The sequence below is a fragment of the Pedococcus aerophilus genome (assembly GCF_039532215.1).
Lineage (GTDB): Bacteria > Actinomycetota > Actinomycetes > Actinomycetales > Dermatophilaceae > Pedococcus > Pedococcus aerophilus.
This window is the reverse complement of the sequence record NZ_BAAARN010000004.1, coordinates 1-56,108: the sequence shown is the minus strand read 5'-3', so window position 1 is coordinate 56,108 and position 56,108 is coordinate 1. Positions and strand designations below refer to the sequence as shown.

General features: G+C 71.6%; 56 protein-coding genes, 3 tRNA genes and 1 pseudogene (1 of these 60 running past the window's edge). 31 read left to right on the top strand and 29 right to left on the bottom strand.

Translation table 11 applies throughout. The features are described from left to right. A protein-coding gene (locus ABD286_RS14870) for an ABC transporter permease (RefSeq protein ID WP_344194859.1) crosses the window boundary here: on the bottom strand, positions 1–491 show its 5' portion. It extends 328 nt beyond the left edge of the window; 491 of the gene's 819 nt are visible here — the first part of the coding sequence; the start codon lies at positions 489–491; its stop codon lies off the left edge, out of view. Beyond that, positions 488–1,387, bottom strand: coding sequence for an ATP-binding cassette domain-containing protein (locus ABD286_RS14865; protein WP_344194857.1), 900 nt, complete (start codon positions 1,385–1,387; stop codon positions 488–490). Before ABD286_RS14865 ends, ABD286_RS14870 begins: the two co-directional genes overlap by 4 nt. Before the next feature lie 130 nt (positions 1,388–1,517). Here ABD286_RS14865 and ABD286_RS14860 point away from each other — a divergent pair, with 130 nt between their 5' ends. Both ABD286_RS14860 and ABD286_RS14855 read left to right on the top strand, forming a co-directional pair. Beyond that, positions 1,518–2,714, top strand: a complete 1,197-nt coding sequence (locus tag ABD286_RS14860; RefSeq protein WP_344194855.1) for a sensor histidine kinase — start codon at positions 1,518–1,520, stop codon at positions 2,712–2,714. Beyond that, a complete protein-coding gene (locus tag ABD286_RS14855; protein WP_344194853.1) occupies positions 2,711–3,385 on the top strand; it encodes a response regulator in 675 nt (224 codons plus the stop codon). Before ABD286_RS14860 ends, ABD286_RS14855 begins: the two co-directional genes overlap by 4 nt. Before the next feature lie 24 nt (positions 3,386–3,409). Here ABD286_RS14855 and ABD286_RS14850 read toward each other — a convergent pair whose 3' ends face one another. The 6 genes from ABD286_RS14850 to ABD286_RS14825 all read right to left on the bottom strand — a co-directional run bounded on the left by ABD286_RS14850 (position 3,410) and on the right by ABD286_RS14825 (position 11,199). After that, positions 3,410–4,330 (bottom strand): LLM class F420-dependent oxidoreductase, encoded by a 921-nt coding sequence (locus ABD286_RS14850; protein ID WP_344194851.1) that lies wholly within the window; start codon positions 4,328–4,330, stop codon positions 3,410–3,412. Positions 4,331–4,466: 136 nt separating this feature from the next. After that, complete coding sequence (ettA, locus tag ABD286_RS14845) at positions 4,467–6,149, bottom strand: energy-dependent translational throttle protein EttA (protein ID WP_344194849.1); 1,683 nt, start codon at positions 6,147–6,149, stop codon at positions 4,467–4,469. A 53-nt stretch (positions 6,150–6,202) separates the two neighbouring features. Then, complete coding sequence (locus tag ABD286_RS14840; RefSeq protein ID WP_344194847.1) at positions 6,203–6,736, bottom strand: single-stranded DNA-binding protein; 534 nt, start codon at positions 6,734–6,736, stop codon at positions 6,203–6,205. A gap of 136 nt (positions 6,737–6,872) precedes the next feature. Next, complete coding sequence (locus ABD286_RS14835) at positions 6,873–8,582, bottom strand: dynamin family protein (RefSeq protein ID WP_344194845.1); 1,710 nt, start codon at positions 8,580–8,582, stop codon at positions 6,873–6,875. Beyond that, the gene (locus ABD286_RS14830) at positions 8,579–10,249 is read right to left on the bottom strand and encodes a GTPase family protein (RefSeq protein WP_344194843.1); all 1,671 of its coding nucleotides are present in this window, start codon (positions 10,247–10,249) and stop codon (positions 8,579–8,581) included. The genes ABD286_RS14835 and ABD286_RS14830 overlap by 4 nt, the downstream gene beginning before the upstream one ends. 161 nt (positions 10,250–10,410) lie before the next feature. Further along, positions 10,411–11,199: a hypothetical protein gene (locus ABD286_RS14825; protein WP_344194841.1), complete on the bottom strand. Its 789-nt coding sequence runs from the start codon at positions 11,197–11,199 to the stop codon at positions 10,411–10,413. 60 nt (positions 11,200–11,259) lie between these two features. Between ABD286_RS14825 and thpR the strand changes: the two genes are divergently transcribed. The 3 genes from thpR to ABD286_RS14810 all read left to right on the top strand — a co-directional run bounded on the left by thpR (position 11,260) and on the right by ABD286_RS14810 (position 12,869). Beyond that, positions 11,260–11,832: an RNA 2',3'-cyclic phosphodiesterase gene (thpR, locus tag ABD286_RS14820; RefSeq protein WP_344194839.1), complete on the top strand. Its 573-nt coding sequence runs from the start codon at positions 11,260–11,262 to the stop codon at positions 11,830–11,832. Further along, the gene (locus tag ABD286_RS14815) at positions 11,829–12,737 is read left to right on the top strand and encodes a DNA-3-methyladenine glycosylase family protein (RefSeq protein ID WP_344194837.1); all 909 of its coding nucleotides are present in this window, start codon (positions 11,829–11,831) and stop codon (positions 12,735–12,737) included. Before thpR ends, ABD286_RS14815 begins: the two co-directional genes overlap by 4 nt. A gap of 58 nt (positions 12,738–12,795) precedes the next feature. After that, a tRNA-Arg gene (locus tag ABD286_RS14810) sits at positions 12,796–12,869 on the top strand. Between the two features lie 53 nt (positions 12,870–12,922). Here the strand turns inward: ABD286_RS14810 and ABD286_RS14805 are convergent. After that, complete coding sequence (locus ABD286_RS14805) at positions 12,923–14,137, bottom strand: M20 metallopeptidase family protein (RefSeq protein ID WP_344194835.1); 1,215 nt, start codon at positions 14,135–14,137, stop codon at positions 12,923–12,925. A gap of 10 nt (positions 14,138–14,147) precedes the next feature. After that, positions 14,148–15,323 carry a PrsW family intramembrane metalloprotease gene (locus tag ABD286_RS14800; protein ID WP_344194833.1) on the bottom strand — a complete coding sequence of 392 codons (1,176 nt, stop codon included), beginning with the start codon at positions 15,321–15,323 and terminating at the stop codon, positions 14,148–14,150. Between the two features lie 70 nt (positions 15,324–15,393). Here ABD286_RS14800 and orn point away from each other — a divergent pair, with 70 nt between their 5' ends. From orn to ABD286_RS14765, 8 genes are all read left to right on the top strand, one after another. Further along, entirely contained in the window at positions 15,394–16,083 is a 690-nt protein-coding gene (gene orn / locus ABD286_RS14795) for an oligoribonuclease (protein ID WP_344194831.1), read from the top strand. A gap of 133 nt (positions 16,084–16,216) precedes the next feature. Then, positions 16,217–16,292: transfer RNA gene (locus tag ABD286_RS14790), tRNA-His, on the top strand. A 192-nt stretch (positions 16,293–16,484) separates the two neighbouring features. Continuing rightward, positions 16,485–18,296, top strand: a complete 1,812-nt coding sequence (locus ABD286_RS14785) for an alpha/beta hydrolase (RefSeq protein ID WP_344194829.1) — start codon at positions 16,485–16,487, stop codon at positions 18,294–18,296. Positions 18,297–18,421: 125 nt separating this feature from the next. Beyond that, the gene (locus ABD286_RS14780) at positions 18,422–19,051 is read left to right on the top strand and encodes a methyltransferase domain-containing protein (protein ID WP_344194827.1); all 630 of its coding nucleotides are present in this window, start codon (positions 18,422–18,424) and stop codon (positions 19,049–19,051) included. A gap of 51 nt (positions 19,052–19,102) precedes the next feature. Continuing rightward, positions 19,103–19,735 carry a copper resistance CopC family protein gene (locus ABD286_RS14775; protein ID WP_344194825.1) on the top strand — a complete coding sequence of 211 codons (633 nt, stop codon included), beginning with the start codon at positions 19,103–19,105 and terminating at the stop codon, positions 19,733–19,735. A gap of 264 nt (positions 19,736–19,999) precedes the next feature. Continuing rightward, positions 20,000–20,173 (top strand): TraR/DksA family transcriptional regulator, encoded by a 174-nt coding sequence (locus ABD286_RS18920; protein ID WP_425565400.1) that lies wholly within the window; start codon positions 20,000–20,002, stop codon positions 20,171–20,173. 430 nt (positions 20,174–20,603) lie between these two features. After that, positions 20,604–21,089 carry a cupin domain-containing protein gene (locus tag ABD286_RS14770; protein ID WP_344194823.1) on the top strand — a complete coding sequence of 162 codons (486 nt, stop codon included), beginning with the start codon at positions 20,604–20,606 and terminating at the stop codon, positions 21,087–21,089. Then, positions 21,086–21,616 carry a rhodanese-like domain-containing protein gene (locus tag ABD286_RS14765; RefSeq protein ID WP_344194821.1) on the top strand — a complete coding sequence of 177 codons (531 nt, stop codon included), beginning with the start codon at positions 21,086–21,088 and terminating at the stop codon, positions 21,614–21,616. The genes ABD286_RS14770 and ABD286_RS14765 overlap by 4 nt, the downstream gene beginning before the upstream one ends. On the opposite strand, the gene ABD286_RS14760 is transcribed toward ABD286_RS14765, so the two are convergent. The 3 genes from ABD286_RS14760 to bcp all read right to left on the bottom strand — a co-directional run bounded on the left by ABD286_RS14760 (position 21,607) and on the right by bcp (position 22,784). Then, the gene (locus ABD286_RS14760; RefSeq protein ID WP_344195498.1) at positions 21,607–21,906 is read right to left on the bottom strand and encodes a GroES family chaperonin; all 300 of its coding nucleotides are present in this window, start codon (positions 21,904–21,906) and stop codon (positions 21,607–21,609) included. The two genes, ABD286_RS14765 and ABD286_RS14760, sit on opposite strands and share 10 nt — an antisense overlap. A 64-nt stretch (positions 21,907–21,970) precedes the next feature. Then, a complete protein-coding gene (locus tag ABD286_RS14755; RefSeq protein ID WP_344194819.1) occupies positions 21,971–22,240 on the bottom strand; it encodes a DUF3618 domain-containing protein in 270 nt (89 codons plus the stop codon). A 73-nt stretch (positions 22,241–22,313) separates the two neighbouring features. Beyond that, complete coding sequence (bcp, locus tag ABD286_RS14750; RefSeq protein WP_344194817.1) at positions 22,314–22,784, bottom strand: thioredoxin-dependent thiol peroxidase; 471 nt, start codon at positions 22,782–22,784, stop codon at positions 22,314–22,316. 147 nt (positions 22,785–22,931) lie between these two features. Between bcp and ABD286_RS14745 the strand changes: the two genes are divergently transcribed. From ABD286_RS14745 to ABD286_RS14730, 4 genes are read left to right on the top strand one after another with little or no spacing between them, the layout of a single operon-like run. Then, positions 22,932–23,621 carry an energy-coupling factor ABC transporter permease gene (locus tag ABD286_RS14745; protein ID WP_344194815.1) on the top strand — a complete coding sequence of 230 codons (690 nt, stop codon included), beginning with the start codon at positions 22,932–22,934 and terminating at the stop codon, positions 23,619–23,621. Beyond that, positions 23,618–23,992 carry a PDGLE domain-containing protein gene (locus ABD286_RS14740; protein WP_344194813.1) on the top strand — a complete coding sequence of 125 codons (375 nt, stop codon included), beginning with the start codon at positions 23,618–23,620 and terminating at the stop codon, positions 23,990–23,992. Before ABD286_RS14745 ends, ABD286_RS14740 begins: the two co-directional genes overlap by 4 nt. Position 23,993: 1 nt before the next feature. After that, positions 23,994–24,755, top strand: coding sequence for a cobalt ECF transporter T component CbiQ (cbiQ, locus tag ABD286_RS14735; protein WP_344194811.1), 762 nt, complete (start codon positions 23,994–23,996; stop codon positions 24,753–24,755). Then, the gene (locus ABD286_RS14730; protein ID WP_344194809.1) at positions 24,752–25,501 is read left to right on the top strand and encodes an energy-coupling factor ABC transporter ATP-binding protein; all 750 of its coding nucleotides are present in this window, start codon (positions 24,752–24,754) and stop codon (positions 25,499–25,501) included. The genes cbiQ and ABD286_RS14730 overlap by 4 nt, the downstream gene beginning before the upstream one ends. Before the next feature lie 53 nt (positions 25,502–25,554). Here the strand turns inward: ABD286_RS14730 and ABD286_RS14725 are convergent, their stop codons facing one another. The 5 genes from ABD286_RS14725 to ABD286_RS14705 all read right to left on the bottom strand — a co-directional run bounded on the left by ABD286_RS14725 (position 25,555) and on the right by ABD286_RS14705 (position 30,036). Continuing rightward, positions 25,555–26,853 carry an FAD-binding domain-containing protein gene (locus tag ABD286_RS14725; RefSeq protein ID WP_344194807.1) on the bottom strand — a complete coding sequence of 433 codons (1,299 nt, stop codon included), beginning with the start codon at positions 26,851–26,853 and terminating at the stop codon, positions 25,555–25,557. Then, entirely contained in the window at positions 26,850–27,227 is a 378-nt protein-coding gene (locus tag ABD286_RS14720; RefSeq protein WP_344194805.1) for a DUF3253 domain-containing protein, read from the bottom strand. Before ABD286_RS14720 ends, ABD286_RS14725 begins: the two co-directional genes overlap by 4 nt. A gap of 160 nt (positions 27,228–27,387) precedes the next feature. Next, positions 27,388–28,740 carry a CoA transferase gene (locus tag ABD286_RS14715; protein WP_344194803.1) on the bottom strand — a complete coding sequence of 451 codons (1,353 nt, stop codon included), beginning with the start codon at positions 28,738–28,740 and terminating at the stop codon, positions 27,388–27,390. A gap of 9 nt (positions 28,741–28,749) precedes the next feature. After that, entirely contained in the window at positions 28,750–29,376 is a 627-nt protein-coding gene (locus tag ABD286_RS14710; protein WP_344194801.1) for a DUF1684 domain-containing protein, read from the bottom strand. Between the two features lie 168 nt (positions 29,377–29,544). Continuing rightward, positions 29,545–30,036 (bottom strand): DUF6326 family protein, encoded by a 492-nt coding sequence (locus ABD286_RS14705; protein WP_344194799.1) that lies wholly within the window; start codon positions 30,034–30,036, stop codon positions 29,545–29,547. A 163-nt stretch (positions 30,037–30,199) separates the two neighbouring features. Between ABD286_RS14705 and ABD286_RS14700 the strand changes: the two genes are divergently transcribed. The 3 genes from ABD286_RS14700 (at position 30,200) to ABD286_RS14690 (ending at position 32,123) form a co-directional block, all read left to right on the top strand. After that, positions 30,200–31,345, top strand: a complete 1,146-nt coding sequence (locus ABD286_RS14700; protein ID WP_344194797.1) for a sensor histidine kinase — start codon at positions 30,200–30,202, stop codon at positions 31,343–31,345. Next, positions 31,342–32,025 carry a response regulator gene (locus tag ABD286_RS14695; protein WP_344194795.1) on the top strand — a complete coding sequence of 228 codons (684 nt, stop codon included), beginning with the start codon at positions 31,342–31,344 and terminating at the stop codon, positions 32,023–32,025. Before ABD286_RS14700 ends, ABD286_RS14695 begins: the two co-directional genes overlap by 4 nt. 13 nt (positions 32,026–32,038) lie before the next feature. After that, positions 32,039–32,123: transfer RNA gene (locus tag ABD286_RS14690), tRNA-Leu, on the top strand. A gap of 13 nt (positions 32,124–32,136) precedes the next feature. Here the strand turns inward: ABD286_RS14690 and rdgB are convergent. Further along, positions 32,137–32,745 (bottom strand): RdgB/HAM1 family non-canonical purine NTP pyrophosphatase, encoded by a 609-nt coding sequence (gene rdgB / locus ABD286_RS14685; protein ID WP_344194793.1) that lies wholly within the window; start codon positions 32,743–32,745, stop codon positions 32,137–32,139. Continuing rightward, positions 32,742–33,515, bottom strand: coding sequence for a ribonuclease PH (rph, locus tag ABD286_RS14680; protein WP_344194791.1), 774 nt, complete (start codon positions 33,513–33,515; stop codon positions 32,742–32,744). The genes rdgB and rph overlap by 4 nt, the downstream gene beginning before the upstream one ends. 46 nt (positions 33,516–33,561) lie before the next feature. Between rph and ABD286_RS14675 the strand changes: the two genes are divergently transcribed. Continuing rightward, a complete protein-coding gene (locus ABD286_RS14675) occupies positions 33,562–34,362 on the top strand; it encodes a deoxyribonuclease IV (protein WP_344194789.1) in 801 nt (266 codons plus the stop codon). On the opposite strand, the gene ABD286_RS14670 is transcribed toward ABD286_RS14675, so the two are convergent. The 6 genes and pseudogenes from ABD286_RS14670 to clpS all read right to left on the bottom strand — a co-directional run bounded on the left by ABD286_RS14670 (position 34,359) and on the right by clpS (position 38,270). Continuing rightward, a complete protein-coding gene (locus tag ABD286_RS14670) occupies positions 34,359–35,075 on the bottom strand; it encodes an MBL fold metallo-hydrolase (protein WP_344194787.1) in 717 nt (238 codons plus the stop codon). The two genes, ABD286_RS14675 and ABD286_RS14670, sit on opposite strands and share 4 nt — an antisense overlap. Before the next feature lie 48 nt (positions 35,076–35,123). Beyond that, positions 35,124–35,519, bottom strand: coding sequence for an ASCH domain-containing protein (locus tag ABD286_RS18915; RefSeq protein WP_425565412.1), 396 nt, complete (start codon positions 35,517–35,519; stop codon positions 35,124–35,126). Between the two features lie 129 nt (positions 35,520–35,648). Then, positions 35,649–36,413, bottom strand: a pseudogene (locus ABD286_RS18910) (MBL fold metallo-hydrolase); the annotation flags it as partial. Beyond that, a complete protein-coding gene (gene murI / locus ABD286_RS14660; RefSeq protein WP_344194783.1) occupies positions 36,410–37,270 on the bottom strand; it encodes a glutamate racemase in 861 nt (286 codons plus the stop codon). The pseudogene ABD286_RS18910 and the gene murI, both read right to left, overlap by 4 nt. Positions 37,271–37,343: 73 nt before the next feature. After that, complete coding sequence (locus tag ABD286_RS14655; RefSeq protein ID WP_344194781.1) at positions 37,344–37,979, bottom strand: DUF2017 domain-containing protein; 636 nt, start codon at positions 37,977–37,979, stop codon at positions 37,344–37,346. Then, the gene (clpS, locus tag ABD286_RS14650; protein ID WP_425565410.1) at positions 37,980–38,270 is read right to left on the bottom strand and encodes an ATP-dependent Clp protease adapter ClpS; all 291 of its coding nucleotides are present in this window, start codon (positions 38,268–38,270) and stop codon (positions 37,980–37,982) included. Positions 38,271–38,304: 34 nt separating this feature from the next. Here clpS and ABD286_RS14645 point away from each other — a divergent pair, with 34 nt between their 5' ends. Continuing rightward, positions 38,305–39,600: a nicotinate phosphoribosyltransferase gene (locus ABD286_RS14645; RefSeq protein ID WP_344194779.1), complete on the top strand. Its 1,296-nt coding sequence runs from the start codon at positions 38,305–38,307 to the stop codon at positions 39,598–39,600. A 26-nt stretch (positions 39,601–39,626) separates the two neighbouring features. On the opposite strand, the gene ABD286_RS14640 is transcribed toward ABD286_RS14645, so the two are convergent. Both ABD286_RS14640 and ABD286_RS14635 read right to left on the bottom strand, forming a co-directional pair. After that, on the bottom strand, positions 39,627–40,637 hold the full coding sequence (locus ABD286_RS14640; protein WP_344194777.1) for a hypothetical protein: 1,011 nt from the start codon (positions 40,635–40,637) through the stop codon (positions 39,627–39,629). Further along, the gene (locus ABD286_RS14635; protein WP_344194775.1) at positions 40,637–41,221 is read right to left on the bottom strand and encodes an RNA polymerase sigma factor; all 585 of its coding nucleotides are present in this window, start codon (positions 41,219–41,221) and stop codon (positions 40,637–40,639) included. The genes ABD286_RS14640 and ABD286_RS14635 overlap by 1 nt, the downstream gene beginning before the upstream one ends. A gap of 88 nt (positions 41,222–41,309) precedes the next feature. Here ABD286_RS14635 and ABD286_RS14630 point away from each other — a divergent pair, with 88 nt between their 5' ends. The 9 genes from ABD286_RS14630 (at position 41,310) to ABD286_RS14590 (ending at position 53,868) form a co-directional block, all read left to right on the top strand. Further along, positions 41,310–42,581 (top strand): kynureninase, encoded by a 1,272-nt coding sequence (locus tag ABD286_RS14630; protein ID WP_344194773.1) that lies wholly within the window; start codon positions 41,310–41,312, stop codon positions 42,579–42,581. Then, the gene (locus tag ABD286_RS14625) at positions 42,578–43,168 is read left to right on the top strand and encodes an isochorismatase family protein (RefSeq protein WP_344194771.1); all 591 of its coding nucleotides are present in this window, start codon (positions 42,578–42,580) and stop codon (positions 43,166–43,168) included. Before ABD286_RS14630 ends, ABD286_RS14625 begins: the two co-directional genes overlap by 4 nt. Positions 43,169–43,337: 169 nt before the next feature. Then, the gene (locus ABD286_RS14620) at positions 43,338–44,741 is read left to right on the top strand and encodes an MFS transporter (RefSeq protein ID WP_344194769.1); all 1,404 of its coding nucleotides are present in this window, start codon (positions 43,338–43,340) and stop codon (positions 44,739–44,741) included. Beyond that, complete coding sequence (locus ABD286_RS14615; RefSeq protein ID WP_425565398.1) at positions 44,692–46,944, top strand: molybdopterin oxidoreductase family protein; 2,253 nt, start codon at positions 44,692–44,694, stop codon at positions 46,942–46,944. Before ABD286_RS14620 ends, ABD286_RS14615 begins: the two co-directional genes overlap by 50 nt. After that, the gene (locus tag ABD286_RS14610; protein WP_344194765.1) at positions 46,941–48,485 is read left to right on the top strand and encodes an FAD-dependent oxidoreductase; all 1,545 of its coding nucleotides are present in this window, start codon (positions 46,941–46,943) and stop codon (positions 48,483–48,485) included. Before ABD286_RS14615 ends, ABD286_RS14610 begins: the two co-directional genes overlap by 4 nt. A gap of 10 nt (positions 48,486–48,495) precedes the next feature. Continuing rightward, entirely contained in the window at positions 48,496–51,075 is a 2,580-nt protein-coding gene (gene nirB, locus ABD286_RS14605; protein ID WP_344194763.1) for a nitrite reductase large subunit NirB, read from the top strand. Continuing rightward, positions 51,072–51,458, top strand: a complete 387-nt coding sequence (gene nirD / locus ABD286_RS14600) for a nitrite reductase small subunit NirD (RefSeq protein ID WP_344194761.1) — start codon at positions 51,072–51,074, stop codon at positions 51,456–51,458. Before nirB ends, nirD begins: the two co-directional genes overlap by 4 nt. Next, complete coding sequence (gene cobA, locus ABD286_RS14595) at positions 51,455–52,729, top strand: uroporphyrinogen-III C-methyltransferase (protein ID WP_344194759.1); 1,275 nt, start codon at positions 51,455–51,457, stop codon at positions 52,727–52,729. The genes nirD and cobA overlap by 4 nt, the downstream gene beginning before the upstream one ends. Then, positions 52,726–53,868 (top strand): uroporphyrinogen-III synthase, encoded by a 1,143-nt coding sequence (locus ABD286_RS14590; protein ID WP_344194757.1) that lies wholly within the window; start codon positions 52,726–52,728, stop codon positions 53,866–53,868. The genes cobA and ABD286_RS14590 overlap by 4 nt, the downstream gene beginning before the upstream one ends. A gap of 17 nt (positions 53,869–53,885) precedes the next feature. Here ABD286_RS14590 and ABD286_RS14585 read toward each other — a convergent pair whose 3' ends face one another. After that, positions 53,886–55,805: a bifunctional metallophosphatase/5'-nucleotidase gene (locus tag ABD286_RS14585; protein ID WP_344194755.1), complete on the bottom strand. Its 1,920-nt coding sequence runs from the start codon at positions 55,803–55,805 to the stop codon at positions 53,886–53,888. Positions 55,806–56,108: the final 303 nt, after the last annotated feature.

Sequence of the window (56,108 nt, the reverse complement as noted above, 5' to 3'; positions counted from 1 at the left end):
AGGCTCCAGGGGCTGTCCGCACCCCGCACCTCGACCGCGACGAGGTTGGCGATGGCGGCCAGGACGAGCGCGACGACGAGGCAGGCGGCCGCGGCGACCAGTGAGGCGGCGACCTTGGCGAGGACCACCCGCCGACGTCGGGGCTCCAGGGCGAAGGTGGTCAGCGCCGTGCGCTGCGACCACTCCGCCGTGGCGGCCAGGATGCCGACGATCGGCACCAGCAGCATCAGCGGCAGCGCAGTGGCCCCGAAGTAGCCCTCGTAGCCGTGGGCACCCCCGCCGACGAACAGCATGATCGTGACGATCGCGGCGACGACCAGGCCGATGGTGATGAGCAGCCAACGGCCTGCCCGCGTGTCGAGCTGCTTGCGCAGCTCCACGACGCCAAGACGCCGGAAGGGGATCCCCTCCGTGGGGCGGGGTCCGTCGATGCGCGGCAGCGACGGCGGTCGGTGGTGGAGCGGCTTCGCGCTCTGCGTCACGGTGCTCATGCCGCCACCCCCTCACGGGCGGTGCTGGCGGTGAGCTCGAGGAACATGTCCTCCAGGCCGCGACCGTCCGCCTGCCTCAGCTCGATGAGCACCACCGAGTGCCTGGCGGCAGCGGCGCCGACGACGGCGGGCTCGGCCTCGACGACCAGACCGCCCTCGGCGGCGCGGGTCGACTCCACTCCCTCCGCTCGCAGCGCCCCCTCCAGGGCTGCGTCGTCGGTGGAACGCACCATCGTGCCGGCACCACGGAGCAGCTCGTCCTTGGTGCCGGAGGCGACGATCCGGCCGTTGCCGATCACGACGATCTCGTCGGCGACCAGCTCGATCTCGTTCAGCAGGTGCGAGGACAGCAGGACCGTCCCGCCGTCGTCGGCGAACCCGCGCAGGAGCGAGCGCATCCACCGGATGCCGGCCGGGTCGAGTCCGTTGGCCGGCTCGTCGAGGACCAGCACCTCGGGGTCGCCGAGCAGGGCGTGGGCGAGGCCGAGGCGCTGGCGCATCCCGAGGGAGTAGTTGCGCACCCGGCGGTGGCTCTCCCGCTCGGTGAGTCCGACGACGTCGAGCACCTCGTCGACGCGGCGTCGGTCGACACCCATGACGACGGACGAGAGGGCGAGCACCTCTCGTCCGGTCCGTCCGGCGTGCTGGGCGCTGGCGTCGAGGAGGACACCGACGTGGCGCCCGGGGTTCGGGAGGGCCGCATACGGTCGGCCCAGCACGGTCGCGGTCCCTGACGTGGCGGGCGTGAGCCCGCACAGGATCCGCATCGTGGTGGACTTCCCGGCACCATTCGGCCCGAGGAAGCCGGTGACGAGTCCCGGCTTGGCGTCGAAGGTGACGTCGTCGACGGCCACCATCGCTCCATAGCGTCTGGTCAAGCTGTTCACGGTGATCATGGATCCAGCCTCACGTTCGTGGGTGGGCCGGCACATCGGTCGGGCGCACTCCGCTGGTCATCCTTTGGTCTCGGCGGACCACACCCTGAGGATGACGCCCGCCCGGCACCGTGCGGCATACGCTCGTCGCGTGCTGATCCGGAACCCGAGCCCACTCCCCCGCACCGTCTGGGGTGAGGCCTGGCGCCTGCTGCTCGCGCTGGCCGTGGGGATGGTGCTGTTCGGGTTCGTCTTGGCCGAGGCCGACGCCCCGGGCGCGCCAGAGGTGCCGGAGGTGGTGCCGTTCATCGAGCTCGTGCTGGGTGTGGTGGCCCTGACGATCGTGCCGTTCCGCCGGCGCTTCCCCCTGCCGGTCGCGGTGGCCACCGCCGCGTGCAGCGGAGCCTCGTCGTTGGCGGCCGGAGCAGCCCTGCTCGCCCTGGTCTCGCTGTCGACCCACCGTCGGTGGCGCCCGGTCGCGGTCGCTGCCGTCGTGTCCGTGCTCGGCGGGGTGACGTACGAAGCGCTGCGGCCGAGCATCGACGGCTTGTGGGCCAGCATCCTCAACACCGTCATCGGCGGCCTGCTCGTCGCCCTGGTCATCGCGATCGGCTACTACATCGGCGCCCGTAGGGCCCTCATGACCTCGTTGCGCGACCGGGCGGACACCGCCGAGCGCGAGCAGGCCAGTCGGGTCGCCGAGGCCAGGGCCAACGAACGGGCCCAGATCGCCCGCGAGATGCACGACGTGCTCGCGCACCGGATCTCGTTGGTGGCCATGCACTCCGGCGCCCTGGCGTACCGCACCGACCTCTCCCCCGAGGAGACGACGAGGACGGCCTCGGTCATCCGCGACAACGCCCACCTCGCCCTCTCCGAGCTGAGGGAGGTGCTCGGCGTCCTGCGCGACCCGAGCCAGGTGGTGGACGGCACCGGTCTCGAGCCGCCGCAGCCGACGCTCGTCGCCGTGCAGTCCCTCGTCGACGAGGAGCGTTCGTCGGGTCGGGACGTGCAGTTCTCGATCGATGTGGCGGCACTGGAGACGGCACCGACAGCGTTGTCCCGCAACGCCTTCCGCATCGTCCAGGAGTGCCTCACCAATGCGCGGAAGCACGCGCCAGGGGTGCCTGTCACCTTGAGGATCAGCGGTGGTCCGGGCTCCGGCATCGACATCAGGGTGTCCAACAGCGTGCCGGCTCGCGCCGCGGGAGGGCACCCGCTGCCTGCGTCGGGTATGGGGTTGGCCGGCGTCACCGAACGGGCAGTGCTCTCGGGCGGCGAGCTGACCTTCGGCACCGACCGGCGTGGCCAGTTCGTCGTGCGGGCTCGGCTACCGTGGCGCGCATGAGCGAGACCATCCGGGTCGTCCTGGTCGACGACGACGCGCTGGTCCGGGCCGGGCTCGGGATGATCCTCGGTGGTGCCTCCGACATCGAGGTGGTCGGGGAGGCCGCAGACGGTGTCGAGGCCCTGACGACCATCACGACGACCCAGCCGGACGTCGTCCTCATGGACCTGCGGATGCCACGGCGTGACGGCCTCGAGGCCACTCGGTTGGTGATGGCGGGTCAGGCCTCCTCGGGTCGGTTGTCCCCCACCCGGGTCATCGTCCTCACGACCTTCGACACCGACGACATGGTGGTGACGGCCCTGCGCGCAGGGGCGAGCGGGTTCCTGCTGAAGGACACCCCGCCGGAGCGGATCGTGGCGGCGATCCGCTCGGTCGCCGACGGTGAGCCGACGTTGTCGCCCACGGTGACGGCCCAGCTCATCGCCTCGGTGACCTCCACCGACGGGGGTCGGGCCGAGGCGGCGCGGACCCAGCTCGACGGCCTCACAGACCGCGAGCGCGAGGTCGCGGTCGCCATCGGCCGGGGCCGGTCGAACGCCGAGATCGCGGCAGAGCTCTACCTCGGCGTCCCGACGGTCAAGACGCACGTCTCACGGCTGCTCACCAAGCTCGGCGCCGACAACCGGGTGCAGATCGCCCTGATCGTGCACGACGCCGGGCTCACCTGACATCCGCGCACGACACGCTCCTTCTCAGCGGGCGCTGAGCGGCTCGACCTGTCGGACCACCTCGGCCACGAGCTCGTACGTCTCGTCCCGAGTGTTGTCCGCCAGACCCATGAGCACGGTGTCGACACCGGCCTGCGCCAGCCGGCCGAAGCGTTCCACCGTCTCGTCGACAGAGGCGTACGGACCACCCCTGGGCCCGGTGCCCGACCCGTCGCGGCTCATGACGACCCGCGCGAGGACGGTCTTGTCGATCTCGGCGTAGTCGCGCCCGACGTCTTCGCAGTGCCCCCGCAGGACCTCGAGCTTGCGCGGGATCCCCTCCGGCCCGAGACCGTTGTCGAAGAGGTTGCAGGCGTCGGCGTACTGCGCGACCAACCGCAGCGTCTTCTTCTCGCCTCCGCCTCCGATGAGGATCGGCGGGTGCGGGCGGCTCAGGCTCTGCGGGACGTTGAGGGGACGGTCGAGCTGGTAGTGCCGCCCGGCATACGGGCTGTCGTCCCCCGCCCACATCTGCAGGCAGATCTGGAGCGTCTCCTCGAGGCGCTCGAAGCGCTCCCTGGTGGACGGGTAGGGGATGCCCAGGCCGCGGTGCTCCTCCTCGTTCCAGGCGGCACCGATGCCGAGCCAGGCCCGGCCGCCCGAGAGGACGTCGAGGCTGGTCACGGTCTTGGCGAGGACCCCGGGGTGCCGGTAGGTGACGCCGGTGACCAGCGTGCCGAGCTCGATCCGCTCGGTCTGGCCGGCGGCGAAGGCGAGCGCCGTGTAGGCCTCGACCATGTCGAGCTCAGGGGGGCCGATCATCGAGATCTGGAAGAAGTGGTCCATCACCCACAGGCTCGCCAGGCCTGCGCCCTCGGCGTTGTGGGCGATCCGGCCGAACGTGGGACCGATGGAGGCCGGGGCGTCCGGCCAGGTGAAGGAGGAGACCTGCAGTCCGAGGCGCATGACCTCATCGTGCCCACAGGTGGTTGCAGAGCACAACGGGGAGCCGCGGCCGCTGGAACGTCGACGGCCCCGCCGGCAGACAGCACGACGCGCGGCACCCCGGACCGGGGTGCCGCGCGTCGTGGGACGGGCCGGGTCAGTCGCGGGTGAGCTTGCGGTAGGTCACCCGGTGCGGACGAGCGGCATCGGCGCCGAGGCGCTCGACCTTGTTGGCCTCGTAGGACTCGAAGTTGCCCTCGAACCAGTACCACTTGCTCGGGTTCTCCTCGGTGCCCTCGTAGGCGAGGATGTGCGTCGCCACCCGGTCGAGGAACCACCGGTCGTGGCTGATGACCACGGCGCAGCCAGGGAAGTCGAGCAGCGCGTTCTCCAGCGACCCGAGCGTCTCGACGTCGAGGTCGTTGGTCGGCTCGTCGAGGAGCAGCAGGTTGCCGCCCTGCTTGAGGGTGAGCGCGAGGTTGAGGCGGTTGCGCTCACCACCGGACAGGACGCCGGTCATCTTCTGCTGGTCCGGGCCCTTGAACCCGAACTGCGACACGTATGCGCGGGACGGGATCTCGACCTGGCCGACCTGGATGTGGTCCAGGCCGTCGGACACGGTCTCCCAGAGGTTCTTCTTCGGGTCCAGGCCGGAGCGGCTCTGGTCGACGTAGGACATCTTCACGGTCTCGCCGACCTTGACCGAACCGCCGTCGGCCTCCTCGAGACCGACGATGGTCTTGAAGAGCGTGGTCTTGCCGACGCCGTTGGGGCCGATGACGCCGACGATGCCGTTGCGCGGCAGGGTGAAGGACAGGTCCTCGATGAGGACGCGGTCGCCGAAGCCCTTCTTGAGCTTGTTGACCTCGATGACGGTCGAGCCGAGGCGCGGGCCCGGAGGGATCTGGATCTCGTCGAAGTCAAGCTTGCGGGTGCGGTCGGCCTCGGCGGCCATCTCCTCGTAGCGGGCCAGACGCGCCTTGGACTTCACCTGGCGGGCCTTGGCGTTGGAGCGGACCCACTCCAGCTCGGTCGCGAGGCGCTTGGCCAGCTTGGCGTCCTTCTTGCCCTGGACCTCCAGTCGCGCCTGCTTCTTCTCGAGGTACGTCGAGTAGTTGCCCTCGTAGGGGTAGGCACGGCCGCGGTCGAGCTCGAGGATCCACTGGGCGACGTTGTCCATGAAGTACCGGTCGTGGGTGACCGCGACGACGGCGCCGTGGTAGGCCGCGAGGTGCTGCTCGAGCCACAGGACCGACTCGGCGTCGAGGTGGTTGGTGGGCTCGTCGAGCAGCAGCAGGTCGGGCTTCTGCAGGAGGAGCTTGCACAGCGCGACGCGGCGGCGCTCACCGCCGGAGAGCACGGTGACGTCGGCGTCCGGCGGCGGGCACCGCAGGGCGTCCATCGCCTGCTCGAGCTGGGAGTCGAGGTCCCAGGCGTCGGCGGCGTCGATGGCCTCCTGGAGCTTGCCCATCTCCTCCATCAGGGCGTCGAAGTCAGCGTCGGGCTCGGCCATCTCGGCGGAGATCGCGTTGTAGCGGTCGAGCTTGGCCTTGATCTCGCCCGCCCCCTCCTCGACGTTGCCGAGGACCGTCTTGGACTCGTTGAGCTCGGGCTCCTGCATGAGGATGCCGACGGAGTACCCCGGCGTCAGGCGGGCCTCTCCGTTGGAGGGCTGGTCGAGGCCGGCCATGATCTTGAGGACCGAGGACTTGCCGGCGCCGTTGGGTCCGACCACGCCGATCTTGGCCCCGGGATAGAAGGAGATGGTGACGTCATCGAGGATGACCTTGTCGCCGTGGGCCTTGCGGGCCTTCGACATGACGTAGATGAACTCGGGCATGGGGGCAAGGCTAACGGCCACCGCCCCCACACCCGAATCCGCCGGGCCGGTGCTCAGACCGCGGTCAGCTCCCGGTCGGTGTCGTCCTGCACCACCAGGCCGGTCGGCTGGGGCACGACCTCGAACTCGTCGGTGTCGGCGTCCAGCCCCCCACCGGCCTCGAGCTCGGCGTGGACGGCCTGGATCGACTCGTCGGAGAGCCGGTCGGTCTGGTCCATCTGGGCCCGGCTCACCTTGACCAGCTCGGTCGTCCCCCACGTCAGGTCGTGCCCGACCGTGTAGGCGTCGATCTCCACCGAGGTGGCGGGGATGTTGTCGTTGCGCATCCACTGGTTGACCCGCATCCGCCCGTAGACGACGACCGGGTCACCCTTCTTCAGCGAGTTGCCGACGTTGGCCCCGAGGGTCCGGAACGCCGTGACGTTGAAGAAGTTGGTCGGACCGTCCTCGTACTCCCGGGTCTGCGGGTTGGGCCGGCGCACGGTCGACGCCAGCCGGAAGGCCGTGAAGGGCACTCCCCCGCGCGTCGTCCTCGACTCCGGGTTGGCCACGAGTCGTCCCTGGACCGTCGTGTAGATCTCGTTCATGTCGCTCACCTCGTCCTGTTCGTCCGTCCCCGTCAGCGGGGTTGGACGCAAGCGTCGTCAGGGACGAGGTGTGCTGGAAGGTGCCCCGACCGAGCCTGTGGACGGCGACACCGGATCAGCCCGCCTGTGGACGAGGTCAGGCAGCCGCGCGGTCGAGTCCCTCACGGGTCCGGCGGTGGCGGGCCAGCACGGCACGCACCGGGCCGACGATCCGCTCGGCGGCAACCTCGGCCACCGCCGCGGTGAGCCGGCCGCGGATGACCCGGCCCCGGCGGCGCGCACCGATGCGGGCCAGCCACCGGGCCAGCGCAGCCAGCGCGAGACCCAGGAGCAGACCTCCGGCGAACATCAGCAGCGGATAGGGCACCGGCCCGAGGGTCGGCGTGCTGATGTCGGGGAGCGCCAACCAGCCCAGGACGACCAGCACCACGAGCCACACGAGCCCGAGGACGGCGACCAGTGACAGCAGGAGCTGGGCGATGCCGAAGACGCGCCACCACAGCGGGGCCCGCATCCGCAAGGACGTGCCGACCACGGCCTGGTCGAGGGCGTCGGCGAGCTCGGGCCCGGGCGGGGTCGCTGCGTCGGAGACGGCCTCGGCCCAGCGGTGCGGCAGCCCCTCGGCGGCACGGTCTCCCACGCCTCGCGTCGCGAGGTCGACCGCAGCGCGGGCGGCCGGGGTGGGCGGCGGCAGGGACGAGCGGCCGAGGACCGAGCGGACGTCGCCCGCGGTGACGGCGAGCTTCTGCTCCACGGAGTCGGTGGTGTTGAGGCGCAGCCGCTTCATCGGGTCCGGGCGCAGGGCACGGACCCAGCGGGTGAACGGCCACCCGGTGCGGCTCCACGCCTGGTTGCGGTAGTCGCGCTCGACTGCGGCGACCACCGTGGGGATGCCGGCGGCGCGGGACAGCGCCTCGACCAGGTCGGTGTCGACCTTCTCGGACAAGGTCGTCTCGGTGTCGGCGACGTCGGCGCGGAGGCGGCCGGCGGTGGCGCGGATGTCAGCGGCCAGACGGGCCTGCGCGGCGTTGCGGGCGGCCACCGCGGTGCCGAGGCGAAGGCCGAGCTCGTCGAGGCCGGAGCGGGTCGTCGCCGACGTCGCGAGCACCTGCACGCCGGCGATGCCGTCCTCGGCCGTGAGCCGGGCGAGGTCCCCGCGGATCTGCCTGACCGACTCGGCCGTCAGCCGGTCGGCCTGGTTGAGCACGACCACGGTGACCGCGTCGTGGTTCGCCAGCACCTTGAGGAAGTCGTCGTGCAGGCGGGCGTCGGCGTACTTCTGGGGGTCGGTCACCCAGACGAACACGTCGACCAGCTCCAGCACCCGCTCGGACTCCAGCCGGTGCGCCTCGACGCGCGAGTCGAAGTCGGGGAGGTCCAGCAGGACCAGCCCGTCGAGGTTCCACGCGGGTCCGGACCCCGCGGACCCGGTCGAGTCACCGACGGTGCCAGCCGCATTCGCGGCCGACCCGACGTGGTGGCGCTGGGCGACCTGGAGCCAGTCGAGCAGCTCGGTGGCGTCGTCCTCGCCCCACACCGCGGCGATGGGTCGCGAGGTGGTGGGCCGGCGGGCACCGACGGTGGCGACGGTCTCGCCGACGAGGGCGTTGAAGAGGCTGGACTTGCCGGAGCCCGTCGCCCCTGCGAGCGCGACGACGGTGTGGTCGCCGGAGACGGCGGTGCGGGCGGTGACCTTGTCGATCACGGCCCCGGCGTCGCGCACCCTGGCGGGGTCGAGCTGGGTCCCACCGGCCTCGAGGGCCTCACCGAGGGCGCCGGACCGTGCGACCAGCTCCTCCGCGCTCATGCCCTTGACCTTGCTCCGGCCCATGATCAACGGGCTCATCGAACCGCCTTCACCGCTGCTGCGGCATCCGCCAGGCGCTCGGCCCGGTCTTCCCTGATGTCCACGCCGTCCAGGACCCCGTCGTAGCGGGCCTGCTCGGCTGCATACAGCTCACTCACCCGCTCGAGCAGGCGCTTGCGCGCGCGGATCGCCATCTCACGCACCGCCTGGTCGCCGAAGATCGCCTCGAGCACCTTCTGGGCGAGCACCGCGGTGCCGCCGGCGATGCCGACCTCGGCGCCGGCCAGCAGGCCGCCGGTGTGCGCGAAGACCACGAGCATGAGGATCACCCCGATGCCGTTGAGTCCGTATGCCGCGATGCGGGCGGTGGTGCGCCGGTCCTTGCCCTCGCTGCGCACCATGTCGAGCAGCTCGCCCTGCCAGTCGCGCACGAGGCGTTCGACGGCGCCGGAGAACTCCGGGGAGGCCTTGGCCATGCCCGGGTGGTCGGCGAGGACGGGGTCGCCACCGGGGAGCTGGCGCCACTGGCGGACGACGGTCGCAGCGGCACCCTGGCCCTGCGACTCGATCAGCGCGGCGACGCCGGACTGGAGCGCCTCGCCGAGGTCGCCGGCCGGCGGCGGGGTGCCCTTGATGGCAGCGGTGATGCGGTCGCGGACCTTGGAGATCGTCGACTCGACCTGGCGGAAGAACTCGCCCGTGCCGACGTACTCCTGCCAGCGGGCCAGCACCTCGCCGCGCAGGAGGGTGCCGTCGGTCATGCCCTGCTCGACGTTCGTCAACGCCTCGCGGTAGGACTGCTCTGCCGTGGCGTGCAGGGCCGTCACCGCGGTGACCTGCTGGCGGGAGGAGCCCACGAGGGAGACGGTGCGCTCCTCGAGCGACCCGAGGGCGCCGTCGAGGGTCTGCTTGACGATGACGGCGCGGGCCCGGGCGTCGCTCGCGAGCGCGGACAGCCAGGACCGGAGCCGGGCGACGTCGGCCTCGGGCAGCCGGCCCTCGGAGGTGAGGGTGGCCTCGGGGATCCCGAAGATCGGGGCGGTGGACAGCCCCTGGTCCCGCAGCATCGAGGCCAGGTGGCTGCGGATGTCGGCCATCGCCTCGGGCGGCACCCGGTCGAGGACGATGGCGACGGCGGTGCCGCGTTCGGACGCCTGGCGCAGCAGGTCCCACGGGACGGCGTCGGCGTACCGCGCGGCTGTGGTGACGAACAGCCACAGGTCGGCGGCGGCGAGCAGCTGTCCCGCGAGCGCCCGGTTGGCACTGACGACGGAGTCGATGTCGGGGGCGTCGAGCAGTGCCATGCCCGGGGGCAGCGAGCTCGAGGCGACCAGGCGCAGGGAGCCGTCGCCGTCGCCCTCGCTGGCTGCACCGGTGACCCGGCTCAGTCCGGGGAGGATCCGGTCGTCGAGGAACCACCGCTCGTCCTTGGGGTGGTGGACCAGGACCGGGGTGGTGGTCGTCGGCCGGAGGACGCCGGAACGGCTGACCTGGGAGTCGACGATCGAGTTGACCAGCGTGGACTTGCCGGCCCCCGTCGAGCCTCCGACCACGGCGAGCAGCGGCGCGTCGAGGGAGCGCAGCCGCGGGATGACGTAGTCGTCGAGCTGCTTGAGCAGGGAGTCCCGCGTCGCACGGCCGGTGGCCACGCCGGGGATGTCGAGCGGCAGCGTCGCGTCTGCCACCTGGTCTCGAAGGGTCGTCACGGCGCCCAACATGGACATGGCGTCGTCCCTGGAAATCACACTGCAAGCCTAACGAACCGAACGCAGGCAACCTGCCACGACAGACCGGTTCGGCGCCCTCATCGGTAACGATCGGGTCGCCGGACCCTCGCCGGACCGTCGATGAGCCGGTGGTTCGTCCTTCAGGGACGTCGGAAGTAGCCCTCGTAGCCACTCGACGACGACCCGTCCCCACGGTCGGCACCACGCGGCGAGAGCCGTTCGACGGGGTCGATCTGCTCCACGTCGTCGACGAAGATCGAGTCGTCGTCGGTCGACGAGCGACGCCACCCGCCCGATCGCTCGAAGGGCGCCGCGGCGTCAGGTACGGCGTGGCCGGGCACCGCCTGCTCCCGACCTGCGAGGGCGTCCTCGAGCTCGTCCATGTCGGGGAGCCGGGCCCACCAGAGCCCCAGAGGGAGCAGCAGGAGGAGCACCCCGAGCGGCCAGGAGAGGTTCGTGACCACCTGCTCGTGGTAGCCGGGGCCGAAGTTGTCCTCGATCACCGAGGGGTCGGGCGAGTCGAACGGGCTGTCGGCGAAGAGGGCGACGACGCCCACCAGGGTGGCGGCAAGGGCGAGCAGGGTGGCCACAGCCCACAGGGTCAGCCACTCCCACCGCAGCACCCGGGTGTGGCTGACCGGCTGGCAGCGGTGGACGATCACGAGCAACCCGGCCAGCGCGAAGACGCTGACGAGCAGCGTGACGGGCATCCGGTAGCCACCGAAGAGCGCCATGCCCGTGATCCGTTGGATGAGGGACACCCCGGTCTCGGCGACCGGACCCGACCCGGAGAACTGCGCCCCCACGGTCCACGCGTACCGAGCCTCGAGGAAGGCACCGAGCAGCAGGACCGCCACGCCGATCTCGGCCACCCGCACGGTGAGGAACCACACCTGCGGCCCGTCCAGGTCTCTCGCCTTCGCCAGCATCCCCCACCCCTTCGTCGGTCCGACAAATCTAACCGTGCGACGGGCGTCCACAATGGGGCGATGCGCATCTTCGCCGCGATCGTGCCACCGGACGACGCCCTCGCCGACCTCGGCGACTTCCTCGAGCCGCGTCGCGACGCGGGCCCGGAGCTGCGCTGGACCGACCCCTCCCTGTGGCACGTCACCCTCGCCTTCATGGCCGACGTCCCCGAGCGTCGCCTCGACGACGTGGCCCTCGCGGTCGCGGAGGCCGCCGCCGCCCGTGAGCCCTTCGCGGCCAGGCTGCACGCCGGCGGCGCCTTCCCCCACGCCGGGGACGCCCGCGTGCTCTGGGTGGGGGTCGACGGCGGCGAGGACTCCTTGGACTCGTTGTCGACCCTGGCCCGCGGCGTCCGGTCGTCGTGCGCCCACGCCGGCGCGACTCCCGAAGGTGGCGGCTTCACGCCGCACCTCACCGTGGCCCGGGCCCGTCACCCCTTCGAGGCGACCCGCTGGCTGCGCGTCCTGGACGCCTACTCCGGGCCCGACTGGACCGCCGACGAGGTGACCCTGTTCGCGTCGCACGCCCCGTCCGGTGGGCGCCCCCGTCAGTACCGGCCCGTGGCGACCATGCCGCTGGGTGGCGAGGAGTGAGCGCACCGGACCCCGCGCTCGTCCCCGTCCTCGACGTCCACCCGTATGCGGCCCGCGCGGCCTTCGCCGCGCTCGTCGCCCACGCCGTGCCCGGCCTCGAACGGGTGGAGCCGTCCACGGGGACGTACGAGCGGCTGGTGTCGACCCCTGGCGGGCCGCGCCTGCTGCGAGCGGTGTTCGACCGCGACCGGATGTCCGTCGCGATCGCGACGGCCGGCTCCGGGCGGCCCCCTGCCGACATCACCCCCGCGGAGGTCGCGACCGTGCAGCTGCGGGTACGTCGGTGGCTCGACCTCGAGACCGACCTCGGAGCGGTCGCCGCCCACCTCGGTGGCGATCCGGTCCTCGGCCCGCTCGTCGCCGCGAATCCGACGCTGCGCATCCTCGGGACGTTCGACGGCTTCGAGGCGACCGTGATGACGGTGCTGGGTCAGCACGTGTCGCTCCGTGCGGCGCAGACCTTCGCAGGCCGTCTGGCGGCGCGCTGGGGCGCAGTCGACGCACTTTCTGACCTGCGCGAGTTCCCCACTGCTGCAACCCTTTCCGAGGTCGACCCGGCGGAGCTCCAGACCACGGTGGGTGTCACCGGCCAGCGCGCCCGGACCATCGTGGCGCTCGCCCGCGAGGTCGCGGACGGTCTCGAGATCGCGCCGGAGTCGGACCGGCGCGAGGTTCGTCGGAGGTTGCTGGCGCTGCCCGGGGTCGGACCGTGGACCGTCGACTACGTGGCCATGCGGGCCCTGCGCGACGCCGACGCGTTCCCCCACGGCGACCTGGTGCTGCGTCAGGCGCTCGCGCTGCCCACCCAGCGGGAGGTGCTGGCGCGGTCCCTGGACTGGGCGCCGTGGCGGGCCTATGCCGCGATCCACCTGTGGCACCACGCGGCATACGCAAAGCACCTCTGACGATGCTGAGAAGCTGCGCCAACGGACGCCCGCGGCCGTCCTAGACTGTCCGCGCACTGCCCCCGTAGCTCAGCTGGATAGAGCAAGAGCCTTCTAATCTCTAGGTCGCAGGTTCGAGTCCTGCCGGGGGCGCAATGTCGTCGAGATGCCAGCCACGACGTCCGGGGTCGCGGGAGCGTCCGCGGCTAGCGCGCGAGCTGGGCGGTGCGGCGCAGGGCCAGCTCGGCGAGCAGGGCCGCACCGTCCGGCACCACGGAGTCGTCGAAGTCGGCACGCGGCGAGTGGTTGTCCGGAGCCGCCTCGTGGTCGGACGCCGGGCAGGCGCTGAGGTTGACGTAGGCGCTCGGCACGAGCCGGCCGACGAACGAGAAGTCCTCCGAACCCATCTCCGGATCCCGTTGGTGGGTGTAGCGGTCCGCCCCGAACAGGTCGACGATCGTGTCCTTGGCGAAGGCGTACTCCGCCTCGTCGTTGACGGTCACCGGATAGCCGGGCAGGTGCTCGACCTCAGCGGTCAGGCCGTGCGCCGCGGCGAGCTGTGTCGAGAGCAGCTCGATCTTCGCGCTGACCTCGGCGCGCGCCTCCTCGGAGAGGCTGCGGACGGTCGCCTCGAACACCGCGTCGTCCGGGATGATGTTGTCCTTCGTGCCGCCGACGAACTTCCCCACCGTGATGACGACCGGGTCGAAGACGTTGAACTGACGGGTGACGAGCGTCTGGAGGGCCACGACGATCTCGCAGGCCACGGGGATCGGGTCCTTGGCGCGGAACGGCTGCGACCCGTGGCCGCCCTCCCCCACGATCCGCACCTTGACCTCGTCGGCCGCTGCCATCAGCGGGCCGGGCCGCCCGAACCACATGCCCTTGGGGTGCTCCGAGGAGTACACGTGCAACGCGTAGGCGGCGTCGACACGTCGCCCGGCCACGTCGAGCAGGCCCTCCTCGATCATCGGCTCGGCGCCTCCAGGGCCCTCCTCACCGGGCTGGAACATGAACACGACGTCGCCCTCGAGCTCGTCGCGCAGCTTGTGCAGGATCCGGGCGGCGCCGACCAGGCCGGCGACGTGCAGGTCGTGGCCGCAGGCGTGCATCCGGCCGACGTGCTTCGAGACGTACTCCAGGTCGAGGTCCTCGGTGACCGGCAGCGCATCCATGTCGCCGCGCAGCAGCACGACCGGGCGGTCCGCCCCGGTGCGCGACCCGCCGCGACCGCGCAGGACCGCGACGACTGACGACAGGTCCTCCCCGAGCGTGACCTCGAGGTCGAGTCCCTCCAACGCGTCGAGCACCGCGCGCTGGGTCAGCGGCAGGTCCATGCCGATCTCGGGCACCTGGTGCAGCTCGCGACGCAGGGTCACGAGGTCGGGGCCGATGGTCGAGGCGATGTCGAGGGTGCGCACGCCCTGCACGCTAGTACGCGCCGAGGAACTCCCGGCGTCGCGTGGTCAGCGCGTCGAGCAGCTCGCGCTCGGTCTGCAGCGCGTGGTCGTCCGCGGCGCTGTGGTGCATCCGTGCCCGCAGCAGCGCGAGCTCACTGGCGGAGTCCTGGAAGCTGCGCATCGACGCCAGCGAGGACCGCCCGGCCGAGCGCGCCCAGACGCGGGCGTTGCGACGGCCCGACATCGTCGAGAGCATCTGCACCTCGCTCGGCGAGAGCCAGCCGGCGTCCGCGTAGGCGCTGAGGTAGCGGCCGATGAGCCGCCCCTCGCGTCGACGGGCCCACACCACGAGCCCGACGAAGGCGATGAAGATCGGCACCTCGACCAGCACGTAGACCGTGAGCAGCCCGGCCCCGCCGGTGACGGCGGCGAGGTTCCAGACCGCGTGGAGAAGGGCGGCCAGGACGTACCCGGCGACGGGCGCCAGCACCCGGAGCGTGCGGCTGCGGGTGGTCGCGGCGATGCCGATGCCGATGCCGGTGAGCACCGTGAACATGGGGTGGGCGAACGGCGTGAACAGGCACCGCGCGATGAACGTCCCGGTCAGGGCCGCGTCACCGCCGTCGGCGTAGGCCATGCCGAGGTACTGGATGTTCTCGGTGAAGGCGAACCCGGCCGCCACGATGCCGGCGTAGACCATCCCGTCGATGATCCCGTCGAACTCGCGCCGTCGCAGGCGCCAGACGAGCAGGACGAGCAGTCCCTTGACGGCCTCCTCGACCAGGGGCGCGGAGAAGACGGCCGTCGCGAGGCTGGCTTCCTCGGCCCCGCCGGTGGCCGCCTGGAAGGCGATGTTGGCCCCGGTGTTGAAGATCCCGGCGACGAGCGCCGCGACCAGGGCGCCCCAGCCGAAGGCGACGAGCAGGTACCGGGTCGGCTCGGCCTCGAAGCGGTCGAGCCACAGGAAGGTGGGGATGACGATGCCCAGTGGGATCGCTGCAAGCAGGATGGCCAGCAGGCTGGTGACCACGCCGAGGGTGGCGCCGTAATAGACGGCCAGGACGATGGCGGCGAGCGCGAAGCCGATGACGATGACGCCCGCGAGCAGCCAGCGACGCAGGGTGCTGCGACCGCTGCGGCGCATCGGACCGGGTGCGGGCGCGCCGGGCACCCCCGCGGCATACCCCGCCTGTTGTCCCCACGTCATGACGGGCAGGTTAGTGCAGCCCTCGGCACGACGCGGCGCGCGTGTCCGGGGGTGGCCATATGGTGTGCGGGTGACGCAGAACCCCACGGACCGCTCCGTCAACGACCGCATCGTCTGGATCGACTGCGAGATGACCGGGCTCTCCCTCGAGAACGACGCCCTCATCGAGGTCGCGGCGCTCGTGACCGACTTCGAGCTCAACCAGCTCGGCGACGGTGTCGACGTCGTGATCGCCCCGCCTCCCGGCGCCCTGGAGCAGATGGACGACTTCGTGCGCGACATGCACACGACCTCCGGCCTGCTCGAGGAGCTCGCGGGCGGCACGACGATGGAGGCCGCGGAGAAGCTCGTCCTCGACTACATCCGCGAGTGGGTGCCCGAGCCGCGCAAGGCCCCGTTGGGCGGCAACACCGTGGGCACCGACCGCAACTTCCTGGCGCGCGACATGGCCGAGCTCGAGGCCCACCTGCACTACCGCATCATCGACGTCTCCTCGATCAAGGAGCTGTCCCGTCGCTGGTACCCGCGGGCCTACTTCGGCTCCCCCAAGAAGTCCGGCGGCCACCGCGCGCTCGCCGACATCCGCGAGTCGATCGCCGAGCTCCGCTACTACCGCGAGGCCGTGTTCGTGGCCCAGCCCGGACCGGACAGCGCCACCGCCAAGTCCATCGCCTCCCGGCACGTCGTGGACCACGGGCCCGCGGCCGGCGACGCGACCGCTGCCGACACCGGCGGCACGGCCGGCGGCGACACCGCCTGACCGTGAGCCCGTATGGAGCGGACCGGGGTCCGCGCCGGGCCGGCCTCCCCGGGGTGGTCACGACCACTGCTCGGGAGCAGGTACGATGGTCCACGCTTCCGCGGCCGGCTTTCGAGTCCGGTCGTGTCGCATGGTGGGCGTAGCTCAGCTGGTAGAGCACCGCGTTGTGGTCGCGGGGGTCGCGGGTTCAAGCCCCGTCGCTCACCCCATACCGAGAACGGCCTCCGGGTCCGCAGAGATGCGGAGCCGGGGGCCGTTCTCGCGTCCCCGGGAGGTCGTCGGGAAAGTTCTTCCCCCAGTTCCCCCATTTTCCTTCCGTCACGGCTCTCGCAGCGTCAGGATGTGCAGCGGCCGGGGGGACCGCAGCGAGGTGGTCGTACGGCCCGACGAAGGGGGAAGTCATGTCGGTACGACGTCTGCTGGGGGGCGCGCTGGCGTTCCTCGTCGCCGGAGCGGTGGTGGTCCCTGCGACGACCACCGCAGCCTCCGGCGCCACACCTGCTCCTGATCGCACGAGTGCGATCGAGGCACGCCGGGTGGACTCGGTGCCCAAGCCCGCGATCACGTGGTTCGACTGCAGCGTGGTGACCCCGCGGGCCGCCTGCGGCACCGTCAAGCTGCCGTTGGACTACGACCAGCCGAAGGGTGCCACCACCGAGGTGGCCCTGCTGCGCGTCAAGGTAGCCGACCCGTCCAAGCGGCTCGGGACGCTGTTCGTCAACCCGGGTGGCCCTGGTGGTTCGGGCGTGATCCTGGCCGCCTCGGCGCGGGAGTTCCTCAGCCCGGCCCTGCTCGCCCGCTTCGACATCGTCGGTGTCGACCCCCGCGGCATCAACTTCAGCGACAACGTCCGCTGCTTCAAGGACCTCGGCGCCCAGGCGAAGGCCCTCGGGCCGATCCTGGAGACGCCGTTCCCGACGACGGCCGCGGGGCGCAACGCCTACGTCGCCTCCGCCATGGCGTTCGGGCGGGGCTGCTCCTCGAGCGGACAGGCCCTCGGCGCGTCCATGTCGACGGCCGAGGTGGCGCGTGACATGGACGTGCTCCGTCGCACCTTCGGAGACGCGAAGCTCAACTACCTCGGGTTCTCGTACGGCACCTACCTCGGGCAGACCTACGCCAACATGTTCCCCGACCGCGTGCGCGCGGTGGCGATCGATGGCGTCCTCGACCCCATCGCCTGGGCAGGCACCGAGGGCGCGACGATCCAGCCGCAGACGCAGCGGATCAAGTCCGGCGAAGGCGCTCACAACGCATTACTGAAGGTGCTGGACGTCTGCAAGGCGAAGGGCCCCGACTACTGCATGCTGGCCCAGCTCGGCGACCCCCGCCAGACCTACGCCGAGGTCATCAGCAAGATCAAGGCCAACCCGATCGTCTTCACGGACGAGGACACGGGCGAGGTGGTCTTCACCATCGACTACGCCTTCATGGTGTCGATCCTGCTGAGCGACCTCTACAACCCGGACGGCCCCATGTTCGTCGACTGGGACCTGACCGGCTTCGCCCAGATGCTCGAGGACCCGATGGCCCGCAAGGCGAGCACCCGCGCCACCGCTCTGTCCATGCAGGCCCGCCTGGCGGCCGCGAAGGACAGCGACAAGGCCACCAAGGCCCAGCTCGCCAAGGCCGGTGCCCGCGCCGGCTGGGCCTTCCCGTACGACAACTCGCCCGAGGCGTTCCAGTCCGTGCTGTGCACCGACAGCCGCAACCCGAGCTCGGCGCGTCTGTGGCCGTACTTCACGGCGAGCGCCGAGCGCACCGCTCCCGGCTTCGGACCCCTGTGGTCCTGGGCGTCGGCTCCCTGCGCGTCGTCCACGTGGACGGTCACGGACGAGGACTCCTACCGCGGCCCGTTCACCAAGCGGACGGCCAACCCGGTGCTCGTCGTCGGCAACTACTGGGACCCGGCGACCAACTACGCCGGAGCCGTGAAGGCGTCGACGCTGCTGCCGAACAGCCGCCTCGTCAGCAGCGACAGCTGGGGACACACCGCCTACGGGACGTCCGCGTGCGTCACGAACGCGGTCGACTCCTACCTCATCGGGGTGAAGGTGCCGGCCGCCGGCGCCAAGTGCGTCGGTGACGTCCAGCCCTTCACGGAGAAGATCGACCAGGAGCCCTTCCCGGAGGAGCAGCTCCGCAGCGGCGCCTCGGCCCGCTCGCTGCCGCCGGTCGTCGCCCCGGTCCCTGGAGCGGTCCCGCGCCGCTGACGACCGCTCCACCGCTCCACCGACAGGGCGCCTCGACCGAGGCGCCCTGTCGCTCGTCAGCACCACCCCCGGGGGTCCACACTGGGACCGTGTCCGGTTGTTGCGACCCAGGCGGGTATCGCGCGGTGTTCGGGTCCGGGTTTGCCCGTCACCGCGAGCGCCGCTACCGCCGTCGCGGGCTGGGCCGCACCGAGCGGGAGATCGTCGCCTTCCTGACCCGACAGGGCATCGAAGGGGCGACGGTGCTCGAGATCGGCGGCGGGGTCGGTGAGATCCAGCTCGAGCTGCTCCGTGCCGGCGCCGCGTGCTCGATCAACCTCGAGCTCGTCCCTGCCTACGACGAGCCGGCCCGCCGGCTCTCGGACGCGGCAGGCCTCTCGTCGCGCATGGAGCGGCGCCTCATCGACATCGTCGTGTCCCCCGAGGACGTCCCGGTGGCCGACGTCGTCGTGCTGCACCGTGTCGTCTGCTGCTATCCCGACCACGAACGGCTGCTGGCCGCAGCCGCCGACCACGCCCGCCGGGTGGTGGTGTTCAGCCACCCTCCCCGCAACCCCATGAGTCGCGCGGCCTCGACGTTCGAGAACGCGCTGCTGCGGCTGCGGGGCCGGACCTTCCGCTCCTGGACGCACCCGCCGCAGGAGATGATCGACACCGTGGCCAGGCGTGGCTTCACCCTGGCCCACCAGCACGGCGGGCTCGTCTGGCACGTGCAGGGGCTCGTGCGCGAGGACGCCGTACCGGCCCCGCTCTGAGCAGGCGATCCCTGACCTCCCCGGCATCTCAGGCAGGATGGTCGGGTGTTCATGGAATCCGAAGGCAAGCGCAGGACCATCAGGATCACCGTGTGGGTGGCCGTGCTGGGGCTGCTGCTCGGCGTGCTTTCCTCGATCATCAGCGCCGTCGCCGCGGACGCCCACGCGGCGCTGAAGTCCATCAACCCTGCCGACGGCGGCACGGTGGCGACGGCCCCGCGCCAGGTGACGCTGGAGTTCAACGAGCCGATCGGCGCGAGCTTCGCCACCGTCACGGTGACCGGACCGTCCGGTGACGCCGGTGAGGGGCGCCCTCAGGTCGACGGCAGGACCGTCACCCAACCGCTCGCGGACTCGCTCCCCGATGGCAAGTACTCGGTGTCGTTCCGCGTGGTCAGTGAGGATGGTCACCCCGTGTCGGACACCACGACATTCACCATCACCGGGGCATCGGCGACGTCCTCCTCCGAGCCGGTGCCGGAGCCGACCACGACGTCCGGGGCGAACACGACGACGGCATCCCCGAGCACCTCGAGCACGAGCGAAAGCCCAGCCACGGCAACGACTTCCGCCGATGACGGCGGCCAGACGTTGCGCCTGGGGCTGGCCGTCGGCGTCGGCGCCCTCGCGGTGGCAGCAGGGACCGCACTGGTCGCCGCATCGCGTCGACGCGGCCGCTCCTGACCGACCCGGGAGCCGATTTCACGTCCCCGGCATCGTCCTGCTAATGTCTCTCCTCGCGCGCCATTAGCTCAATTGGCAGAGCAGCTGACTCTTAATCAGCGGGTTCGGGGTTCNAGGGGCCGGTCACCACCAGGTGACCGGCCCCTCGTACGTGCTGCCTCCGGGCACCAAGGGGACGCGAAGAGGCCTGCCGCGTTGGGCGACGTCTTCCCCCCTGGACCACGGCCGGGACACCAGTGGCGTCCCGGCCGCTGGGGACGTGCGATGGTTGGGGTCCATCGAGGAGACGAACACGTGCCGGACCAGCCACTGCCCACGCTCTGTGAGAGCTGCAACGAACCCATCGGCGCGGAACGGCTGGAGGCGCTCCCCCACGCCACCACCTGCTTCGCCTGCGCCAACCTGCGGCGCCCCCCGTCCCGGGGCCGCTCGCACTGACGTCCCGGCTCGGCCACGTTCGCGCGTGGCCGAGCCGCCGACCACTCCCCCCGTCCGGCCGTGCGCCGACCGTTGCTTCGTCCCGGAACGCGAGACACGCCCCGGACTTCGTGGACGGCTCTCGACGAGTCGTGCTCCACTGGAGGCATGTCTTCGACCACCGCAGTGATGCGCATGCACATGGCTTCCATGTGCTGCGGCGTCATGCGGTGTTGCTGCTGCGCCTGACCTCAGCCCGCACCAGCCCCGACGCCCTCTCGTGGCGTCGCCCGAACCCACCGGAGACGTTCCATGGCCACCAGCCACACGGCATACCGCCGAATCCACCTCGACCTCCTCCTGACCCAGGGGTCGGTATGTCGAATGCGTTGCCACCACACGCATCTCGCCATCCCACAGACGACCCCACAGACCATTCAGGAGCAGGACCATGACCGCCATCACGACCGCCGGGACCCCCGGCATCAACCGCTTCACCCGTAGCCAGCTGCTGCGCACCGCCGCTCTCTTCGCCACCGACCCGGACCTCGAGCGGCTGGTCGACCTCGACTCCCGCGAGCGCACCTGGCACCGGCTCGACGCGACCGACCACCTCGAGATCTGGCTGATCGGCTGGCCGGTCGGCACGTCCACCGGATGGCACGACCACCTCGAGTCCGAAGGCGCCTTCCTCACCGTCAAGGGCACGCTGGCAGAGCACTCGTGGTCGCAGCGCACCGTCCACGAGCGCCTGCTCACCGCCGGCGAGGGCCGCACGTTCGGAAGCCACCACGTCCACGACGTGCACAACCTCGGGGACTCCCCGGCCCTGTCGGTGCACGTCTACTCCCCTGCCCTGCGCGGGATGACCCGGTACGCGCTGCTCGACGGCGCCCTGCACGCCACCGGCGTCGAGAAGGCCGGTGAGCAGTGGTGACCGTCACGACCGAGAACCCGCGCACCGCTGTGGTGCACGCCACGACGTCGACGCGGCCCGCCGGGCACTGGGAGACCCAGCTGTTCAGCTCACCCGCGTCCACCACGCACGCCCGGGGCTGGGAGGCACCGACCTACGCGGGGATCGACGACCAGCTTGCCGATGCCCGCAGCCGCCTGCGTCGCATCAGCGTCCGCGCGGCCTACCAGGAAGTCCTCCACGGACGCGCCCTGCTTGTCGACATCCGTCCGGCGGCCCAGCGCGCTGCCGAGGGCGAGGTCGCTGCCCACCTGGCCCCACTGGTCGTCGAGCGCAACGTCCTCGAGTGGAGGTTCGACCCGCGGCACGAGGCCCGGCTCCCCCAGGCCGGCTGGGACACGCGGGCGCTCGTCCTGTGCCAGGAGGGATTCACCTCGTCGCTCGCGGCCGACGCGCTGCTGCGCCTTGGCGTGACGCGGTCGACCGACGTGGTCGGCGGGTTCAGGGCCTGGCGCGAGGCCGGTCTGCCGGTCCAGCCTCAGAGGTAGAGGCCGGTCTGGCCGTCCTCGCTGACGCGGGCGGCGGCCACCGCGTGCAGGTCCTTCTCGCGCAGCAGCACGTAGTCCTTGGACTGCAGCTCGACCTCGGCACGCTCCTCGGGGTCGAAGAGCACCCGGTCCCCGACCTCGACCTGCCGCACGTTCTGGCCGGTGGCGACCACGGTCGCCCAGGCCAGGCGTCGCCCGACGCTGGCCGTGGCAGGAATGACGATGCCGCCGCCGGAACGGCGTTCGCCACCCTCGCCCTCGAGCGAGACGAGCACGCGGTCGTGCAGCATCCGGATGGGCAGCCGGTCCGCGGCACGAGCCCGAGACGCCGACCCGAGCGGCGTGGAGGAGTCCTCAGCCACGACGCCGGCGCGCGGCCCCGAGGCCGAGCAGCGCGACCGCAGCAGCCGCCAGCGCGGCGACCCGCTCCGTGCGCAGCTCGCCCGAGGGCGTGCGGGTGGCCTCGGTGAACTTCTCCTTGGCCGTCGCGACCTGGCGTCGCGCGATCTCCTGCGGCGCGGTCCGGGTGTGCAGCTCGTCGACGGTGCCGGCGAGGCGGTCACGGGCCGCAGCGATCTCGGCCTCGATCTGCTCCACGGACTTGCTGGAGGGGGTGTCGCTCATGGCGGTGGCTCCTTGGGGTGAACGGGTGCGGCGCCCCGGAGGGGCGGGCAGGCGAGCGGCAGCGGTATGGCGCTCAGTCGAGGCCGAGGTCGCGGCGCAGCTTGGCGACGTGGCCGGTGGCCTTGACGTTGTAGAAGGCGTGCGACACGGCACCGTCCTCGTCCACGACGACGGTGCTCCGGATGACCCCCTCCACGGTCTTGCCGTAGAGCCTCTTCTCGCCGAACGCGCCATACGCGTCCATGACGGCGCGGTCCGCGTCGGACAGGAGGGTGATCGACAACCCGTCCTTCTCGCGGAACTTCGCGAGCTTGGTCGGGCTGTCGGGAGAGATGCCGAGGACCTCGTAGCCCTCGCCCTTGAGGGTGTTGATGTTGTCGCTGAAGTCGCATGCCTGCGTGGTGCAGCCGGGCGTCATCGCGGCGGGGTAGAAGTAGACGATGACCTTGCGTCCGCGCAGGCCGGACAGAGAGACCTCGCCGCCCTGGTCGTCGGGCAGCGTGAAGTCGGGGGCGGCGTCGCCGGGGCTGAGTCGTGCGCTCACGGTCGCGGTGCTCCTCACGGGTGTCGGTCGGCGGATCGGGTGGGCGACCCCATCGCTAATTGCGAACTCTTTGCAATAGGGTGATGATCGGTCTGCGGCAAACCTATCCCAGCAGCGGCCGCAGCACCCGAGCAGGCAGGAGCACCCGTGCACGTCCCCGATGGCTTCCTCAACGCGCCGACCTCGGTCGGGACGGCGGTGGTCGCCGCGGCTGCGGTCGGAGTGGCCCTGCGCGGATCGCGCCGCGAGCTCGACGACCGCACCGCGCCCCTCGCCGGACTGGTTGCGCTGTTCGTCTTCGCCACCCAGATGCTCAACTTCCCCATCGCCGCGGGAACCTCCGGCCACCTCCTCGGAGGTGCCTTGGCCGCGGTGCTCGTGGGTCCCTTCACCGCGACGCTGGCGATCACCGTCGTGCTCATCGTGCAGGCGATCCTCATGGCGGACGGCGGCATCACGGCCCTCGGCACCAACATCACGCTCATGGGCGTCGTCGGCGTCTGGGTCGGGTGGGGAGTGTTCAAGCTCGCCCAGGCGATCCTTCCCAAGCGCATGGCCATGGTCGTCCCCGCGGCTGCCGTCGGCGCCTTCCTGTCCGTGCCGATCGCTGCCTTCACCTTCTCGGTCCTGTTCGCCTTGGGCGGGAACGCAGACGTGCCGTTCTCGACGGTGGCGTCGGCGATGGTCGGGGTGCACGTCGTCATCGGGGTCGGTGAGGCGGTCATCACGGCCCTGGCGGTCTCGAGCATCGTGCTGACCCGACCGGACCTCGTGTACGGCGCGAAACCGCTTCTGGCGCAACGCGAGCTGACGATCCGCACGGCGGTGACGGCATGACCCGCCGACTCCCCCAGCAGGACCGCAAGGGCGCCGAGCAGGAGCCCGAGGCCAGGCGGCGGGTGTCCACGCGCACGCTGCTCGTCCTGGGGGTGCTCGTCTCGCTGCTCCTCGCGGGAGTCGTGTCGTTCTACGCCTCGAGCCACCCGGACGGCCTGGAGTTCGTCGCCGGCGAGAAGGGCTTCCTCGGCAGCGCCACCGACCATGCCAGCAGCGGGTCACCGTTCGCCGAGTACGCCACGCGCGGCGTCGAGGACGCCCGACTGTCCGGGGGCATCGCCGGCGTCGTCGGAGTGGTCGTCGTCGGGGCCGTCGCCGGGGGCCTGTTCATGGTGCTGCGGCGCCGCGAGCACGACCAGCACGGCGACTGAGGTGGGCGCCGGCCACGGCCATCACCTGCACTTCCACGGGCACTCGCTGGTCCACCGCCTGCCCTCGCACGTCAAGCTCGTCACGCTGCTCACCTACGTCGTGGCCGTGGTCCTCACCCCGCGGACGGCCTACTGGGCGTATGGCGTCCACCTCCTGCTCGTCCTCGTCGCCCAGCGGGCGAGCCGGGTCCCGTTCCCCTACTTCGCCAAGCGGATGCTGGTGGAGACGCCCTTCGTGGTGTTCGCGCTGCTCGTGCCGTTCGTGGCGACCGGGCCCAAGGTCTCCCTGGGACCGCTGGAGCTGTCCGAGCAGGGACTGGTGTCCGGGTGGGCGCTGCTCGCCAAGGGAACCCTCGGCGTGATGGCCTCCCTCGTCGTCGCGACGACCACCGAGCCGCGGCACGTCGTCGCAGGCCTCGAGAAGCTGCGCCTGCCCAACCTGCTCGTGCAGATCATGGGATTCATGGTTCGCTACCTCGAGGTCGTCACCGCGGAGCTGGCCCGCATGAGGATCGCGCGCGAGTCACGTGGCTTCCGGGCCAGGTCGTTCCGGGCGTGGCCGGCGCTGGCCTCCACCGCCGGCGCCCTGTTCATCAGGTCCTACGAGAGAGGCGAACGCGTGCACCTCGCCATGCTGTCCCGCGGCTACCAGGGACAGCTCCCGGTCACCCACCCGCTGACGGCGACGTCCGCGCAGTGGCGCGTCGCCGGCGCCATACCGGCTCTCGCGGTCCTCACCCTGGCTGCGGCGGTGGCGCTGTGAGCACACCGGTCCTCGACGTCCAAGGGCTCGCCTTCGCCTACCCCGACGGCCACCAGGCGTTGTTCGGGGTGAACCTGCACGTGCACCGGGGCGAGCGCGTGGCGCTGCTCGGCCCGAACGGTGCCGGCAAGACGACTCTGGTGCTGCACCTCAACGGGATCCTCACTGCCGGAGCGGGATCGGTGTCGGTGTCGGGACTTCCCGTCACCCGCGACAACCTCATGGAGATCCGCCGCAGGGTCGGCGTCGTCTTCCAGGACCCCGACGACCAGCTGTTCATGCCCACGGTGCGGGCCGACGTGGAGTTCGGGCCCGCCAACCTCGGCCTGCGTGGGGTCGAGCTCGAGCGTCGGGTGGTCGACGCCCTCGACCGGGTCGGGATGGTGGACTTCATCGACCGACCCCCGCACCACCTGTCCTTCGGCCAGCGACGCCGGGTCGCGGTCGCCACCGTCCTGGCCATGGAGCCCGAGGTGCTCGTCCTGGACGAGCCGTCGTCCAACCTCGACCCGGCGTCGCGTCGCGAGCTCGCCGACATCATCCGGTCGCTCGACGTCACGGTGCTCATGGTGACCCACGACCTGCCCTACGCCTACGAGCTGTGCCCGCGGTCGGTCGTCCTGTCCGACGGGGTCGTGGTCGCCGACGACGCCACCCGGGACGTGCTGACGGACGACGCCCTCATGTCCGCGCACCGGCTCGAGCTGCCGTTCGGCTTTGACCCACGGAGCATCCCCGCACCCTGACCGCTCAGCAGTCTGAGGTCGGTGACCGCGTTCGGGAGCGCGTGGATGGGGAATCAGCGACGCCGTGGCGACCGTCCGCGGTTCGCACCCGTGGTGGGGGCGCCACTCGAGCGACGCCACGCGGTGAAGCTCGTGACCGGGCCGGAACCCGGACGCACGAGCCAGGGCCATGGGTGACGCTCGATCTCGAGACGTGAGGCAAGGCGTCGCCAGCCGGGGACCGGCGCCGCGGTGGCGGCGAGGGGACGTCCGCCGAGGACGGTGGCCGGGTCGCCGAGGTGCACCTCGACTTCGCGGCGGGTGGCGAGGTCGGCGAGGGCCTCCGCGACGAAGACGAGACGCTTGCCCGAGAGCCGTCGGACTCCGAGCAGCCTCTCGTCGAGGACGAGCACCGCGGGAAGGTCGGGGTGGGCCACGAGGGCCGGGTCGCCGTCTCCGAGGGACTCCCATGTCAGCCACACCGCCTCGGGCGTGGCACCGCTGTCGAGCGCCTCGACCGACGCCGGCCCGGCAGTGACGTGTGCGCGGGGGTCTGCGCGAAGCAGAGGATCCTGGTTCGTCACCGCGGGGCCGCTGGTCGAGTTCGGCCATCCGTCGATGGGGCAGTGGTCGTTGAGCGGGCAGGCCTCGCAGAGGCCGGGCGCGCGCTTGCGCACCTGCCAACGGCTGAAGCCGTACGGCTTGCCGGTGCCGGTGCCGATGGTCCACTGCCACCCCAACAGGTTGGCTGCCGCCGACCCGTCGAGCAGGTGTCGCTCGAAGTGCTCGGCCCCCTCGCGCCAGTCGAAGCCGGCCCGCACGGACCACTGCGAGGCGAGCCACATCCGGGTCTGGTTGACCAGCCAGCCGTCGCTCTCGAGCTCTCCGACGGCCAGGTCGACACAGGCCATCTCGCGGTTCCAGCCCCACTCCCCGTCGGGGGTGCGGCGGGGCGGTTCGTGGCGCAGCGGCGAGCGCAGGGCATCCCCGAGTCGGGCGTGCAGGTGTCGGGCGTACTCCTGCCAGAGCAGCTCGTCGCGGTACTTGTCCCGGTCGCGCCCGGGCCCGGAGGCCACGTGCGCCCACAGGGTGGGGAGGTCGATGAGGCCGTGGCGGACGTACGGGCTCAACCTGCTCGCCCCTCGCGCGCGTCGGGGCAGGACCTCGTTGCGGGCCCGCGCGTACCCGGTCACGTCGAAGGCGGCGAGGGCGGCGTCGGCAGCACTCTGACCACCGCGGAACCCGGGGCTGGCCCTCACCTCCGGTTCGAGCACGAGGTGGCCCACGTGCCGCTGCACCCAGGCGACCTCCTCGCCGACGGACGGGGTGGGTAGCCGGCTGCCCGGCCGCGCTCGGTCGGTGCCGGCGCTCACCGCGGTCGGCGCACGCGGAGCGGGCCCTTGAACTTGCTGGGGTCGACGACCTGTCCACCCTGGGTGATCTGGGCGCGCCCCGCTGCCACCAGCCGTCGGGCGGCCATCCGTGCCGGCTCCATCAGGCCGGACCAGTCGTCCGCACCGACAGCACGGGCCGCCTCCGACGGGCACACCGACGAGCTGGCCGACCGCCCGTCCAGCAGCGACCCCAGGGACGCCTCGAGCTTTCGATCGACGTCGCTCAGGCCGTGCTTGCGGCAGCTGTCCGAGCACCAGCGCACCGAGTCCCAGTAGCGAGCCCAGACCTTGCGCCAGGTGATGGTTCGACCGCACCGGGCGCAGGGCTTGGACGGCAAGGGGGGACGGGACACCACGCCAGTCTGCCTGAGGCCACGGTGTCGGGCGCCCTGGCGGGGTGGTGGTCCTCCTCGGCGTCGAGGTGAGCTGGAACCGCCGGATCGAGCAAGTCTCTCCGACGTCCTGAAGTTCGCTGACGACCTCGGCGTCGGATACCTCGAGGGCGGCACACGTTCAGAGCCACTCGGCGGTGTCGGTCCCCCAACGGTGCCCGACATCGGCGAACTCCCTCGGCCCGCCGGCGATCTGGAACGCCGGCCGCGACTGGGTGACGGTCCCGTGAGAAGTCGCCCGAGCGAGGGTCCACGGCTCCACGTCGGTGACGGCCTCTGCCGGTCCGTCCAACGCGTCGGACTGGAGCAGCCAGTGGGCGGTGCGGGCGAGGTGGGCGGAGACGCTCCAGGTGCCTCCCTCGGTCGTCCGGTTCCTCAGTGCCGCAAGGACTCCCGCAGCGACCAGGTATCCCGTCGCGTGGTCCAGGGCCTGGGCCGGAAGTGCCCCGGGGGTCTGGCCGTCGACCGATTCGATCATCGCGATCCCGGTGGCTGCCTGCACGATGCTGTCGAACCCGCGACGGTCCCCCCACGGTCCTGACGGCGTCCAGGCCGACAGCGACGCGACGACAAGACCCGGATGGCTGCGGGCCAGCTCGTCGGAATGAAGACCGAACACCTCGAGGGCGCCCGGGCGGTATCCCGTGACCAGGACGTCGGCAGCGTCGAGAAGCTCGTGGAACCGTTGCCGCGCATGGGTTTCGTGCAGGTCGATCAACGTCGAGCGCTTGCCCGCACCGGTGTCGAGGTGCTGGAGCTCGATCTCGGGCAGGTGGGGGCTGTCGACGCGCAGCACGTCGCACCCGACGAAGGCCAGCGTGCGAGTGGCCACCGGCCCGGCGATCACGCGCGTCAGGTCCAGGACCCGCGGACGATCCGGGACCGGTATGGCGCCGGCGTCGCCGTCGCGGGTCACGGCCAGGACCTCGTGCGTCGACACCGCACGGGCGTGCTCCGAGGCCATCCACTCCCCGACCGACCGCACCCGGACGGCGATCCCGTGGTCGGCGACGACGGCATCCTCCACGGATTGCGCTGTGCGCCCGGCGACGGCCGCCGCAACGTCCTGCCGTCCGGCGGTCTCGGGCAGGTCGAGCGCCCTCAGCAGCCGAGCGCGGTGGTGCGGGTAGTTGGCGTGCGTGCGCACCCATCCGTCGCTGGCCGCGAAGAACCCTGACAACGGGGCGAACCCGTCGATCGCAGCTCCATCGACGCGCAGCACCTGGTCGCTGCGGAAGGCGACGGCGACCTGTCGAGGATCCACGTGGACGCGCCCGCCCTCGGCCGCACCTTCGACACCAGCTCCGCGCAGAGCGAGTCCGGCGAGGCCAGCCGCAGCGACCGAGCCACAGGCGAGCGTGCTGACCGGGAGAGCCGACGGGAGGGCGTTTCCGGCCGGGAGGTCGAGGTGCCCGGCCGCATGCTCCTCATCCAGTCCGAGAACGGGGAGCACCTGCCGCAGCAACTGGTTCACGTCTCGACCCTAGGCGAGGTCGTAGCCCTCTGGAAGGAGCTCACCCACCGCAGCGGGAGCGTCGATGCGGTTCGTCACCGGGGCCAGCGGGCAGACCCAGCGGTAGTCGTAGACGCAGGACGGGTTGTACGCGAAGTTCAGGTCGACCACCCAGCTCTCGTCCTTGCGACCGAGGTCGCTGCCCTTGACCGTGTCGAGCACGTAGCGACCGGCGCCGTACGTCTCACGTCCGGCTGACCCGTCGCGCAGCGGCAGGAACACGCCGCCTCCGTAGGAGTCCAGCCACCACACGGCCACCTCGCCGAGGGCGCCGAGCGCCACGGTGCCGATCCCACTGAACGGCACGACACCGTTGGTGCCCGACGTGAACTCCCACGGGTCGAGCTCGGCCGGCACCACCGGGACCGTGAACCGGAAGGCCGGGTCGTATGCCGCGTGCCGCATCTGCTGCCCCGGCCGCCGGGGTGACGCGGGGTGCGTGTCGAACAGCTTGGTCCGCCGCTGCACCCAGAGGGCGTGCGCGGCTGCGGGTTCGGGCTCGTCGCGCACCGCGGCATACAGGGAGTGCACCTCGCGTCGCCACGACGCGACCTGCAGCGGCGGCGGATAGATGAGGTCGTTCTCGACGGCGGTCATGGTGGTGTCGGTCCTCCAGGGCGTGCTCGCGGATGAAGCGCTCGGCCCAGCGGTGCGGGGTTCGCCGGGTGATGGCGACCGCCAGGGGGCGGCCGTGCCCGACCACCGTGGCACGAACCTGCCGACGGTGCCCTGTGGGGGACCACGATCCCGACCGTCCATCGGCGGTCACGCCTGCTGCTCGACCCGGACCCGCTCGGCATCCGGTCCGGTGGCCGACGCTGCCGACGGCACGGACCGGGGCCAGGCCCACGCGTAGCGCAGCACGAGGGCGAGCACGACGAGCTCCAGCACGACGCCGAAACCGTAGTAGTACAGGTAGAACCCGCCCGCCACGTTGAAGACCGTGATGGGGACGTAGAGCGCGGCCACGCCGAGGTTCGTGAGGCGGTTCGCCCGAGGTTTCAGGACCGCCGTCAGCACGATCATGAAGATCGGCACCGACACGATGGTCAGAGCGGTGATCGAGAAGGCCTGCGAGAGGTCGAACGTGTGGACCTTTCCGTCGAGGATGTCCTCGACGGTGCCGGGCGTGTAGAAGCCGAGGATGTCCACGTAGGCGTACAGCAGCGCGAAGCTCGTCCACGCTGCGACGAGCTTGGCCCTGACGGGGAGTCGCTGGTCCTCGAGGGTGACTGGGGTGGGGCGGTGGGTGCTCATGGTGGGCTCCATCTCTGCGGTGGGGTTCGACACGTCGACGATCTCCGAAGCCCGGCGGTGGCCACATCCCTCCCGAGGCCGCTGTCCACCCGGCCGATGGCACGGTCCGCGTCCTGTACTTTCGGCCGGTACGCAGGGCCCCGCGGGTCCCTAGGCTGCAGCCGTGGTCACCGTCCAGCGCCGGCTCCCCCTCTGGGACGAGCCGCGGCCCGGTGGCGTCCCACCCGCTGGTCGTCACGACCGGCTGCTGGTGGGTGCTTTCGCGGTCACCGTCCTGGTGGAGGGGGTCGCCCGCCCGGGCCTGACCTGGCGGTACGTCGTGACGGCACTCGCCCTGGTGCTGGTGCCTGCCCTGCTCTGGCGACGGGATCGACCCCTTGTCGCCGCCCTGACGGGCTGGGGGGTCGCCGGTCTGCTCTCCGTGATCCAGCTGACCCGGTCCGTCGGCGACGTCGGTCTCTACTCCATGACGGCCGTCCTCGTCCTCCTGTACTCCCTCGTGCGGTGGGGCTCGGGGCGGGAGATCGTCACGGGAACGGCGTTCGTGGCCGTCGTCGTCGCGCTGGGCATGCGGGCCGGGTCGGCCGACTGGGCCGAGCTCTTCGGTGGGAGCGCACTTCTGCTGATGGTCGTGTCGCTCGCGGCGGTCTTCCGCTACCGCGCCGACCTCTGGCAACGCCGACAGCGAGAGGTCCGCAACGAGGAGCGCGTGGCACTGGCACGCGAGCTGCACGACACGGTGGCGCACCACGTCTCGGCCATCGCGGTGCAGGCGCAGGCCGGTCGAGCGGTGGCCCGCATCCGGCCCGAGGTGGCTGTCGACGCCCTGGCCGCGATCGAGTCCGAGGCGTCGCGGACTTTGGCGGAGATGAGGTCCATGGTGCGGCTGCTGCGCGAGGAGGAAGCCGTCGACTTCTCCCCACGACGAGGAGTTGCCGACCTCGTCGCCCTCGCACGCACCGACGCGACGCCCACGGTCGAGGTGCTGCTGGACGCTGCGCTGCCCCTCCTGCCACCGCCCGTGGACACGGCGCTCTACCGGATGGCGCAGGAGTCGCTCACCAACGCGGTACGGCATGCGAGGAGCGTCACCCGCGTCGGGATCCACCTGTGCAGGGACGGTGACGTCGTCAGGCTGCGTGTCAGCGACGACGGACAGAACGGCGCGGGAGCCGCGCCGGAGCCGGGGTTCGGCCTGCTGGGCATGACCGAGCGTGCCCACCTCCTGGGTGGGTCGCTGTCCGCGGGACCGGGTGCCGACGGCGGCTGGGTGGTCGAGGCCGTGCTGCCCGTCGAGGTGCCGGCATGACCATCCGGATCGTCGTGGCCGACGACCAGGACCTCGTCCGCGCCGGGCTCGTCATGATCCTCGGCGTACACCCCGACCTCGAGGTCGTGGGCGAGGCGGCAGACGGCCTTTCGGCGCTCGACCTGGCGACACGGTTGCGTCCCGACGTGCTCCTCGTCGACATCCGGATGCCCGGTGTCGACGGCGTGGAGGTGACGCGGCGACTGGCCGGTCCGGGGGTGGCCGACCCGATGGCGGTCGTCGTGATCACCACCTTCGACCTCGACGAGTACGTCCTCGGCGCCCTGCGTGCCGGTGCCCGCGGATTCCTGCTCAAGGACGCCGGGCCGGAGCTGCTCGTGCAGGCCATCCACGCTGCCGCCGAGGGCGACGCCCTGATTGCGCCCAACGTCACCCGCCGGCTGCTCGCGACCTTCGCGGACCACGCGCCGCGCTCGCCGGTCCAGCCCATCGACCCCCTCACCGAGCGCGAGGAGGAGGTCCTCGCCCTCGTGGCACGAGGAAGGACCAACGCCGAGATCGCCACCGAGCTCTTCGTCGGCCTGAGCACGGTCAAGAGCCACATCGCCTCAGTGATGACGAAGCTCGGCGCCCGCAACCGGGTGGAGCTCGCGATGTGGGCCTACGACACCAGACGCCTGCGCGCGGACCAGTCCAGCGTGCACCCTCCGCCTGCGTAGACTGACCGCGCTCGCCGGAGTGGTGGAACTGGTAGACACGCGGCACTTAGGATGCCGTGCCTTCGGGCGTGGGGGTTCGAGTCCCCCCTCTGGCACCAGGAGTTCAGCAGGTCAGCCGAGGAGGTCGCGCAGGTGCGGGACCATGGCCCGGAAGGCCTTGCCGCGGTGGGAGATCGCGTTCTTCTCCTCGGACGAGAGCTCGGCCGCATGGCGACCATCGCCCTCGACGACGAGCACCGGGTCGTAGCCGAAACCGTTGGCACCCTTGGGTTCCCGCGCGAGCGATCCCTCCATGCGCCCCTCGGCCGACCGCAGCGTGCCATCCGGCAGGGCCAGCACCGCCGCGCACACGAAGGCTGCCGCCCGGTGCTCGTCCTTGACGTCAGCCGTCTGGGCCAGCAGCAGGTCGAGGTTCGCCCGGTCGTCGCCGTGGCGACCGGCCCAGCGCGCCGAGAAGATGCCGGGCGCTCCGCCGAGGACCTCGACGGAGAGCCCCGAGTCGTCGGCGAGCGACGGCAGACCGGTGAACTCGGCGAGCGCCTGTGCCTTGAGGCGGGCGTTCCCCTCGAAGGTCACCTCGTCCTCGACGACGTCCGGGGCACCGGGGAAGTCGCCGGCACCGACGATCTCGAGCCCGAGCTCTTCGACGACATCGGCGAGGATGGCGCGCAGCTCGACGACCTTGTGGTCGTTGCGGGTGGCGAGGACGACGCGCGTCACTGCTGGCGCTCCCGCGGCGTGGCGGCGAGCGCCTCCTGCTGCTTCGCGGTGAGGTCCGCGCAACCCTGCGTTGCCTTGTCCAGCAACGCGTTGAGCATGTCGCGGTCGAACGGCTCGGCCTCGGCCGTGCCCTGCACCTCGATGAACCGTCCGTCGCCGGTCATGACGACGTTCATGTCCGTCTCGGCCGTCGAGTCCTCGGGGTAGTCGAGGTCGATGACGGCCTGGCCCTTGACGATGCCGACGGAGACAGCGGCGAGCGACCCCGTGAGCGGCTGCGCGTTCTTGGCGATCAGGCCCTTGGCGCGCGCGTCCTCGATCGCGTCGACCAGGGCGACGTACGCCCCCGTGATCGCCGCGGTGCGCGTGCCGCCGTCGGCCTGGAGCACGTCGCAGTCCAGGACGATGGTGTTCTCACCGAGTGCCTTGGTGTCGATGACGGCGCGCAGGCTGCGGCCGATGAGGCGGCTGATCTCATGGGTACGGCCGCCGACCTTGCCCTTGCGGGACTCACGGTCCGAGCGGGTGTTCGTCGATCGCGGCAGCATCTCGTACTCCGCGGTCACCCATCCCGTGCCCTTGCCCTTGAGCCAGCGCGGCACCCCCTCGGTGAAGGACGCGGCGCACAGCACGCGGGTCCGCCCGAACTCGACGAGCACGCTGCCCTCGGCGTGGTCCAGCCAGTTGCGGGTGATGCGCACCTCGCGGGTCTGGTCGGGGGTGCGTCCGTCGTGGCGGGGCTGCGGGCTCGATGCGGTGGAGTCGGTCACGCCCGCAAGGCTAACCGGCGTCGGTGGGCCGTCCTAGGGTGGACCCATGGCTGCAACCTTCCCGCTCGGTGCCCACGTCGACTCCGCCGACCCCGTCACGGCCGCGAAGGAGCGGGGCGCCGGCCTGTCCCAGTTCTTCCTCGGCAACCCGCAGGGCTACAAGGGGCCCGAGTTCGAGTACGCCGGTGGCGCCGAGGCCCTCAAGGCCGATGCCGAGGCGGCCGGGGTCGACCTCTACGTCCACGCGCCATACCTGATCAACGTCGCGAGCACGAACAACCGGATCCGCATCCCGAGCCGCAAGCTTCTCCAGCAGTTCATCGACGCCGGTGCCTCCATCGGCGCCAAGGGCCTCGTCGTCCACGGCGGACACGTCGACAAGGCCGAGGACGTCGGGAAGGGCTTCGACAACTGGCGCAAGGCGATCGAGGCCACCGACCTCAAGATCCCACTGCTCCTGGAGAACACCGCCGGTGGCGACAACGCGATGGCGCGCACCCTCGAGCGCATCGCGCGCACATGGGACGCGATCGGCTCGGCCGAGGGGTCCGACAACGTCGGCTTCTGCCTCGACACCTGCCACGCGCACGCCGGCGGCATCCCGATCGAGTCCGCTGTGGAAGCGGTCCGCTCGATCACCGGGCGCATCGACCTCGTGCACTGCAACGACAGCCGTGACGAGTTCGACTCCGGTGCCGACCGTCACACGAACCTCGGTGAGGGCCTGATCGACCCCGACGAGCTCGCTGCCGCCGTCACGGCCGCAGCCGCTCCTGTCGTCATCGAGACCCGGGGTGGCCTCGACGGCCAGCGGGCCGACCTCGACTGGCTGCGAGCGCGTCTCTAGTCCACCGTCGGGTGCGTCGCGAGGAACCGCCGGATCTCCTCGCGTGGCCGCTCGCCCAGGTGCGGTCCGTGGGTGAACGCCGCGGTCGTGTACTCCAGCTCGCTGAGCCGGTGCGCCGTGCGTGTCGTCATGGCGAAGTTGGTGCAGAACGCCTTGATGGGCCACCGCAGCCCACGCACGTTGAAGATCGAGTCCCCGGTGATCAGCACCCCTGACTCACGATGCAGGTATGCAGCGTGGCCGGGTGAGTGTCCAGGTGTGTGGACCACCTCGATGCCACCCGCGAACGGCACGACCTGGCCGTCGATGAACGTCTCCCCCACCGTGAGGGGCGCGAAGCCACCGCCACCCAGCCGGTCCATCAGCCGACCGAGCCGCAGGGTGTGGTCCCGCGGCGGCGACTTCCCTGCGGTCACGAAGGGAGCATCGGACTCGTGGAGCCCGAAGTCCTGCCCGGTCTTCTCGGCGACGTGCGCCGCTCCACCCGCATGGTCGGGGTGGGCGTGCGTGAGCATGAGGCGGGTGACGTCACTCGGTCCCGAGCCGATGGACGCGAGTGCCGCCATCACCTTGGGGCCGGACTGCTTGACCCCCATGTCGATCAGGGTGACCTGCCCGTCGTCGTCGCGCAGCATGAAGCCGTTGACGAAGTCGCCGAGCAGGGGGATCCGCCACACGTTCGGGGCGAGGGCGACCGCAGGGTCCTTGGCCATGCTCGGACTGTACGCCGCGGAAACTCCGGTGGTGCCGGGCGAGGGATCTCAGTCGGCGAGCTCGGGTGGCCAGACGATGGAGAACCGCTCGAAGACGACCTCCAGGTCGTTGGAGAACTCGGCGCCGATCCGCTCGCACTCCCGGCGGAAGAACCGGCGGTGGCCGTCCAGCCAGGACTCCAGGGTGCGGTCGTACTCCCCCTCGTCCCAGGCGAACTGCGCGTCCACCGAGTGCAGGGGCCCGACCCGCAGCTCGTGGGTCCGCAGCACGACGCGTGGCTGGCCGTCCCCGCCACACGCGACCCAGTGGGCGCCGACGCGCGGGAGCGGGTCACCGTCCGCGGCATACGCGGCGACCAGGCCGGCCGTCGCCCGCTTGGGCCCGTCCACGACGAAGGCGATGAGCTCGTCCGCGAGCGCCGGGCTGTCGCCGAAGCACTCCACCGGCGGCTCGCCCTCGTCGGGCAGAGCGGGGTGCACGGCCCGGTAGTCCGCCCACAGCGCGAGCCCCGCAGCGCGGTCGACCTCCACCGTCCCGTCCTCGGATGCCCCGGAGGGTCCGTCGGCGCCGCCGAGCGTCCACGTGCCCCCGGGGGCAGCGAGCTCGAGCGGGCCGGACCAGATCTCGGCTGCCTGCGCCCGGCACACCTCGCGGTCGTTCCACGGAGGGATGTGGGTGAGGACCAGACGTCCGACACCGCCGGCCGTCACCGCCGCCTCGGCGGCCCGGCGACCGGACAGGTGGATGCCCTGCACGTCGTCCCGGCCGTCGACGAACGCACTGTCCATGAGGGCCAGGTCCGCCCCCGCCAGCAGTGGGCTCAGGGCCGGTGTCGCGTCGGTGTCACCGGTGTAGGCGAGCACGACGCCGTCGGCCTCGACCCGGAAGCCGTACGCCTCGACGGGGTGGTTGACGCGGTAGGAGGTGACGGTGAAGGGCCCGAGCGTGGTGACGAGCTCGTCGGCCAGCTCGTGCACCGCGAACTCTGCGCTCATGCCGGCGTGCTCGAGCCCGTGGTACATCAGCGCGAACCGGTCTGCGGCCCCGGACGGCGCGTGGACGTCGAGCTGTCCCGGTACGGCGCCGCCGGGCCGGTACTTGCGCGTCACGTAGAGCCCGCAGATGTCGACGCAGTGGTCGGGGTGCAGGTGGCTGATGAAGACGGCGTCGAGGTCGGCGAGGTCGACCTGTCGTTGGAGCGGCCCGAGGGCACCGTTGCCGAGGTCGAGGACGATGCTCCACGTCCGTCCCTCGTGCTCGGCCTGCACCAGGTAGGAGGACGCCGGCGAGTCCGGGCCCGCGAACGACCCCGAGCACCCGATCACGGTGAGCTTCACCGCGCACCTCCGCCGGACGCCGAGCCGGCAGGGGTGACCACGGTCCGCACGACGGCGTCACCGAAGACGCCCTCGCTGTCGGCCCCCACCTCCGGACCGAGGAAGCGGCGTGCCAGCCGCGTGAACTCCGCGGCGTCCCCCGTCGTCGTGAACCCGTGGCTCGGGGGCGGCAGGTCCGGTGGACGCAGCGCATCGGTGTCGGCGAGCACCCGGTAGACGTCCTTGGCGGTCTCGTCGGCGGACGACACCAGCGTCACCGACTCCCCCATGACGTAGGAGATCGCGCCGGTGAGCAGGGGGTAGTGGGTGCAGCCCAGGACGAGGGTGTCGACCTCACCCTCCACCAGCGGGGCGAGGTAGTCGCGCGCGGTGGCGATGACCTCGGCGCCACTGGTCACCCCGGACTCGACGAACTCCACGAAGCGCGGGCACGGGATGCTCGACACCGACAGGTGCGGGGCCGCCGCGAACGCGTCCACGTACGCGCCGGACTGGTGGGTTCCTCGTGTCGAGATCACGCCGACCCTGTGGTTGCGGGTCGCGGCGGCCGCACGACGGACGGCGGGACGGATGACCTCGACGACCGGCACGTCGTACCTCTCTCGGGCGTCATGCAGGACGGCCGCGCTGGCGGTGTTGCACGCGATGACGAGGACCTTGACGCCGTGGTCGACGAGCCGGTCGAGGCACTCGAGCGCGAACTCACGGGTCTGGGCGATGGGCCGGGGACCGTAGGGGGCGCGGGCCGTGTCGCCGAAGTAGGCGATCGACTCGTGCGGCAGCTGGTCGAGCACCGCCCGGGCGACGGTCAGCCCGCCGTATCCCGAGTCGAAGATCCCGATGGGTGCGTCAGCCACGGGCCCAAGGCTAGACGGGGACGCTCCTGCGACGGCCACCGACGGGCCGTCTGCTCAATCACACCGACGCAGGTCAGGGAGCCAGCGCGTGCGCCAGCGTCTCCTGGAGCCAGGTGAGGAAGTCGTAGACCGCGAGCGCGTAGACCGCCGGGTCGTCCTCCTCCAGGCTCGACACCTGCTCCTCGATGAGGTCGAGGTCGTCGTCCTGCTTGAGCCCGAGCCGCTCCCCCAGCACGAGCCGGACGTCGGTCAGGGCGATGACCAGGGCGACCGCCTGCGCCTGGTCGAGGCTGACCTTCTGGTCCTCGAGGTGGGCCAGCGCGGCGATGGCCGTGTCGAGGTTCGCCGTCTTGCGGGCCCGCAGACCCTGCTCGGTGAGCTGGCGGAACTCCGCCGCGATCTGGTCGTCCTCACGGTTGGCCGTCGGGAAGATGCGGTCCAGGGCCGGGTAGCGCGGGGCAGGCACGCCACCCGCGAGCTGGACCTGGTCGTCGGCGGCGAGCGACACACCCTGACCGATGCCACCGAGCCCGGCGACGATGCGGTCGAACTCGTCACCGCCGCCCTCAGGCACCTCATCCGCCGGCGCCACCGGCGCCGGCTCCACCAGCTCGCGGACCTGCTCCATCAGCCCGACGACGAGGCCACGTTCGACGGCGTCGAGCTTCGCGACATACGCGCCGTGGCGCTTCTTGAACCCGCGTGCCACTCAGCTGTCCTTCTGGAAGGTGGCCCACAGGCCGTAACCCTGCAACGCCTCGGTGTCGGTCTCCATGCGCTCGCGCGACCCGGTCGACACGACCGCCCGGCCCTTCACGTGGACGTCCATCATCAGCCGCTCCGCCTTGGACTTGGAGTAGCCGAAGTAGGTCTGGAAGACGAACGTCACGTAGGACATGAGGTTCACGGGGTCGTTCCACACGAGGGTGATCCACGGGTGCTCGACCTCGGTGGCCTCGTCGGCGGAGACGCTCCGCTGCTCCACGGGGGCGATGGACACGGCAACTGGCACGGGACCACCTTAGGCTGCCCGGGTGGAGTCCACCGCACTGCTCACCGACCACTACGAGCTGACCATGGTGGAGGCTGCGCTGCGCAGCGGTGCCGCCTCCCGACGGTGCGTGTTCGAGGTGTTCGCGCGACGTCTGCCCGAGGGTCGCCGGTATGGCGTCGTCGCCGGCACCGGGCGCCTGCTCGACGCCCTGGAGGCGTTCCGGTTCGGCGACGAGGAGCTCGCGCGGCTGCGTTCGAGCCAGGTCGTGGACGAGCAGACCCTCGACTTCCTCGCCGGCTTCCGCTTCACCGGCGACGTCTGGGGGTATGCCGAGGGCGAGTGCTACTTCCCGGGCTCACCGGTGCTCGTGGTCGAGTCGGACTTCGCGCACGGGGTGCTCCTGGAGACCCTGGTGCTGAGCATCCTCAACCACGACAGCGCCGTCGCCTCCGCCGCGTCGCGGATGACGTCGGCAGCCGGGTCGCGACCGTGCATCGAGATGGGTTCGCGCCGCACCCACGAGGAGGCCGCAGTCGCGTCCGCCCGAGCGGCCTACATCGCGGGGTTCGCGACCACCTCGAACCTGGAGGCGGGTCGCCGGTACGGCGTGCCGACGGCCGGCACCGCCGCCCACGCGTTCACGCTGCTGCACGACGACGAGAGGGAGGCGTTCGCGGCGCAGATCGCCTCCCTCGGCAAGGGCACCACCCTCCTCGTCGACACCTACGACGTACCCACTGCCGTCGCGACCGCGGTGGAGCTGGCCGGCCCCGAGCTCGGTGCCGTGCGCCTCGACTCCGGCGACCTTCTCGTCCAGGCGCGCGACGTGCGCGAGCAGCTCGACCGGCTCGGCAACACCGGCACCCGCATCGTCGTGACGTCCGACCTCGACGAGTTCGCGATCGCCGGACTGGCCGCCGGCCCCGTGGACCTCTACGGCGTCGGCACGTCCCTCGTCACCGGCTCGGGAGCGCCCACGGCCGGCATGGTCTACAAGCTGGTCTCCCGGGAAGACTCGACCGGGACGATGGTCGGCGTCGCCAAGAGGAGCAAGGACAAGCAGTCGGTGGCGGGGCGCAAGTTCGCGCTGCGACGACGATCGTCCCGAGGAGTCGCAGAGGCCGAGATCGTCGGGATCGGCGAGCCGCCGACCGATGACGGGGACGACCGGGCGCTGCTCGTCCCGCTGGTCCGAGGGGGCGAGCGCGTCGACAGCGAGGCCCACACGCTGGAGGCTGCCCGGACGCGCCACACCGAGTCCCGGGCCGAGCTCCCCGCTGCAGCACGACGACTGCAGCGGGGAGAACCGGCGATCCCGACGGTCTACGAGGACTGAGCTGGGTCAGGGCTCGTCAGGGTCGTTCAGGGCTTGGCGACCGCCGGCCCGCGCAGCGTCACGAAGATCGACCCCCCGACCTCCATGTCCACCGTGGTGCAGCCGGCGGCCTCGTCCGTGACCGTCCGCACCTCACCGTCGTCGCCGACGACGACCTTGGCGACCTGCCGCGCCTCGGTGAGCGACAGGCACTTGGCCGCCACGTTCGCGCGCAGGTCGTCTGCGACGACGTGGACCACGTGCGCGACATCCGCCGGGTCGTCCTGCGGCACGGCTCGGGCGTGGGCGCGCACCTGGACCACCTCCCGCTGTGGCAGCGGGTCGACGAGGGCGCACGGACCCGCCCCCTGGGACCCGGCTCCGTCGACGACCTCGACGGTCCAGCCGGACAGACCGACATCGCCGAGGGTGTCCTGTGCGTAGGCCCGCGCCTGCTCCGCGGTGAAGCACTGGCCCTCCGGCCCGTCGACCCAGTCGGACATGGCCGACCGGAGCTCCAGCAGCGCAGCCTGCTCCTCGGCGGGCAACGGCTGCGTCGCCTCGGCCAGGACGGCCGCGGGCACCCCGGCGCGGCTGACGACGAAGTGGGTACCACCCCGGACGAAGGCGTAGGGATCTGCGAGCGGTGGGCGCCCGGCATCCTGGCGGATCTGCGCGCAGTCCGCGACGTCGTCGCCGCTCCCGGCGACACCGTCCACGCCGTCGACGAGGTGCAGCTCCCCCTGCGGGTCGAGGGTCACCGACGACGCGCAGTTGAGCCGGTCCAGGGTCGGGGTGTCCCCCCACTGGCTGACGGCGTAGGCAGCCCCGCCCCCGAGCAGCGCCAGGCCGAGTGCCCCCGCGGCCATTCCCCTGCGACCGAGGCGCCCACCCCTCCGCAGCGCCTCGGTCGTGGACGTCGTGTTCCGGTCCGTCATGGTGATCCCCTCCCGCAACGCGTCGAGCGCGTGTCGGTCGGTCACCGCGACGACCTGCGCGTCGTCGAGCCGGCGCACGGCCCGCAGGGCCACCAGCTCGTCTCCACGGAACTCGTTCATCAGATCTCCTCGGTGCCGCGACGGGCGGTCGCCCATCTGGGATGGTCATGTCCGGATGTCTCGAAACGTTGCGCCGCAACAAGTTCCAGCTCGTCCTCGAGCTGCGTCATCACCTCACGCAGCCGTGCGCGGGCACGGTGCAATCGGACCCGCACGGCGCCGCGGGACAGCCCCATGGCCACCGCGATGTCCTCGCGCGCAAGCTCCTCCCACGCGACGAGGCGCAACAGCTCGCGGTCGTCCTCACCAAGCCGGGAGACGGCCCGCTCCACGAGGCTCTCCCCGAGGACGTCGGGGCCCGGAACCACCTGGTGCAACGAGTCCCGCAAGCGGTCAGCCAGAGCGTGCCGTCGCCGCTCCCCTCGATGGTGGTTGGCCAGCACGCGGCGCGCGACCCCGAACAGCCACGGTCGCGCCTGGGCCCCCGGTGGGACGTCCTCGAGCCGCCGCCAGGCGACGAGGTAGGTCTCGGCCACCACGTCGGCGGCGTCGGCCGGATCCGTGACCCGCCGCACGGCATACCCGAGCAGGGCCCCGTGCGTGCGTTCGAACAGGTCCGAGAACTGCTGCTCGGGCGAGCTCATCCATCCCCCTCCACGACGACGAAGTCTGACACCTCATGCATGTCCGGACGGTCTGACGCCGTTACAGCGGTGCTCCTAGGATGCGGACATGAGCTCCCACGACATCGCCGCCGACCTCCGCGCCGAGGCCGCTGACCTCGATGCCGCCGACCCGCTGCGCTCCCTGCGCGACCGCTACCTCACGCCGGAGGGGACCGACCTGGTCGCCTACTTCGACGGCAACTCCCTCGGCCGGCCGGTTGCGGCGGCGGCCGAGCAGCTCCAGTCCTTCGTGGCGGGCCCGTGGGGCGACCGCCTGATCCGCTCGTGGGACGAGCAGTGGCTGGACTGGCCGACCCGCATCGGTGACCGGATCGGCGAGCTCGTGCTCGGAGCCGGCCCCGGGCAGACGTTCGTCGGCGACTCCACGACGGTGCTGCTCTACAAGCTGTCGCGTGCCGCGGTCGACGCCCAGGTCGCCCGGGGTCGGGACGAGATCGTCCTGGACACCGACAACTTCCCGACCGACCGTTACGTCCTGGAGGGGATCGCCGCCGAGCGCGGCCTCACGCTGCGCTGGATCGAGGCCGACGAGCGGGCCGGGGTGACCCTCGAGCAGGTCCGGGCCGTGGTGGGGCCGAAGACCGCCCTCGCGGTGTTCAGCCACGTCGCCTACCGCTCGGGTTTCATCGCCGACGGTGCCGGCATCACCGCCGCGGTGCGCGAGGCGGGTGGGCTCGTCCTGTGGGACCTCAGCCACACGGGTGGCTCGGTGCCGGTCCAGTTCGACGAGTGGGGCGTCGACCTCGCGGTCGGCTGCACCTACAAGTACCTCAACGGTGGGCCGGGTGCTCCCGCCTGGGCGTATGTCGCGCAGCGTCACCACGGGACGCTGCGCCAGCCCATCTGGGGCTGGATCGGCCGTCGGGACGCGTTCCAGATGGGCCCCGGCTACGACCCGGCCGACGGTCTGCGGTCGTTCATCTCGGGGACACCGCCGATCCTCGCGATGGTGCCGCTGCAAGCCTCCCTCGACGTCATCGCGGAGGCCGGCATCGAGGCGATCCGTGCCAAGTCGGTCGCGCTGACCGAGTTCGTCATCCGCCTGGCCGACGACCTGCTCGCCCCTCTGGGGGTCGAGATCGCCAGCCCACGCGACTCGTCGATCCGCGGCGGTCACGTCACGTTGCGCCGCAACGGTTTCCGAGAGATCACGGCCACGCTGTGGACGCAGGGCGTCATCCCGGACTACCGCGATCCCGACGGCATCCGCATCGGGGTCGCGCCCCTGTCCACGAGCTTCGACGAGGTCGTCGTCGGCATGCTCGCGCTGCGTGACACGATCGTGGAGTTCGACGCTGCGGACGGCCCACGGTCATGAGCCGTGCGCTCGTCCTCGTCGACGTCCAGAACGACTTCTGCGAGGGCGGGTCGCTCGCCGTCGCCGGTGGGGCTGCGGTCGCCGGCCGCATCAGCACGTACGTCGAGGAGCACCACGACGAGTACGCCGTGATCGTCGCCACCGCCGACTGGCACGACGACCCCGGCGCCCACTTCAGCGACAACCCCGACTTCGTCGACACCTGGCCGGCGCACTGCCGCATCGGGAGTGACGGGGCCCTGTTCCACCCCGCCGCCGAGAAGGCGTTCGAGCACGTCGAGGCGATCTTCCGCAAGGGCCACCACAGCGCCGCCTACAGCGGCTTCGAGGGATTCACCGTCGAGGCCGACCACCGCGCGACGCTGGCCGACTGGCTACGGGACCGGGCCATCGAGCAGGTCGACGTCGTCGGGATCGCCACCGACCACTGTGTCAGGGCCACCGCCCTCGACGCCGCCGAGGAGGGGTTCGAGACCACCGTGCTGCTCGACCTCACCGCGGGCGTCGCCCGCGAGACGACCGAACGCGCCCTCGTCGAGCTGGCCGCTGCGGAGGTCGTGCTCGAAGGCACACCCGTCCTGACCTGAGGCGGCTTCTCACAGCTGCGACTTCTCACAGCGCGTGGTGCCGTGCTGTGCGGCAAGTGTTACGGATGGTTAACGGGCATCGGTCGGTCGTGAAACACAACGTTGCGACCCTCCTCGGGAGAGAGCAGTCCACCAGGACGTGCTCTGACCACGAGAAGGAGCACCGCCCATGTCCGCTCCCGCCCGCGAGCCGGCCACCGCCCCCGACACGACCGCGCCCGACCCCGCAGCCACCACTGCCGCCGGTCGCACCGCTTCCGTCCCTGCCACCCCGGTCCGTCGTTCCGGCCGATGGATCGACCACTGGGACCCCGAGGACGCCACCTTCTGGCGCGGCGGTGGCCGGGCCATCGCCCGACGCAACCTCGCGTTCTCCGTCTACGCGGAGTTCCTCGGGTTCTGCGTCTGGGCCCTGTGGAGCGTGGTCGTGCCGCTGCTGCCGGCGGCCGGGTTCAGCCTCACCCTGGACCAGCAGTTCTGGCTGATCGCGCTGCCGAGCCTGGTCGGCGCCACGGTCCGCATCCCCTACACGTTCGCCGTCCCGCTGTTCGGCGGTCGCAACTGGACGATCATCTCGGCCCTCCTGCTGCTCATCCCGGCCTCCGCCCTGGCCTGGGTCGTCACCGAACCGTCGTCGTCCTTCGGCCTCCTGCTGACCTGCGCGGCGCTGGCCGGGTTCGGCGGCGGCAACTTCGCCTCGTCGATGTCGAACATCTCCTTCTTCTTCCCGGAGGCGGAGAAGGGAAAGGCGTTGGGGCTGAACGCTGCTGGCGGCAACCTCGGTACCGGCATCGTCCAGCTCGTCGTCCCGGCAGTCATCGTCATCGGCACCGGAACGCACCTCGAGCGGGCCGGCCTCATGTTCATACCCCTGGCACTGATCGCCGCCGTCCTCGCGTGGCGAGGCATGGACAACCTGTCCGGCGCACGCTCCGACTACGGCAGCTTCGCCCGGGCCACGCGCAACCGGCACACCTGGATCATCTCCTTCCTCTACATCGGCACCTTCGGCTCGTTCATCGGCTACTCCGGCGCCCTCCCCACGCTGCTCAAGACGCAGTTCCCCGAGACCCCGACCACCATCGCCTTTCTCGGTGCGCTGATCGGGGCCCTGTCCCGCCCGCTCGGCGGCATGGTCGCCGACCGGTTCGGCGGGGCGAGGGTCACCATCGGTTCCTTCGCCACCCTCACGGCCGGCGCCCTCGGAGCCGTCAAGGGCCTGGAGTCGCACAGCTTCGCCCTGTTCTTCGGCTCCTTCCTCGTGCTGTTCCTCGGTGCCGGCATCGGCAACGGTGCGACCTACCGCATGATCCCGGCCGTGTTCCGCGCCGGCGTCAGCCCCGACCGTCTCCCCACCGCCCGCAAGACCGCCGCGGGCTGCATCGGCATCGCGGGGGCGGTGGGTGCCTACGGCGGCTTCTTCATCCCCCGCGGGTTCGCCATGGCCAAGGAGGCCTACGGCTCGCTCGTCCCGGCCCTGTGGGTCTTCGTCGCCGCCTACGTCCTGATGGCCGCGACCACGTATGTCGTGTACGCCCGCCGCGGCTCGGCGCTCGCCGCCGAGACGATCTGAGGTCGGACCACCCGTGACCGGTCCCGACGGTGCTACCAGCACCTCCACCCACTGTCCGTACTGCGCCCTGCAGTGCGCCCAGTCGCTGACGCCCGTCCCTGGTGCGAGGGAAGGGGCCAGCGTCGCCGTCGAGGGTCGCGCCTTCCCGACCAACCGGGGCGGGTTGTGCCAGAAGGGGTGGACGAGCGCCGCGGTGCTCGAGTCCCCCGACCGCCTGACGGCCCCACTGGTCCGCAGCCTCGGCGGTCGCCTGGTCGAGGCGAGCTGGGACGAGGCGCTCGACCTCGTGGCCGCCCAGCTCCTGCGCATCCGCGCCGAGGACGGCCCCGATGCCGTGGCCGTCTTCGGCGGCGGTGGCCTGACGAACGAGAAGGCCTACCAGCTGGGCAAGTTCGCCCGGGTCGCCCTCGGCACGGCGAACATCGATTACAACGGACGGTTCTGCATGAGCAGTGCCGCGGCGGCGGCGAACCGGTCGCTCGGCGTCGACCGGGGCCTGCCGTTCCCGCTGACCGACCTGACGCAGGCCGGCGCGGTCCTCCTGCTCGGCAGCAACCTCGCCGAGACGATGCCGCCCTCGGTGGCCCACCTGGCCGACGTCCGAAGCCGCGGCGGGCTCGTCGTGGTCGACCCACGGCGCAGCGCCACCGCCGACCTGGCAGCCGACGGCCAGGGGCTGCACCTGCAGCCCCTGCCCGGCACCGACCTCGTGGTGCTGCTGGCCCTGGTCCACGTCCTGCTCACCGAGCAGCTCGACGACACTGCCTACCTCCGGCAGCGCACCGAGGGCCTCGAGGAGCTCCGCCGTCGCAGCGCCCTGTGGTGGCCCGAGCGCGCCGAGCAGGTCTGCGGAGTCCCCGCCGACGACCTGCGGGCGGCGGCCCGGCTGCTCGCGGCGGCCAGCCCGGTCCACGGTGGTCGGGGGGCCTTCGTGCTCACCGGCCGCGGGGTCGAGCAGTCCCGGCAGGGGACGGCCACCGTGTCGGCAGCCATCAACCTCGCCCTGGTCCTCGGGCTTCCCGGCCGGGTGGGCGGCGGCTACGGCGCCATCACGGGACAGGGCAACGGCCAGGGTGGCCGGGAGCACGGCCAGAAGTCCGACCAGCTGCCCGGCTACCGCATGATCGACGACCCCGCCGCCCGGGAGCATGTGGCCCGCGTGTGGGGGGTGGACCCTGCCTCGCTGCCCGGCAAGGGCAAGCCGGCGGTGGAGCTGCTCCGGTCGCTCGGCACCGACGGCGGCCCGCGAGCGCTGCTCGTCCACGGGTCCAACCTGCGGGTCAGCGCTCCCGACGGCCAGCGCGTCGCGGAGCGCCTCGATGCCCTCGACCTGCTCGTCGTCTGCGACGTCGTCCCGTCGGAGACCGCACTGCTCGCCGACGTCGTCCTACCCGTCACGCAGTGGGCCGAGGAGGAGGGCACCATGACCTCGCTCGAGGGACGGATCCTGAGGCGCCGCAAGGCCATCGAGCCCCCGGTCGGCGTGCGCAGCGAGCTGTGGATCTGGTCCGAGCTGGCCCGACGGCTGGGCACCGCCGGCTCCTGGGACACCGATCCGAGCCTGGTCTTCGACGAGCTCGCCCGTGCCAGCGAGGGCGGCCGCGCCGACTACAGCGGGGTGAGCCACGCGCGCCTCGACCGTGACGACGAGAGCTCAGCCGTCTGGTGGCCCTGCCCTGCCACGCCCGCGGACGAGCCGGAGCACCCCGGCACCCCACGCCTTTTCACCGACACCTTCCCCACGGCCACCGGCCGCGCCCGGATGGTGGCCGTCGACCACCTCGGGCCTGCCGACGACCTGCGCCCGGAGGCGCCGCTCTACCTCGTCACCGGTCGCGTCCTTCAGCACTACCAGTCCGGCGCCCAGACCCGTCGGGTCGACGCCCTCGCGTCCGCCGTGCCCGGACCGTACGCCGAGCTGCACCCCCTGCTCGCCGCCCGCCTCGGTGTCCGCGACGGAGAGAAGGTCCGCCTCGCGACCGCCCGGGGCGCGGTCGCCGTACCCGCACGGCTGACCGACACCATTCGTCCGGACACGGTCTTCATGCCCTTCCACTGGGGTGGCGCCGGAAGCGTGAACCGGTTGACGACCGACGCCACCGATCCGGTGTCGGGCATGCCGGAGTTCAAGGTCTGCGCCGTCGACGTGACGGCTGCCAGCGCGATGGTCGTCACCCCAGACCCGGTGGAGGTGGGCGCATGACGCGCCTCGTCGTCGTCGGCAACGGCATGGTCGGCTCACGATTCGTCGAGGACGTCCTCGCCGCCGATGCCGCTGGTCGGTTCGACATCACCGTGATCGGCGCCGAGGGGTGCGAGCCCTACAACCGGGTGCTGCTCAGTGAGGTCGTCGCCGGCAAGCACGACCTGTCGGCACTGACGCTGCCGACGCCCCGCAGCGAGCGGCTCACCACCCTGCGTGGCACCCACTCGATCCGGCTCGACCTCGAGGACCGCTTCGTGGAGACGAGCGACGGCGCCAGGGTCCGCTACGACCGGCTCGTCCTCGCGACCGGGTCCGACGCCAGGGTGCCTCGCCTTCCCGGGCTGCGGCACCGGGACAGCCTGACCTCAGGGGTCCACGCCCTGCGCACCATCGACGACGCCCGCGAGATCGTCGCCGCCACCCTCAACGCCTGCCACGCCGTCGTCCTCGGCGCCGGGGTCCTGGGGATGGAGGCAGCCTGCGGCCTGGCTCGGCGCGGAGTGGCGGTGAGCGTGGTCCACCCCGCGGCTGCCCTGATGGAGCGCCAGCTCGACGAGGACGCCAGCCGGGTCGTCGAGTCGGCCCTGGCGGGGCTGGGCATCGAGCAGCACGTCGGCCGCGGCGCAGTGGAGGCGCTGACCGATGACGGCCGCCTCACCGGCCTGTTGCTCGACGACGGCACGGTGCTGCCGGCCGACCTGCTCGTCCTCGCCACAGGCACCGTGCCCAGCACCGGGCTCGCGACCTCGGCGGGCCTCGCCGTCGAGCGCGGGATCCTCGTCCGGGACGACCTGTCCTCCCCGACCGACCATCGCGTCGCAGCGATCGGCGACTGTGCCCAACCCCCGGAGGGCGGCGGTGGTCTGGTCGCCCAGGGGTGGGAGCAGTCACGACGACTGGCGGCTCGCCTCTGCGGTGCGCCCACCCCGTCCGCTGCGGCGCCGTCGACGGTGAGCGACGTGGTGCGGCTCAAGGCGCACGGCCTCGACGTCGTGACCATGGGGGTCTGTGGTTCCCAGCGCGCCGACGACCCGGCGCAGCGGACGCTGCGCCTCAGCGATCCCGAACTCGGCCGGCACGTCGAGGTCGTGGTGTCCGGGGGGTTGCTCGTCGGCGCGACCTGCGTGGGTGCAGGCGCTGTCGCCGCCGAGCTCGTCACGACGTACACCCGGCGCACGCCCGTGCCGGCCGACCCGGCATACCTCCTGCTCTCGGCCCTCACGCCGCGCCTCGGTGGTGCCACGGTCTCCCCGGTCGACCTTCCCGACGGCACCACCGTCTGCCGGTGCAACGGCGTGACCAAGGGCGCGCTCGTCGCCTGCGTCCACGACGGCGCCGCGACCGTGGCCGAGGTGGCTGCCGCGACCCGTGCGACCACGGGGTGCGGCGGGTGCACCGACGACGTCTGTGCCCTCCTCGACGCGCTCTCCACGCCGACACCTCGGCCCCGCACCTCTCCCACCACCGCCCGTCCCCGTGAGGACGACGTAACGAAGGGGAAACACATGATCCACAGCGCTGAAACGGCAGGCTCCTAACGTGGGCGCCATGGTCGACCACACCGCTCCGCGACAGCTCGTCGTCGTGGGCGGCGGCATGGTCGCGCGACGGCTCATCGACGCCCTGCGCGCCCGTGACACCGACGGCGAGTGGGCGGTCACCCTCCTGTGCGAGGAGCCCCGGGCGCCGTACGACCGCGTCGCCCTCACCTCCTACTTCACCGGACGCGACCCCGAGGACCTCGCGCTCGGTGGCCAGGAGCTGTGGGACGACCCCATGGTGACGCTGCGCCGCGGTGTCGCTGCCACCGGGATCGACCGCACCGACAAGACGGTCACCACCTCCGACGGCCGCACACTCCCCTACGACTCCCTCGTCCTCGCGACCGGCTCGTACGCCGCCGTGCCCCCCGTCCCCGGGAAGGAGCTCCGCGGTGCGTTCGTCTACCGGACCATCGACGACGTCGCCGACCTGCGTTCGTACGTCGAGAAGCTCCGCACGGAGCTCGGTCGCCCCCTGCGCGGCGCGGTCGTCGGCGGTGGCCTGCTCGGCCTCGAGGCGGCCGGTGCCCTCACGGCACTGGAGGTCGGCACCACCGTGGTCGAGTTCGCCCCGCGGCTCATGCCGCTGCAGGTCGACGACGGCGGTGGCGAGGCGCTGCAACGGCTCATCGAGGCGCTCGGCGTGTCCGTCCGCACCAGCACGGCGACCGCCAAGATCACCGGTCGCCTCGGGCAGGTGGCCACCATGGAGTTCTCCGACGGTGAGCGGCTTCCCGTCGACGTGGTCGTCTTCGCCGTCGGTGTCCGGCCCCGCGACGAGCTCGCCCGGGAGGCAGGACTGGAGGTCGGCGAACGCGGCGGTGTGGTCGTCGACGACGCCTGCGCCACAGCCGACCCGTCCGTCTGGGCCATCGGCGAGGTCGCCTGCATCGGCGGACGCTGCCTAGGGCTCGTCGCCCCCGGCTACACGATGGCCGAGATCGTCGCCGACCGGCTCCTGGGTGGTGAGGGCACCTTTCCGGGTGCCGACCTGTCGACGAAGCTCAAGCTGCTCGGGGTCGACGTCGCATCCTTCGGCGACGCGTTCGCGACCGAGCCCGGTGCCCTCGAGGTCGTCATCTCCGACCCGGTCGCCGGGGTCTACAAGAAGCTCGTGATGTCCGACGACGCCCGCACGCTCCGCGGGGGAATCCTCGTCGGCGACGCGAGTGCGTATGCGGCGCTGCGACCGATGGTGGGCCGCGAGCTCGGCGGCGACCCCGCGGCATACCTGCTCCCCGAAGGGGCTGCGCCGGCACCCGCCGGCGACCTGCCCGAGGACGCCACCGTCTGCTCGTGCAACAACGTGTCCGCGGGCGCGATCCGTTGCTCGGTCACCGAGGGTGGCTGCACGGACCTCGCTGGGGTCAAGGCGTGCACCAGGGCCGGCACGAGCTGCGGCTCCTGCCTCCCCCTGGTCAAGCGCCTCGTCACCACCGAGCTGGAGAAGTCCGGCGTCACGGTGAGCAACGCACTGTGCGAGCACTTCGAGCTCTCCCGGGCCCAGCTGTTCGACGTGGTCCGCGTGCAGGAGCTGACGACCTTCAGCGAGATCATCGCTCGTCATGGCCGCGGTCGCGGGTGCGACATCTGCAAGCCCGTCATCGGCTCGATCCTCGCCTCCCTCGGCACCGGCCACATCCTCGAGGGTGAGCGGGCGACGTTGCAGGACACCAACGACCACGTCATGGCCAACCTCCAGAAGGACGGCTCGTACTCCGTGGTCCCCCGCATCCCCGGTGGCGAGATCACGCCCGAAGGACTCATCGTCATCGGCGAGGTGGCCAAGGACTTCGGGCTCTACACGAAGATCACCGGCGGCCAGCGCATCGACCTCTTCGGTGCCCGGATCGAGCAGCTGCCGAAGATCTGGAAGCGGCTCGTCGACGCCGGTTTCGAGTCGGGTCATGCCTACGGCAAGTCGCTGCGCACCGTGAAGTCCTGCGTCGGCTCGACCTGGTGCCGCTACGGCGTGCAGGACTCCGTCGGCCTGGCCATCGCGCTGGAGCTTCGATACCGGGGGCTGCGGTCCCCGCACAAGATCAAGCTGGGCGTGTCAGGGTGCGCGCGCGAGTGCGCCGAGGCCCGCGGCAAGGACGTCGGTGTCATCGCCACCGACAACGGATGGAACGTCTACGTCGGCGGCAACGGCGGCTTCACCCCACGACACGCCCAGCTGCTCGCCGAGGACCTCGACACCGAGACCCTCGTCCGCACCATCGACCGTTTCCTCATGTACTACGTCCGCACGGCCGACCGGCTCCAGCGGACGGCGGTGTGGGTCGAGGACCACGAGGGTGGCCTCGACGCGATCCGCGCCGTCGTCCTCGAGGACTCGCTCGGCATCGGCGCAGACCTCGACGCGGCGATGGCCGGCCACGTCGAGGGGTACGAGGACGAGTGGGCCGCAGCCCTCGACGACCCCGAGAAGCTGCGCCGCTTCGGGTCGTTCGTCAATGCCCCCGACCAGCCGGACGACACGCTGGCGTATATCAGCGAACGCGGGCAGCCCCGCCCCGCAACAGAATCCGAACGCACCGGCGGAGGGGTCCTCATCGCCGGGACGACGTTGGAGGTCCGCAGATGACCATCGAGACGACCACGCCCACCGACCTCGGGGTCGTCTGGCACGAGATCTGCAGCCTCAAGTCGCTGTCCCGCGAACGCGGTGCCGCAGCCCTCGTCGCGGGTCGCCAGGTCGCGTTGTTCCGGACCTTCGACGACCGCGTCTACGCCGTGCAGCAGCTCGACCCGTTCAGCGGTGCGAACGTCATGTCCCGGGGCATCGTCGGCACCCGTGGCGACGTCCCGACGGTCGCCTCCCCCATGTACAAGCAGGTCTTCGACCTGCGCACGGGTTCCTGCCTCGACCCTGTCGGGAAGGAGCCCCACTCGCTGGCCACCTTCCCCGTGCACGTGGTCGACGACGTCGTGAGCGTGGGGCTACCCGGAGGGCACGGTGCGCGATGACGACGCTGCTGGGTCTGGAGGTCACCGGCAAGCGGGTCCTGGTGGCCGGGGGCGGGCCGGTCGCTGCCCGACGTGCGACGTCACTGGCCGCAGACGGTGCGCTCGTCACGGTCGTGGCGCCGCAGCTGTGCGAGGACCTCGTCGACGCGGTCGTGGACGGTGCGCTCACGTGGGTCGACCGCGAGGTCGTTGAGTCCGACCTCGACGGCGCCTGGCTGGTCCACGCGGCCACGGGCGATGTCCGCACCAACGACCTGCTCTGCCAGTGGGCGACCGAGCGCCGGATCTGGAGCGTGTGCGCCAGTGCCGTCCAGGACGGTACGGCGCGGACGCCGGCCACCACGCGGCACGCCGGCCTCGTCGTCGGCGTCACCTCCACGGGCGAGGCGGACCCGGCCCGCGCCCGGTCCGTCCGCGACCAGCTCGCCCTGACCCTCGAGACCGGCGACCTCGACCTGCGGCGGCATCGAGCGACCTGTGACACCCCGCTCCGGTCGACCATCGACGGTCCCGGCTCCACCCTCGACTTCTCCGTCCGGGCGCCGGTCGGCCGGGTGGTCCTGGTCGGCGGTGGCCCCGGTGCCCCGGACCTGATGACGATCCGTGGCCGACGCGCCCTGGCGGAGGCAGACGTCGTCGTCACCGACCGCCTCGGCCCGACGAGCCTGCTGGCCGCCCTGCCCACCGATGTCGAGGTGATCGACGTGGGCAAGGTGCCGGGGGCCCACGCGATCAGCCAGGACCAGATCAACGCGGTGCTCGTGGAGCAGGCGCAGCGGGGGCGCGTGGTCGTCCGGCTCAAGGGCGGAGACCCCTTCCTCTTCGGCCGCGGCGGCGAGGAGCAGACGGCGCTTGCCGCCCACGGCATCCCGGTCGAGGTGGTCCCGGGCGTCAGCTCTGCCCTGGCCGCCCCCGCCGCCGCAGGCATCCCGGTCACGCACCGGGGCACCGTTGCAGCCGTCCACATCACCCACGGCCACGGGACGCTCGAGGAAGCCGCCGTCCGGGCCGTCGTCGACTCGAGCGCCACCCTCGTCGTGCTGATGGGGGTGGCGATGCTGGGCCAGCACGTTCAGCAGCTCCTCGCCGCAGGAGCCGCGCCGGAGCTCGCGGTCGCCGTGGTCGAGAACGCCACGCTGCCCACCCAGCGGGTCACCCGCGCCGGGTTGGGCCAGATCGTCGACGTCGCGGCGCGCGCCGCAGTTCGCGCCCCGGCCGTCATCGTCGTGGGGGCGGTCGCCGACGCCGACCTGCTGGAGCCGCTCGCATGAGCCCAGCCCCGGGGCCAGCGCTGAGCCAGGTCATGGCCGGGTGCGTCGTCCTCGTGACCGCAGACCGCCGCAGCGGCGAGCTGGGGTCGGCGCTGGTCCGCCGAGGTGCCACGGTGCGGCACGCGCCCTCCCTGAGCATCGTCCCGCACGAGCACGACGACCAGCTGCTCCTCGACACCAAGGCCCTGCTCGTCGACCACCCCGACACGGTGGTGGTGACCACCGGCATCGGGTTCCGGGGCTGGGTGGAGGCCGCCGATGCCGCCGGTGTCGCCGACGAGCTCACCGCCGTGCTCGAAGGAGCCCGCATCATCGCGCGCGGACCCAAGGCTCGCGGCGCGATCCAGGCCGCCGGGTTGCAGGCGGACTGGGTCGCCGAGTCCGAGACCTCCGCCGAGATCCTCGACCTGCTGCTCGCCGAGGGGGTCGCCGGCCACCGCATCGCCGTCCAGCACCACGGTGCAGGAGCAGACGGGCTCGACACCGAGCTCGCCGCAGCAGGCGCCGACGTCCAGAGCCTGGTGGTCTACCGCTGGGGCCCTCCCCCGGATCCCGAGGCCCTCGCGGCCTCGGTACAGGCCGCCGCAGCCGGGGAGATCGACGCAGCAGTCTTCACCTCGGCCCCCGGTGCAGCCGCGTGGCTGGCCGCCGTCGACTCAGCCGGCCTCGGCGACCAGATCGTGGCGCGACTGCGGTCGGGGTCGATGGTCGCCGCCGCGGTGGGTCCGGTCACCGCCCGCCCCCTGCAGGAGCGGGGTATCGAGCCCATCGTCCCCGATCGTGGACGGCTCGGCGCCCTCGTGCGCAGCCTGGTCAGCCACTACGAGCAGGCCCAGACCTCGGCGGTCACCACCGGAGCTGGACGGCTCCAGGTGCGGCGCACCGTGGCCCTGCTCGACGACCACGTCCTCCCGGTGTCGCCCAGCGGTCTGGAGGTGTTGCGTCTGCTCGCCGACGCCGGTGGCGAGGTCGTCACCCGTCTGCAGGTCCTCGACGTCCTGCCGGGCGACTCGAACGACCCGCACACGGCAGAAGTCGCCATCGCCAGGCTCCGGGAGGCGTGTGGGGCCAGGGGTCTGATCCAGACGGTCGTCAAGCGCGGGTACCGGCTCGACGTCGACCGGAGCCGAACCAGCTGACCTCGGCCGACCCCGGCTCAGTGCCGCCCGCCCTCCGCGGCGCCCTGGACGACGACCGGCTGACCGCCCGCGACCAGCTTCCAGTCGTAGGTCGTGAACGTCGCGGGATCGATGACTCCCTGCTCCGTCGTCCAGTCGATGAGCAGCTGGCGGATCTCCACCTGGGCGTTGTAGAGGACCGGCGCGGTGGTGACTCCAGGGAAGTTCCCTCCCCCGGACTGCCGGTAGTTGTTGATGGCGATGACGAACTGCTTCGCGGCGTCGATCGGCTGCCCGTCGTAGGTGAGGTTCGTGATGCGCTGCCCCACCGGCTTGGCGATGTCGATCTGGTAGGCCAACGATGCGTCGAGTCCACCCATGACGTCGTAGTTGTAGTCGGGGGTCTCCAGGCCCGTGGCAGGGTTCACCGCGTTCGTGACGTCATCAGGGGCGAAGGGCCCCGTGGTGGTCCGCGTCTCGAAGTACGCCGCCGAGTACTCGAGGTAGGCCTTGACCTGCGCCCCGGAGAAGCGGATCCCGAGCAGGGTGTTGTCGTAGATGTAGAGCCCCGCGACGTCGCGCACGGTGACGTTGCCTGCGGGGATGGCCGCGTCGCGGTTGAACGGGGCGGCGATCGACAGCACAGGCAGCGTCTCGTCCGCAGTGCCGGCCAGAGCAGCCTTCACCGCATCGGCCTGCACGTGGTTGATGAAGTCGAGCGCTGAGGTGTCCTCGAACCGCGCCGTGGCCGCAGACATCGCTGTGGTGCACGTCCCGATGACCGAGTTGACGTAGGTACGGACCACCGCATGGTCCTGTCGGACGAGCTCGGCGACCGCAGGGTCCTCCGGGACGGTGTTGGCATTGAGGAGATGGGCGTGCGCGGACGTCAGGGCCCAGCCCTTTCCGTCGTGGACGACGTCGAGGTCCATGACCGACAAGCGCATGCCCCACTTGGAGGGCTCGGTGATGAGGACCTTCTTGCCCGCCGTGACCGCACTGGGGACGAGCTCCTCCTGGATCTCGACGTGTGCGTGACCGACGAGCACCGCGTCGACGCCGGCGACCTGCTCGGCGAGCTGGCGCGAGGCATTCTCCGGGTAGGGCAGGGCGTCGCCGTACGACGACCCCGGCTTGGCTCCCGAGTGGCACGACACGATGACGAGGTCGCAGCCGGCCTTCTTGAGCTTCGGCACCCACACCTTGGCCTGCTCGACGATCCCGGGGAACCTGAGCACCCCCTCGACATTCGCCTTGTCCCAGATCGCGACCCCCGGGGTCACGAGCCCGAGGACACCGACCTTGAGCGGCTTCGCGACACCGGGGACCTTGTAGGACTTGATGACGTGCGGCGCGAACGCCGGGGCACCGGTCACCCAGTCCACGGTGTTGGCGGACAGCAGCGGGAAGTCGCACTGCGACTCGAACGTCCGCAACGTATCGATCCCGTAGTTGAACTCGTGGTTGCCCAGGGCCGCCGCGTCGTACCCGATGGCATTCATCGCCTTGGCCATCGGGTGGACCGAACCTCCGGTGATGGGGTCGATCTTCGCGTAGTAGTAGGCCAGCGGAGTTCCCTGCAGGGTGTCACCCGCATCGAGCACCAAGGTGTTGCGCGAGCCACGCTCTTCGCGCATGAGCTTCACCAGCGTCGCGATCTTGGCCAGCCCGATGTCGTTGTGGGTGGAGTCGTCGTAGGTTGCGTCCTTGAAGTAGTCCCAGTTCAGCACGTTGCCGTGGGTGTCCGTCGTCCCCAGGACCGTGAGGCGGTATGTCGTGCCACCGCCCTTGCCGGGCTTGCCCTTCTCCTGCACCGCGTGGGCCGTACCGGGAGCAGCGAACAGCGCAGCCGCCGCTCCGGCTCCACCGAGAACGGCCATGCCCAGCACCTGGCGCCGTGAGCGGTCCGACGGGGTCGCCTCTGCAGCGCCGACGACGCGGTCGGACTGGTGGGGCACGGCGGGACGCGATGACGACATGGTGGCCTCCGGGGCAGCGGGCCGGCAGGGCCGGCAGACGGTGCCCAGCGGCCGCGCCATTGAGGCCGCTGGGGGTCTTCCACACTAAGCCAGTCCGGGCGACAACAAAAGGGACCAATCCCCCGGACTTGGTCAACACCATTGCTCGAGGGGCCAAGGGAATGCCCTTGTCACACCGTCGGGTCTGCGCCAGGGCATGCCAAAAGGGCCTTCCCGTGTGGGAAGGCCCTTTTGAAAGTATGTCCGGCTGCGTCCTACTCTCCCACACCGTAACCAGTGCAG

Coding starts and splice junctions, on each gene's coding strand:
- ABD286_RS14865 (WP_344194857.1), bottom strand. CDS start 1,387: ATGATCACCGTGAACAGCTTGACCAGACGCTATGGAGCGATGGTGGCC.
- ABD286_RS14855 (WP_344194853.1), top strand. CDS start 2,711: ATGAGCGAGACCATCCGGGTCGTCCTGGTCGACGACGACGCGCTGGTC.
- ABD286_RS14850 (WP_344194851.1), bottom strand. CDS start 4,330: ATGCGCCTCGGACTGCAGGTCTCCTCCTTCACCTGGCCGGACGCCCCG.
- ettA (WP_344194849.1), bottom strand. CDS start 6,149: ATGCCCGAGTTCATCTACGTCATGTCGAAGGCCCGCAAGGCCCACGGC.
- ABD286_RS14840 (WP_344194847.1), bottom strand. CDS start 6,736: ATGAACGAGATCTACACGACGGTCCAGGGACGACTCGTGGCCAACCCG.
- ABD286_RS14835 (WP_344194845.1), bottom strand. CDS start 8,582: ATGAGCCCGTTGATCATGGGCCGGAGCAAGGTCAAGGGCATGAGCGCG.
- ABD286_RS14825 (WP_344194841.1), bottom strand. CDS start 11,199: ATGCTGGCGAAGGCGAGAGACCTGGACGGGCCGCAGGTGTGGTTCCTC.
- thpR (WP_344194839.1), top strand. CDS start 11,260: ATGCGCATCTTCGCCGCGATCGTGCCACCGGACGACGCCCTCGCCGAC.
- ABD286_RS14800 (WP_344194833.1), bottom strand. CDS start 15,323: ATGACGTGGGGACAACAGGCGGGGTATGCCGCGGGGGTGCCCGGCGCG.
- ABD286_RS14785 (WP_344194829.1), top strand. CDS start 16,485: ATGTCGGTACGACGTCTGCTGGGGGGCGCGCTGGCGTTCCTCGTCGCC.
- ABD286_RS14775 (WP_344194825.1), top strand. CDS start 19,103: ATGGAATCCGAAGGCAAGCGCAGGACCATCAGGATCACCGTGTGGGTG.
- ABD286_RS18920 (WP_425565400.1), top strand. CDS start 20,000: ATGGTTGGGGTCCATCGAGGAGACGAACACGTGCCGGACCAGCCACTG.
- ABD286_RS14770 (WP_344194823.1), top strand. CDS start 20,604: ATGACCGCCATCACGACCGCCGGGACCCCCGGCATCAACCGCTTCACC.
- ABD286_RS14760 (WP_344195498.1), bottom strand. CDS start 21,906: ATGCTGCACGACCGCGTGCTCGTCTCGCTCGAGGGCGAGGGTGGCGAA.
- ABD286_RS14755 (WP_344194819.1), bottom strand. CDS start 22,240: ATGAGCGACACCCCCTCCAGCAAGTCCGTGGAGCAGATCGAGGCCGAG.
- ABD286_RS14740 (WP_344194813.1), top strand. CDS start 23,618: ATGACCCGCCGACTCCCCCAGCAGGACCGCAAGGGCGCCGAGCAGGAG.
- ABD286_RS14710 (WP_344194801.1), bottom strand. CDS start 29,376: ATGACCGCCGTCGAGAACGACCTCATCTATCCGCCGCCGCTGCAGGTC.
- ABD286_RS14705 (WP_344194799.1), bottom strand. CDS start 30,036: ATGAGCACCCACCGCCCCACCCCAGTCACCCTCGAGGACCAGCGACTC.
- ABD286_RS14695 (WP_344194795.1), top strand. CDS start 31,342: ATGACCATCCGGATCGTCGTGGCCGACGACCAGGACCTCGTCCGCGCC.
- ABD286_RS14675 (WP_344194789.1), top strand. CDS start 33,562: ATGGCTGCAACCTTCCCGCTCGGTGCCCACGTCGACTCCGCCGACCCC.
- ABD286_RS14670 (WP_344194787.1), bottom strand. CDS start 35,075: ATGGCCAAGGACCCTGCGGTCGCCCTCGCCCCGAACGTGTGGCGGATC.
- ABD286_RS14640 (WP_344194777.1), bottom strand. CDS start 40,637: ATGAACGAGTTCCGTGGAGACGAGCTGGTGGCCCTGCGGGCCGTGCGC.
- ABD286_RS14635 (WP_344194775.1), bottom strand. CDS start 41,221: ATGAGCTCGCCCGAGCAGCAGTTCTCGGACCTGTTCGAACGCACGCAC.
- ABD286_RS14630 (WP_344194773.1), top strand. CDS start 41,310: ATGAGCTCCCACGACATCGCCGCCGACCTCCGCGCCGAGGCCGCTGAC.
- ABD286_RS14625 (WP_344194771.1), top strand. CDS start 42,578: ATGAGCCGTGCGCTCGTCCTCGTCGACGTCCAGAACGACTTCTGCGAG.
- ABD286_RS14620 (WP_344194769.1), top strand. CDS start 43,338: ATGTCCGCTCCCGCCCGCGAGCCGGCCACCGCCCCCGACACGACCGCG.
- ABD286_RS14615 (WP_425565398.1), top strand. CDS start 44,692: ATGTCGTGTACGCCCGCCGCGGCTCGGCGCTCGCCGCCGAGACGATCT.
- ABD286_RS14610 (WP_344194765.1), top strand. CDS start 46,941: ATGACGCGCCTCGTCGTCGTCGGCAACGGCATGGTCGGCTCACGATTC.
- nirB (WP_344194763.1), top strand. CDS start 48,496: ATGGTCGACCACACCGCTCCGCGACAGCTCGTCGTCGTGGGCGGCGGC.
- nirD (WP_344194761.1), top strand. CDS start 51,072: ATGACCATCGAGACGACCACGCCCACCGACCTCGGGGTCGTCTGGCAC.
- cobA (WP_344194759.1), top strand. CDS start 51,455: ATGACGACGCTGCTGGGTCTGGAGGTCACCGGCAAGCGGGTCCTGGTG.
- ABD286_RS14590 (WP_344194757.1), top strand. CDS start 52,726: ATGAGCCCAGCCCCGGGGCCAGCGCTGAGCCAGGTCATGGCCGGGTGC.